This window comes from Pseudoalteromonas sp., from assembly GCF_018402495.1.
GTDB lineage: Bacteria > Pseudomonadota > Gammaproteobacteria > Enterobacterales > Alteromonadaceae > Pseudoalteromonas.
In genome coordinates, this window is the sequence record NZ_JAGYIU010000004.1 from 519,044 (window position 1) to 576,714 (window position 57,671).

A 57,671-nucleotide genomic window follows, 5' to 3' on the forward strand; every position below is an offset into this window, starting at 1 on the left:
TGTTTTAATACCGTGGTATTACCCGCCATAATATTTGCGGCACTGTATCTAATAACTTGATAAAGTGGGAAGTTCCATGGCTGAATACCTAGCAACACGCCAGTGGGGCGATAACTTATAATTGCACGACCGCCTTGCATATCGCGTTCTTCGTCGCTCAGCATATCGGCGCCATGTTCTGCGGTATAACGGCAAATGTCAGCACAAAGCTGCACTTCTTGAAAGCCTTGTTCGTACACTTTACCCATTTCTTCGGTCATCAGTTTAGCAAGCGCTTCTTTTTGCTCTTCAAATAAAGAGGCTAGCTTATTCAAGTATTTAGCGCGCTCAGTAAACGAGGTTAATCGCCATGTTAAGTATGTTTCATGAGACTTTTCGATCACTTGTTCTGCTTGAGCTTGAGAAAGCAGCGTATAGCTATTGATGACTTGCTCGGTTGCTGGATTGATCGTATCTACTGTGTTACTCATTTTACCTCCTAACAAATTATGTAATAGGGTAGGTGCAAAACCAAAGCCAGTTGGGCGATAGTTTATAAAAATTCATAACTTTTTGTTAATAATGGTTTTTATATTACTTTCTACAAAAATCTAAGTGTTGTTTGTTGGTTGTTTTTGCTATGGTTCTGTAAATACTGCAAGTTGTTGAAAAAATTACAGGGAGTAGTCAAATGATACAGTCATTGTTGAATATCGATTTACCACTTATTCAAGCACCTATGGCGGGCGTACAAAACGCCGAGCTAGCTGCAAGCGTTTGTGAAGCAGGCGGGCTAGGGTCGTTGCCTTGTGCTATGTTATCACTGGCGCAGTTAGTTGAGCAGCTCGATTTACTTACCCAAAAAACAGATAAGCCATTTAATTTAAACTTTTTTTGTCACACGGTTGCTGATTACACCCGTGAGCAAAAGTGCCAATGGCACAATGTGCTAGCACCTTATTTTGCAGAGTATGAAATTGACCCGCAAAGTTTAACCGCAGGGGTATCCCGTCAGCCTATAAATCAAGCCGTTGTTGATATTATTGCTCCCTATAAACCAGCAGTTGTGAGCTTTCATTTTGGTTTACCTAAGCACGCTATTGTGGAGCAAATAAAAAGCTGGGGCACTAAAGTAATTTCAACGGCGACCACTTTAGATGAAGCTATTTGGCTCAGTGAAAATGGCGCTGATGCTGTTATTGCTCAGGGGTTAGAAGCTGGAGGGCATCGAGGGCATTTTTTATCAATGGACTTAACTTTGCAGCAATCAACGGCGCAGTTAGTTAAGCGTTGCGTTGAGCATATATCTCTGCCTATTATTGCCGCCGGAGGGATTGCCACTGCTGATGACGTAAAGCAGATGAAAGAGCTAGGAGCGAGTGGTGTACAAGTTGGTAGTGCTTATTTATTGTGTAATGAGGCTAAAACATCGGCTTTACATCGTCAGGCTATCTTAGCGCAGTCAGCAAATAGTACCGCACTTACTACTTTGTTTTCTGGTAGAGCTGCGCGGGGGATTCAAAACCGAGTTATGCAAGAATTAGGCACTATGCCTGAGGGCGTGCCTTCGTTTCCTCACGCTAGTAGCGCAATAACTGCATTAAGAACATGCGCTGAAAAAGCAGGCCAAAGTGATTTTTCGCCTTTATGGTGTGGTCAGAAGTATGTGCCTCGGGTGGGGGTATCAGCTGCGGATATTACGCATATTTTAATGGAAAAATGGTAATGTTTAATGTCTGACAACCCACTTTTATCGCTTGGCGATAGTTACGAAGTGCTTATAAATAAGCTTAAAACACAATTGGCAGGTATTTACCCTCAACAGCTTGTCGCGCGCAATACCGTGTTATTGCCCCAAGGCGATGTACAGCGTTATGGCTATTTAATTGTGGAGGGGGTTTTAGGTGCTATTCATGATGGCATTGAAGGCGGACAAAAATGCAAAGAGTTTTATTTTAAAAACGAATTTGCGCTGCTGTTCGCTAATTGGATGACCTCAAGCCCCGCTTTTTATCAATTAAAAGTAATTAATGAAGCAAGTGTAATTAAAGTACCGCTAACACTATTTGAGCAAGCACAGTACCAACTCATTAAGCAGCAGCTAATTGCGCAGCAACTAATATTTAAAGAAGCCAAAGAAGCATTTTTATTACTTAACAGTCCCGAGCAGCGCTACTGTTACTTGCTTAAACATAAACCGCATTGGTTGGCGCAGTTAAGCTTAAGTCAAGTGGCTATGTATATAGGTATTTCGGCCATTTCGTTATCACGAATTCGTAAGCGACTTAACTTAAGTTAAGTGCTGTTTATATAAAGCACTATACACTCCTCATTTTTATGCCTTAAGTGCCTTGGAGTGTTATGTTTTTAATTGCCCAATCATTGGTTGCCGTCGCGACTTTACTCGACTTAGCTTCATTTCAGTTTAAGTCCCGACGCATTATCTTATGTTGTTTATTTACCTCTGTGTTATTAACCTCAGTCCACTTTTTTATTTTGGGTTATAACAGTGCCGGCTGCTTAATGCTTATTGCCGCGTTACGTTATTTTTACTGCATATACTTTAAGCATACTTGGGCCATGTTTGGATTTATGGCAGTGAGTTGTTTAGCCGTTTATTTAACATGGCAAGATTGGTTTAGTGGCTTTGCGCTGGTGGCGACATTAATACAAACCATTGCTTCATTTCAAAATAGAGACTTGCACTTGAGGTTATATATGGTGGTGGGAACCTCTTTTTGGATAACGCATAATATTTTTGCTGGCTCCCCTGTGGCAATAATTATGGAAAGCCTGTTTTTAAGTAGTAACTTATTTGGTTTATATCGATTTTATATTAGTAAAAAAGTCTTGCTGAACCTCAACTAGGAACGTAAAATGCAGCAATGTAAACTTATTAAAAGAACTGTTTGGCAATTTCTTTTAATAAAAAGGTTTCTCGAATAATCGACAATCCTTGTTTATCGCTATTAGCTAATGTGCGTTCGTTGTGAGCTATCGCCTCAAAAATATTTACCCATTTAGCTTGCATACCATTTTGTTGCTCATAGTGCTCAAGCTGTGCTTGGCCTAGTTGTTCGTTAATTTCGCATACATAACAGTATGACTTTATATGAATAATATCAAAGTCATCTTTGTACCAAGGACGATATTCTTCATAGAGGCCAAACTCGCTGCAGATTTTTATATTTTGCGCGCCAGTTTCTTCATTAAGCTCCCTGATAAGTCCTTGTTCAATGCTTTCATGTGAGTCTATGCCACCACCGGGTAAACTAAAATCGTCATAGCGCTGAGTGTACATTAATAAAATGTGCTGTTGTTTAAATACAATTGCGCGAGCAGTAGGGCGAGTAAACTGACGACCATGAGTAATATTAATAGTGGGATGAATAGTGGTTTTTAATAAGCGCATAACGACTCCAGCAATAAAGGTAAATTATATCAGCTGGTTATATTAATTACTTCATTGTTAAAAAGGTAATTTGTGGCAAAGCTTGTTAATTTCAGCGCTTATACATATATCTTTAGTTATAATAGCGAATTATAAAAAATAAAATGTCATTGTTTTGGCCCTGCTCTGTATATCTTTCATTTGTTGAAAGGGGTGAGTAGAATAATAAAAAAGCATAGGGATTAATCATGTTAAATATACTTTTAGTTGATGACGACATCGAATTTAGTGATGTTATTTGTCACATTGTTGAGTTTCTTGGGCATAATATTCAAACTGCAACCAGTTTAAAAGAAGCACATCAGTGGTTTGAGAATAACTCCTTTGATCATGTATTACTGGATTTCATGTTACCCGATGGCAGCGGCTTGCATTTATTAGATCATTTAAAAATGATTGGTCAATCTCCTAAAGTCACTCTTATTTCAGGGCACCCATCGGTTAAGGGGATTTTAGCCAATATGTGTGAGCCCAATGTAACGCATTTATTAAAGCCACTGCAGCGAGAAGATTTAGAACTGGTTTTAAACGGTCCTAAAAAAACCGTTAAAAAAGCCAAGAAAAACGCTATTACGCATCATTTTGATACCCTAATTGGCGAATCTGAGGCAATGCAAAAGCTCTATACTATGATAGAACGCGTTGCTAAAACACAGGCTAACGTGATGCTAGTAGGTGAAAGTGGTGCTGGTAAAGAGGTGGTTGCACAAGCGATTCATAATGCCAGTCAATGCGAAGGACCTTTAGTTGCTAGCAATTGTGGCGCCCTTTCAAAAGAGCTTATTGGCAGTGAATTATTTGGCCATGAAAAAGGTGCCTTTACAGGGGCGATAGCCCGTAAAGAGGGCGTGTTTGAACAGGCAAACGATGGTACCTTATTTTTAGATGAAATAACCGAAATGCCCATTGGCATGCAGCCTAATTTATTGCGCGTACTAGAAACAAAAAAAGTAACAAGGGTAGGTGGCAACCGAGAAATTCCAACTAACTGCCGCGTTATTTCTGCGACAAACCGTTCTTTAATTGATTTAGCCCAAAATAATATTTTACGTGAAGATATTTACTTTAGGCTTGCCGTATTTCCTATTGATATACCCCCATTACGTGAACGAAAAGACGACATTCCATTGCTAGCAAAGGTATTTTTAGAGCAGCTAAATGATGAAAATGGCACTGCGTTTAGCTGGAGGAGTGAGCAACTTAAAGAGCTACAAACATATGAATGGCCTGGTAATGTGCGCGAACTTCGACACGCTATTCACCGCGCTTTTATTATGAGTGATCCACAAACAAGCGACGTGGCACTGCCAGATAACCTAGAGTCACCTTTCTCACGTGTAAATAATCAAACGCAGGAAAATCAGGTTTCTGCGGGGCAAACTATTGAAGAGGTTGAAAAAGAGCTTATTCATGCGACGCTCGATAAAGTACAAGGCAATAAAACATTGGCTGCACAAATGTTAGGTATAAGTACAAAAACACTTTACAACCGCCTTAACGCATATGGTGGAATTGGCGAGTACAAATAAAAATAACAGAGGATTTGAATGACATTACCAAAACAGACTAAACCTTTAAACGAGTTAGTGCATGATGCGCGGGCACCGTTAAATCGTATTTCAATGAATGCTGAGCTTATCAAGCTTGTACTTGAAAACGATATGCCTGTCGAAAAAGCACTCGCCGCACTTGATAAAATAATCGTTAATTGCCAAGCATGCAGCGATAGTTTACAGCTCATTTCAGACTCAAAATAATAAGAAATCAGGGTGATAAATGATTAAACCTAAGCAGCAAAGCAAAGTAAATGTGATATGGGCGTTATTTATCTCCATAATATTATGCATTATTGTAGGTAATGCATTTTTAGCGGTTAATACTATACAAGGCCTCACGCGAACGCAGCAAAGTCTTGATAATACGAATATGGTCGGCACAGCCATTGAGCAAATGCACTTGTCTGTGGTGCAAGCTGAGTCGGGGCAGCGCGGGTATTTATTAACACAGGACGATGATTACTTAGCTCCCTATTTTGATGCGATTGCTCAGATTGAATCGCAAATCGATTATGTTCGTTCTTTGCACTCAGAGATAGAGGGGCAAGCTGAGCGTATTGCAACGTTAATTTTATTAATTGAAAATAAAATTGCTGAGCTTAAAAATACCGTTCAATTAGCACTCAATGACAAAGAACAGCATGCAATGCTAATTCTTAACACGCATAAAGGGCGTGACTTATACCGAGAAATTAGTGAGCAGGTTGATGATATTCAAGACCGAGAACTTCTGTTTAAAGTAAGCCACTTTGCTAAATTAGCGCAAATAAAAAATGAAGCAAAAATTACTTTTAGTATCACGGCTGTCACTAGTGCGTTATTAATTGTCGGTATGTTTTTACTTGCGCGATTGAATTTAAAAAATGCTGCGATGTATCGTGCTGAGCTCGAAATGCAAAACGAAACCTTAGCCAGTAAAATAACTGAACGCACTCAAGAGCTTACTTTATATTCTGATGAGTTAAGTCGTAGTAACCGTGAGTTAGAAGAGTTTGCTTTTGTTGCCAGTCATGACTTACAAGAGCCGCTTAGAAAAATTCAAGCATTTAGCGATCGCCTCGAAAGTATGTTCAAAGACGAATTAGGTGAAAAGGGAACTGATTATATTGCTCGAATGAAAAATGCCGCACAGCGCATGTCTAATTTAATTAATGATTTATTAGCGTTCTCTCGAGTAACCACCCGAGGTAAAGATTTTACCGATACCAATCTAAATAGCATACTTAATGACATTTTAAGCGATTTAGAAATAGCTATTTACGAGTCTGGTGCGCAAGTTTTTGTAGACGATATGCCAATTATTCAGGCCGATCCGAGTCAAATGCAGCAGCTGTTTTTAAATTTAATCTCCAATGCTGTTAAATTTAGACGTCCGTCAGTAGAGCCTATTATTAATGTTAATTTTGAACGAACTAGCGAGTTTAGTGAAGACCATAATTGTGACGTTAGTTGGTATATTATTTCCGTAAAAGATAATGGTATTGGTTTTTCAGCTGAGTATGCAGATAAAATATTTGTGCCATTTCAGCGCTTACATGGCCGTTCACAGTACAAAGGAACGGGTATTGGCTTGTCGGTGTGTCGTAGGATTGTAGAGCGACATGGCGGAACGATTACTGCGATAAGCACCCCTGATGAGGGCGCAACCTTTATTATTAAACTACCCGTGGATGCAGAGTTATTCACATTACAAGGAGAGGCATAATATGCCATTAACAAACGCAAAACCCATTACCATTTTAATGGCAGACGATGATGAAGATGATCGTTTATTAACACAAGATGCCCTTGCTGAAAGTCGCGTTTTAAATGAATTACACTTTGTTGAAGACGGTGTAGAGCTTTTAGAATATTTAGAGCGCAAAGGTAAGTTTGAAGACAAAAGCGTATCCCCAAGGCCCGGCTTAATTTTACTTGATTTAAATATGCCAAGAATGGACGGCCGTGAAGCACTTCAAACCATTAAAGCCAATCCTAATTTAAAGGGCATCCCAGTGGTTATTTTAACAACTTCAAAGCAAGAAGAAGACATGGTTAAAGGGTATAACCTTGGGGCGGCATCATACATTACCAAGCCGGTAACGTTTGATGGTTTAGTGGAGCTAATGAAAACGTTAGGTAAATATTGGGTTGAATTTGTAGAGCTACCAAACACGTTTAACGATTAAGCACAGCATTAAAATAGGAGACGCTATGTTAGCAAAGGCAACGAAACTGCTACTTGTTGAAGACGATGAAGATGATTACATTTTAACTCGTGACTATTTAGAGCAGCTCAGTTCCCATGTGTTTGACATAGAGTGGATAAGCTCTCCTGAGCAGGCAATACATGTACTAAGTAAAAATGAGCATGATATTTGTCTGCTTGACTATCGCTTAGGTGCCTCAGATGGCTTAAGTGTTTTAAAAAAAGCCATTAAAAATGGCTTTTGTGGGCCTATTATCATGCTAACGGGGCAATCTAACGATGCCCTTGATTCTGCTGCGCTTGATGCCGGTGCAGTTGATTATTTAGTTAAAAGTGAAATGAGTGGTAGCCGGTTTGCCCGTTCTATTCGTTATGCTTTAGCGCGCCGCGATGTAGAAGATGAGCGCGTTGAACGTTTAAAGGCAGAGGCTGAAAACCGTTCAAAAGATCGCTTTTTAGCGCATTTAAGCCACGAATTACGTACACCCTTGTCCTCTATTTTAGGCTATACCGAGTTATTGATGCTCAGTGACTTTAATAAGCAGGCTGAAAACGAGCTAGGGGTGATTTATCGCAATGGTAAGCACTTACTAAGTTTGCTGAATGACGTTTTAGATTTATCTAAGATTGCTGTAGATAAACTTGAGCTTAATCTCAGTGATGTAAACCTTGATAGTCTAATGGCCGATGTGTTTACTTTAATGCGCGTTTCAGCCCTTGATAAAGGCTTATCGCTAAGGTTTGAATCGCTGGCACCTTTGCCGTTAGTAGTGAATGCGGATGATACTCGCCTTCGACAAATATTAATAAATCTTATCAATAATGCGATTAAATTTACTGAGCAGGGTGAAATTGTGGTTAACGCGTGGACTGAGATGGTGGTTGAACGTGAAATGTTATTTTTTAGTATTAAAGATTCAGGTGTGGGTATTGCTCCAGAAAAACAAGCACTCATTTTTAAGCCTTTTGAGCAAATAGCCGATGTTGAATCGCGCTCAGTAGGTGGAGCGGGATTGGGCTTAGCTATTTGTTCTGAATTGCTTAGTCGTATGCAGGGTACTATTTCGCTAGACTCTCACGAAGGTGAAGGGTCAACCTTCACTATTTCGTTATATCCTGGGAATATAAAAAAGGTAAAGCGTAATTTATTAAAACTTGATTTAACGCCTAATATGCAGCAAAAAACAACCCCATGCCAAGTTACTGGACACGTATTGGTGGTGGATGATTTACGTGATTTGCGCGTATTAGTTGGCCACTTAATTAGCTCAGCGGGTGCAGATGTAGATTATGCTGATAATGGTAAACAAGCGCTTGATAAAGTAAAAAAGCAGCTTACAGAGAGGCATGCCACTTACGATATTATATTTTTAGATATTCATATGCCGGTGATGGGCGGAAAAGAAGCAGCCATTGAGCTTAGAAAGCTAGGCTTTAAAGGAGCAATAATTGCCCTAACCGCGGCGACAATGAAAGGCATTCGTAATGAACTAACCGCGTTAGGATTTGATGATATGATTGCCAAACCTGTCGACTCGAACTTACTTTACCAATGTTTAGAATCAAGGCTTGGGCAAAAAGCACAACGCATTTCATCGATACCGTCAACGGCAAAGCCTAATGCTAAAATAAAGCGTTTTTTATTAGTGGAAGACGATGCCGATGCTGCGCAAATAACGCAGCTTTTGTTAGAAAGCTTAGATGTAGAAACTACGATTGTAACTAATGTAGAGGCCTGTTGCACAATGCTTAAGCAAGACAGTGACTACGATAAGGTGTTACTCGACATGCAGTTACCCGATGGTTCAGGTTTAGAGCTTGCTGGTTTTATTAAAGAACATTACCCTAGCATTAAACGAGTAATTATTAGCGGTTTGGAGCCCGATGCAGTTCACATTAGGCAGTTAGAAATAGATCAAGTTTTACTTAAACCAATAAACCTAGCGCTATTAAATGAGCTTGTTTAATGCTGCTATTAGCTTTTATAACCGTCAGTTAGGTAATATTAACGACCGATTGGCGTATGACTAACTCAGGCTCAAATAAAGTTTGAATAGGCTGTACGCTTTTTTGATATACATGGCTCAGTACCCACTGTGCGGCTACTTTACCCATTTCATCTATTGGGTAATTAATAGTGCTCAAAGGGGGGTATACATGGCGAGTAAAAAATACATTATCGTAGCCTATAATTGAAAGTTGTGCGGGTAGTTCAATGCCATGCTCTCTGGCACTGACCATTGCACCCGTTGCCATTTCGTCATTGGCGCACACCAAGGCAGTAATCGCGGGATTATTTTTATAAAGAGCAGAAAATCCTTCGTAGCCGCTATCTTCTATAAAGTCACCTTCATACAAACTGTTTTCATTAAACTCAATAGCGTGTTCAGCAAGCGCTTGTTTATGTCCGTTTAAACGCTCTTGGGCGTCTTTTTTCCATAAAGGGCCGCTAATGTAAGCAATGTTTTTGTGGCCAGAATCAAGAATATACTTAGTTGCTAAATAGCCACCTTTGACATTATCAAGAATAATACAGCGATCGGCGAGCTCAGGAATATGGCGATTGAGTAAAACAAACGGCGTTTTACCTTTGCTCAGCTTTATTAAATATTCATCGCTAACCGCTTCAACATGTAAAATAAGTGCATCGCAGTTTCGACTAATTAAAAACTCTATGCCTTGTTGTTCCCGCTCTGCGTCACTGTGCCCTGCGGTAATAATAACGTGTTTACCTTGGTTTCGGAGGGTGTTTTCTATGCCGCTCATCATAGGGCCATAAAATGGACCCTTTAGCTCAGAGACCAATAACCCCGCACTATTAGAGCAATTAGAGGCTAATGACTGGGCGATCGAATTTGGACGATAGCCTAATTCTTCCATCGCTAAAGTCACTTTTTTTCTGGTGGTGTCACTGACGTTTGCATTGTTGTTCATTACTCTTGAGACGGTAGCAAGGGATACCCCCGCAAGTTTTGACACCTCATAAATGGTAGCCATGCTATTCCTTGTTACAAATTGCTTTTTTGTGTTAAATCGGCAGTGATTTTTTTTATAGTTTGATTATCTAGGCTGTATTTACTCATTATTAAAGCCACAAGTACACTGCCAATCGCAGGGTAAAGTGTAAATGAGGTTAAAATACCGGTTTTGGTTACTTCACTTAATTCTACATTGGCTTGATATTGATAATAAGCAAGTAACCAACCCGCTATAGCACCGCCTAATGCAAGCCCCAATTTGATAAAAAATACGATGCTTGCGTAAACCAACCCGGTTAGTCGTCGGCCATTTTGCCAAACGCCATAGTCAATCGCATCAGCCATTTTTGCCCACAATAAAGGTGTTGCCATTTGGGTGAAAAAACACCATAAAAAGTATACTAAAAACGCTAGCAAAACATGTTCATTAGGGATAAAAAAAGCCAGACAGCTGAGTATGGCAGAAATATATTGCAGATAAATATAAGCGGTTCTTTTGTCTAAGCGTTTACTTAAAGGTTGGGCACAGGCACAGCCAATGATATTACCTACCATACCTAAGGTTACAAATTCAGTGATTAAATCTTCTTTCCCAAGGACATATTTTACATAATAAATAGCTAAGGTAGTGCGCAGTACCATACTGGTTAAAAGGACGAGTGCTGCTAAACAGAGAATTTTAAACGGCTGATTTTGCCATAAAAAATGTAGCTGTGTTTTTAAAGATAATTTGTGTGGCGGATTGACTACTCGCTCTTTGGTGTAGCGAAAACAAATTAGAAATAAAACCACCCCTAGGCAACTCATCACTAACATAGTGAGTTGATAGCCTAATTCATTATTACCCTCGCCAAACCACTTTACTAGAGGTAAGGTGCAACTTGTAACCAATAAACCACCTAGCATACCAAACACAAAACGGTATGACTGAATAGAAACGCGCTCGTTAGGGTTGCGACTGAGTACGCCGCCAAGTGCTGAATAGGGAATGTTAATTGCGGTGTAAACCAGCATTAGTAGTGTATAGGTGACAAACGCGTAAATAATTTTATTGTTACCATCAAGCGCAGGGGTAGTAAAGGTGATCACACTAATAACAGCAAAAGGAAGTGCAAGCCAAAGTAGGTAAGGTCGGTAGCTGCCGTACTTTGTGTGGGTGGCATCGGTCAGGGCGCCCATTATTGGGTCTGTTACTGCGTCAATGACTCTGACGACTAAAAAAAGGGTACCAACCACAGCAGGCGAAATGCCAAAAATGTCGGTGTAAAAAAAGGTTAAAAATAGCATCACGGTTTGAAAAATAATATTACTGGCCGTGTCACCGAGGCCATAAGCTATTTTTTCTTTTTTACTCAGCATAAAAGCCACTCGTTATTATTTTTGGCGCTGTTTAAGAAAATCGCGATACGCAATTGCGCTTTGTTTCAAAGTTCGTTGTTGAGTTCGGTAATCTACATAGACTAATCCAAAGCGTTTTTCATAGCCATAGGCCCATTCAAAATTATCCATTAAACTCCATGCAAAATAACCTTGAATGTTAACACCTTGCTCAACCGCAGTATGAACGGCATTAATATGAGTATGATAGTAGTTGATACGCGCTGTGTCGTTTATTTTACCATTACTTAATACATCAGCCATCGCGGCGCCGTTTTCAGTTATATATACTTTAGGTAGCGTGTAACGATCATTTAATGAAAGTAGGAGTTCACATAATCCCTGCGGGTATATTTCCCAGCCCATATCAGTAATCGCAATGTTTGTTAAAGGGACTTCTTCAAACCAATGATCTGGCGTGTTTTTATAGTGAATACGAGTATAGTAATTAACCCCTAAAAAATCGATTTTTTGACTAATAATCGCCATGTCGCCATCCGCCATGTCGGGTTTTGCATCACTGCTCAGCTGGTTAATCATCTCAGGGTAATGACCCTCTAATACAGCCTGAATATACCATTGGTTATGATAGTCATCAGCTAATTTAGCAGCGCGTTCATCGTCAGGAGTAAACGGATAGGCAGGGCTAAAATTAAGCACAATACCGGCCTCTATCTTAGGGCAGTTTTTGCGTATCACTTGCATAGCCAACCCATGGGCGAGTAATAAATGGTGCGCCGCTTGTCGTCCTGCTTGTTGGCTTTTAATTCCGGGTGCATGTACGCCAATTTCATAACCTAAATAGGCGCTACAAAATGGCTCATTTAATGTGGCATAAGAGTCCACTAACCCTTCTAATTGTTGTGTTACTACGTGAGCATAATGGGCAAATTGATACGCGGTATCACGATTTAGCCAGCCTCCATTATCTTCTAAATGCTGTGGTAAATCCCAGTGATATAAAGTGACATACGTTTTGATATTGCGTGCTTTAAGCGCTTGAAGTAGTGATTTATAAAACGTTATGCCTTGAATGTTTAAACTTCCATCTTGATGTAAAACGCGTGGCCAAGAAATTGAAAGACGATAAGCGTCTACGGCTAAATCGGCAATCATTTGTACGTCTTGTTGCCAATACTTTATATGCTCACAGGCTTGATTGCCATTACTGTTATCTGCAATGGTGTTTGGTTTATTACAAAAAGTATCCCAAATACAGGGAAGGCGTGTTTTATGAGCCCCTTCTATTTGAAAAGAGGCCGTGGCAACACCAAAAATAAATGGTGGTTTTAAAAGGGGCGATGTGCCTGGTAACGAAATTGTTTTAAACACAATGAGATACATCCTTAAGCTTGTAATAATAATGATCGGTTAAACAATAGAGATTACATAAGATAATAATGTAAGCGCTTACAAAAACATTGTAAATAAATTGATAATTTTTTCCTGTATGCTATAAATGTAAGCGCTTACATTTGGTGTTGCAACTATAATCTGCATTTTTAGTTTTATTAAAGGCGATTAAATAGAGGTAACAATCTGATAATTATAAATAATTAGAGATTATATTATGGCACATATCACACAGCCACTACCGGCAGCAGAAAACAGCCAAAAACCAGGGTCTACACACAGCTTTGCGTTAACATCGCTTACGACCTTGTTTTTTATGTGGGGTTTTCTTACTTGCCTGAACGATATTTTAATTCCGTATTTAAAGGGGCTATTTTCCCTTAATTACACTCAAGCAATGTTAGTGCAATTTTGTTTTTTTGGTGCCTACTTTGTTATGTCAATTCCGGCGGGGAAGCTGGTTAGTAAAATAGGCTACCAATTCGGTATTGTTATTGGTCTGGTTGTTGCTGCAATAGGGTGTGCATTATTTTATCCTGCTGCAGAGGCGCACGTTTACGAGCTATTTTTATTTGCTTTATTTGTGCTTGCTTCAGGGATCACTATTTTACAAGTCTCTGCTAACCCTTATGTAAGCGTATTAGGGCCTGCAAAAACAGCATCTTCACGTTTAACCATGACCCAAGCTTTTAATTCTTTGGGGACAACGGTTGCGCCATTATTTGGTAGCTGGTTAATTTTGTCTGAAATTAGCCAAGCCACAGCCGAACAAGTTAAGTTTCCTTATTTAATGCTCAGTGCAAGCTTATTGATACTGGCTATAATTTTTGCTTTTTTAAAGCTACCTAAACTCGGTAAAGCGATTGATAGTGAAGCTGAAAATCAAGGTGACACTGAATTTGTTGACTTAGGCAGTGTTTGGAAATATCGCCATCTTATTTTAGGTGCTATTGGTATTTTTGTTTATGTGGGCGCAGAGGTTGCTATCGGTAGCTTTTTAGTCGGCTTTTTAACTCTTGAGCATATCGCGGGCTTACCAGAGCAACAAGCGGCACATTACATAAGCTATTATTTTGCAGGGGCAATGATAGGCCGCTTTGTTGGCGCAGCGATTATGCAAAAATTAAATGCAGCTAAGGTATTAGCTTGGCATGGTATTTTAGCGGGTGTGCTGGTGTTAATTGCGATGACAGGGCAAGGAACACTCGCTATGTGGGCTATTTTATTGGTTGGCTTATGTAATTCTATTATGTTCCCCACTATTTTTAGTTTAGCCCTTCAAGGCCTAGGTAAATATACATCGCAAGGCTCAGGTATTTTATGCTTAGCGATTGTAGGTGGAGCTATTATTCCATTACTACAAGGTATGCTGGCTGATAATATTGGCGTGCAGTTAGCGCTTATACTGCCTATTGGCTGCTATTTATATATTACTTACTTCGCGCTGTTTGGTGCAAAAAAAACAACGTCCACTCGTCTTTGAGTTTTAGGTGAATGCTATGATTATTAAACGAACTTTTTCAGTTACTGCACTGATGTTAGCGGCAATAACCAGTAGTGGTTGTTCGCAGCCTTCTAACAGTGCTGGTGATGCGACAAGCCAAAAAGAAATATGGCCAAAAATAGAAACGGGTATTAAAAGCGATGCTCAAATGGAGCAAAAAATCGCTGATATGCTAAAGACCATGACGCTAGAACAAAAAATAGCGCAAATGATCCAACCTGAAATTCGCCATATTACAGTTGAGGATATGCGTAAATATGGCTTTGGCTCTTATTTAAATGGCGGTGGCTCGTTTCCAAATAATAATAAACATGCAACGCCTGAAGATTGGGTTGATTTGGCAGAAAAGATGTATCAAGCGTCTATTGATGACTCTCTCGATGGCAGCACGATCCCTACTATGTGGGGGACCGATGCAGTACATGGACACAACAATGTGATTGGTGCGACCTTATTTCCGCATAATATTGGTTTAGGGGCTGCGAATAATCCTGCACTGATTGAAAAAATTGCTGCAGCGACGGCGCGCGAAGTTATGGTAACCGGTATTGACTGGGTATTTGCACCTACTGTTGCTGTGGTGCGAGATGATCGCTGGGGCCGCACTTACGAAGGGTACTCTGAGGACCCTGAAATAGTTGAGGCATATTCAGCTTCCATTGTTAAAGGTTTACAAGGTGCTGTAGATGAAGACTTTTTGTCAGATACGCGAGTAGTGAGTACCGTTAAACACTTTTTAGGTGATGGTGGTACACAAAACGGCGATGATCAGGGAGATAATATCGCTTCTGAAGAAGAACTATTTGCGCTTCATGCTCAAGGTTATGTTGGTGGTTTGGGTGCTGGGGCGCAAACGGTAATGGCTTCGTTTAATAGCTGGCATGGTGAAAAAATTCATGGCAGTAAATATTTACTGACCGATGTGCTTAAAGAAAAAATGGGCTTTGATGGTTTTGTGGTCGGTGATTGGAATGGTCACGGGCAAGTTAAAGGGTGCTCAAATAGTAACTGTGCTCAAGCTGCAAATGCGGGCTTAGATGTATACATGGCACCTGATGAGTGGAAGCCTTTGTATGAAAACCTTGTAAAGCAAGCGCAAAGTGGTGTGATATCTGAAAATCGAATTAATGATGCTGTAACACGTATTTTACGCGTTAAAATGCGTGCAGGGTTATTTGATAAACCAAGCCCTGCTAAGCGTCCATTATCAGGGAAAACTGAGATTATTGGTAGTAGCGATCACCGTGCAGTGGCTAAACAGGCTGTACGCGAGTCGCTAGTGTTGCTTAAAAATAAGCAGCAACTATTGCCATTATCAGCTAAAGCGAATGTGTTAGTTGCAGGTGTCGGTGCCGATAATATTGGCATGCAGTCGGGGGGATGGAGTGTTACATGGCAGGGCACAGGTAATACAAACAGCGACTTCCCTGGTGGCAGCTCTATTTATGCAGGTATTAAAGATACTGTAGAGCAAGCTGGTGGCAGTGCAGCGCTGAGCGTTGAAGGGGAATACAAAGCACGCCCTGATGTTGCCATTGTTGTATTTGGTGAGCAGCCATACGCAGAGGGCAATGGTGATATTGATAACCTTGAATATCAGCGCGGTAATAAAAGCGACTTAGCGCTACTACGTAAGTTTAAAAATGCGGGAATTCCCGTTGTGTCATTATTTATAAGCGGTCGCCCAATGTGGGTTAATGCTGAGCTTAACGCCAGTGATGCATTCGTTGCTATTTGGCTACCAGGCAGTGAAGGCGATGCTATTAGCGATGTCTTATTCAAAAATGCAGACGGGTCAATTAATCACGATTTTAAAGGTAAACTATCGTTTTCCTGGCCTAACAATCCTATTGATAATGAAAACCGTTATGACGAAGATTATAAGCCGTTATTACCTTATGGTTTTGGTTTAACTTACAATGATAGTAATGTGTTAAAAGATGATTTAGATGAACACTCTCTACAGACAGAAAAACGCGATGATTTAGTGTTGTTTGAGCGTGCAATTAAAGCGCCTTGGTCACTGGTTTTAAAAAGTGGTGAGCAACAAAAAACGGTGGCGAGCAGTCGCGAGTCTTTGGGGGCGGTGAGCATTCAAACATTTGATAAAGAGGTGCAAGAAGATGCCCGTGCAATTCGTTTTAATGGCCAAGCGCTTGCTGGGATTAATTTAGCCGCTGCGTTTCCATCTGACTTACGTTCATACGTTGAAACAAGTGGCCAATTACAGATGCAGATTAAAGTAGATAAAGCCGCGACTAGTCCGTTATGGGTTGGTATGGGCTGTGGCGAGAGTTGTCAGGGGAAATTTGATATTGCTGATCAGCTTGAACAATCAGGTCAATGGCAAACATTAAACATCAACTTAAGTTGTTTTGCAGAGCAAGGTGTTGATTTAGCAAAAGTGTTCACCCCTTGGCAGTTAAGCACCCAAGGTGATTGGCATGTATCTATAGCTAAACTTGCTATTACAGCAACCGCTGCAGAGCAAGACAGTGTTACTTGTAAGTAGTTAATAACCTATCAATAAGCAGGTATTTAGCGTACCTGCTTATTATTTTAAAAGCGTAGTACAAAAACCTACCAAATTAGTCCCTCCTTACTTTTATTCCATTTTATGTGATTGATTATATTGAGCTCAGTAGTAGTCACGAAAACATGATAAAACTGCATTCGCTTTTGCGTTAATAATTTGAGAGTATGCCAAAATATTAAATGCGTTATGTCATTAACAGGTGAGTGAATGAATCAAATAAAGTTAGTTTCGCAGAGCTTACAACCTTCAAAAATAGTCTGTGTGGGGCGCAACTACAGTGCACATATTGCTGAGTTAAATAATGAACACCCTGAGCAAATGGTTATTTTTAATAAACCTAATAGTGCGATCACCAATACCTTACTCGCCACCCATAATGGGGATACTTTACACTACGAAACAGAGTTATGCTTTGTGGTTAAAAATAAACAGCTTGCAGGAGTGGGCATCGGACTTGATTTGACTAAACGCGCTTTGCAAAGCAGCTTAAAAGAAAAAGGCTTGCCATGGGAGCGTGCCAAAGCATTTGATGGCTCAGTGCTTTTTAGTGATTTTATTGAACTAACACCAGAAATGACATCGTTTATATTTGAATTACACATTGATGGCAAGGTAGTTCAACATGGTGACACTCAACTTATGCTGTATCAACCTGCGCAAATATTGGCTGAGGTAAATCAGTTTATGAGCCTCGAAGAGGGCGACATTATTATGACTGGCACCCCCGCCGGCGTAGGAATGGTGAGTGTAGGGCGAGAGTTCAATGTTGCTCTTTATTTTGGTCAGCAGTGCTTATTGGAGCATCATTGGTCTGTGAATCAAAATTAAGAACATAGTGATGATAAACTGCGTCAAAGTTTTCAATATGTTCATTTAACCAAAAGCGCTGGCTTTTTTGATATGCTGATGAACTTAAAATACTGCTTTTTAATGCTAAATTTATTTTTGAAATTGCTTTTTTAGCAAAGTTATTAGGCGCACTGGTTGAGCAACCAATAGCACCTTGTATTAATGTTTTTGTAGCCATTGCTATAGGTATACTGACGATATCATTAAGTTGTGTTTGTTGGTTAAAGTAGGTTGCCATAAAAGGGTAATCGAGCGAATAATCAATTGAATTGTTCCTGAGCCGGTCTATCACTACGCCACTTTCATTATCACTACTCCAAGTTAATGATACATTACTGTGGGTTAGGGAATTTTCAATAATTGAATTTATATGAGGAGTAAATTTACGAGCTTGTGCTTGACCATAAGTATAGCTTTCATCTGCGAATAAGCTTATTAAATTAATAGGGTTACCATGTTTTTTAATAAGTAAGGGAGCCTTTTCAGTGGTAGTAATAATACTAAACTCAGGGTACACAGCAGTAGGGAGCGAGTAAGTGTAGGCTTTATTAGTGTTACTTTTATAGATAACACAAGGAAAACAGACGTTTTTTCCCTCATTAACATACTTATTGATGCGTTTTTGTGGCAGCACCAAATGAGTATGTTTCACATCTTTAATGGTTGCGATGAGTTGCTCAGTCAAATTATCACATAAGCCGGATTGGGAAGCATCTGCATCTAAATGAAACGGAGGGGTTTTACTTTGTAGCCATAAAATTTCCTCTATCGGTTTTGCTGTTAGAGCGTGACTGTAGACAGAAAAAATAACTAAAAGGCCAAGGCATAAAAAACGAAGAGGTAACATAACAACTATATCTTCCTTGAAATTTGTTGCGCATTATACCGTTGCTGTTTAAAAAATAAACATAAAGAGTAGCAAAGAATCAACATTATTGAATAGCATTTACCCTTTGCTTGATTTCATTAGTAAGGCATTGGATTATTTCTAAATATGATATCAATCGCTGTTAACACGTCATCGCTCAGTGTTAGATCAAACGCATCAATGTCTTCTTTTAATTGCGCCATAGTAGTGGCACCAATAATAGATGACGTCACTCCATCAACTTGATTACACCAAGCCAGCGCTAATTGAGCAGGGGTGATAGCGTGTGCATGCGCAAGTTCAACATACTCTTTAGTGGCTTGTTGTGATTGTGGTGTATCGCGAAAAATACCGTTACGCTGCATAAATGTCCAACGCGAGCCTTCAGGACGCGCTCCATTTAAGTATTTACCCGTTAATAGCCCAGCAGCTAAAGGTGACCAAGGTAAATAAGCAATATCTTCATGCACACATTGCTCTATTAAATAAGGCCAATCTTTAGCGTGCGCTAAACTAAACTCATTCTGAATAGACACCATTTTTGGTAAATTATGCTCTTTGGCTAAACTTAAAAATTGGCTAATTCCCCAAGGCGTATCGTCAGAAAGTCCACAATGCTTAATTTTACCTGCCTTAACACATGCATCTAAGCCCTCTAAAATATCAAGCATATCAGCGGTGTGTTGTTTTGCATTTACCTGGCTAAATTTAAGCATGCCAGGCCATTGCCTAGCAAAATGAGGGGTGCGACGATTTGGCCAATGTAATTGGTATAAGTCAATATAGTCGGTTTGAAGGCGCTTTAAAGAGTGATCAACCGCATCAATAACAGCTTGGCGCGTAATATCACCGCCATCACGTATCCATGAAAGTCCGTTACCGGCAATTTTGGTGGCAATAACAATGTCGTTTCGTTTTTGTGAATTACGTGCTAGCCAATTGCCTATAATTTCCTCTGTTTTACCGTAGGTATCGGGAGAGGGAGGAACAGCATACATTTCTGCCGTATCAATAAAGTTAACGCCGCGTTCTAAAGCATAGGCTATTTGTTGGTCGGCATCATGCTGGGTATTTTGTACCCCCCAGGTCATGCTACCTAAACACACTCTTGAAACGCTAACACCACTACTGCCTAACTGACTATACTGCATTGTTAATCCTAATTATTCGGTTTGAGAGTTCGCTTTTAAAGCCGATAACAATGGCTCAGTGATTGTGGCTTTTTGGCCTGTTTTAAAGTCAAACATCACCACTTTTGACATGCCGGTGGTGGTTATCGCGTTTTGCGCATGACTAAACACACTGTAGTTCATTACAAAGCGGTCAGATTTAATATCACTGATAGTAATACCTATGCTTAATGTGTCGGGAAAGGTAACAGGACGTTTATAACGAATATTATTTTCACTGATCACCGGGCCCGTGGCTTTTGAGTTAATAGTATCAAATAAATTCAATTTATTTAAAAAATCGATTCTGGCTATCTCAAAATAACGCAGGTAAACACAGTTATTAACATGCTGCAGGGCATCCATATCACCCCACGCTACAGTGATATCGGTATGAATAGGATATTGTTGTTTAAACGTTTCCATGTATTTATAGCTCTTGGTTTTAAAGTGTTTAGATTAGCAACATGGTCGGATGAGCTCAAGGAATAAAAAACTGAGCTAAAATTGTACCTCTTTGAATTGATAGCTATAGTAACTATTAACACACAAGGAGATCGCTATGCAGAATATAATTAATTGGTCATTGGCATGCATTATTTTTATAGCTTCGTTTGCTTGTTACGCTATGGGTAATGAGGCAGGCGCAATTGTTTTGATTTTATTAGGCTTTTCTTTAGAAGTTTTATTTTGGATGTATTGTTTTAATAAGCCAAAGAAAAGTAAACGCTCTTTTTAGATTACAACGTGCTTGCTAATTAAAAGTGATTCTACAATAATGGCTGTATAAATAAACAGTTGTTATTGTGTGATGAAAAAGTTTATTCATATAGACATGGACTGCTTTTATGCAGCCGTTGAAATGCGTGATAATCCTAAGCTTGCAAGCGTGCCGCTGGCAATTGGTGGTAACAGTCGCCGTGGTGTACTCTCTACCGCTAACTATATAGCCAGAGAATATGGGGTGCGCTCTGCCATGTCTAATTACCATGCCAAACAGCTGTGCCCAGGTTTAGTTATTGTGCCGGGCAGAATGGCTGTTTATAAACAAGTATCCACACAAATTCGTGCTATTTTTAACCGTTATACTGAGCTAGTAGAGCCTCTTTCGCTTGATGAAGCCTATTTAGATGTAACTCACAGTACTGCCTTTAAAGGCAGTGCAACGTTAATTGCTGAGCAAATTCGTGCCGATATTTTTAATACCACAGGACTTACAGCATCTGCGGGTATTGCCCCGATAAAATTTATTGCCAAAATAGCCAGTGATGAAAACAAACCAAATGGTCAGTGTGTGATATTGCCTGAGCAGGTTGAATCGTTTTTAGCCCAGTTACCATTAGGTAAAATTCCAGGGGTGGGCAAAGTCACACTCGAAAAGCTTAATTTAAAAGGGTTATATACAGGCCAAGATGTCCGTGAAAAAGGTGCCAATTGGATGCAACAGCATGTGGGTAATTTTGGTGTGTCCTTATATCAAAAGTGCATGGGGGAGCATATAGGGCGGGTTTCGACCGAGCGGATACGTAAGTCATTGAGTGTGGAACATACTTATGAATACAACAAAAACAGCCTAGATGAATGCCTTGAACAATTACCGCAACTGTTAGATGAACTCGTGGTTCGATTAAATAAACAGCAACTACAACATAAAATTAATAAATTAAGTGTTAAAGTTAAATTTGCTAATTTTGTAGTGACCTCAGCAGATCAAGCTGCGCATCAATTAAACACGGCTATTTTTAAAGAGTTACTCGCCAAAGCCTATCAACGTGGATTACAACAACCGGTGCGCTTATTAGGAATTGGCGTGGGTATTAAAAACCAACCAGAGCATAATTTACAGCTTAGTATTTTAGATGTGTAAAACGCGTAACTCCAAGTTGCCAGTAAGTAAGCAGGTTATCGCAGTACACTGGTTATAAATTGCTAAATAAATAATAATAGGGACTACGTTTTCTAACAGGATCCTTTTTTATGGCATATCCAAAAGCAGTACTGGCAAAGCCGGTAAATGCAAGCCTAGATTGTACATCGCATGATGCACTTATTATTATCAGCAACGACTTTTCTCATTTACCAAATAAGCCACTGCGTGATGCAATTTTAGACCAAGCCCAAGTAGACTCTCGCATCGGCAACCAAGTCACCTTGTTAGTGATTGCCGGTAAACGTGTCGTGTTAGCGCCAACAGGCCCTTTAAATAGAGATTATGATGACGTTCGTCGTTATTTTGATGCAGCCAAATTAGCCATTAATGAGGCAAAAGCATCAGGTAGTGTTAACCCTGCTATTTATTTACCCGCTTTAAATACGGATAGCCGTTATCAACACGCTCTTGAAGTGGCTTACTTAGGCGCATGCCAAGCATTATGGCAACCCCTAGAAGCGCGTGAATTTCATGGTCAAGGTATTGAGCCTATTACTCAAATAGGCTTAATTGATGCCAATGAGCAAACAATTAAAGCAGTCAATGCGTTAGCTGCGGGGCAATATGCCGCACGTGATTTATGTGGCACCGAGCCTGAACGCATGGCTCCCCCACGTTTTGCTGATTATTGTACTGAGTTATTTGAAAACAGTGCGGTGAGCGTTGATGTGATTGATGATTTAGCTGCCATTGATAAGCATTACCCCATGCTAAGTACCGTTGCTCGCGCATCGTATGCGGTAGAGCGCCATCATCCACGCGTTGTTAAACTTGAATACGTGCCTGAGGGTGAAGTAACCCGAACACTGATGTTTGTTGGTAAAGGTTTAGTCTATGACACGGGCGGTGCAGATTTAAAAGTCGGTGGTTTTATGGCGGGCATGAGCCGCGATAAAGGCGGTGCGGCCTCGGTTGCTGGATTTATGAAAGCAGTAGCAGATTATCAGCCTAAAGGCGTTAAAGTGATTGCCTTTTTAGCGGTTGTACGCAACTCCATTGGTTCAGATTGTTTTGTCCCTGATGAAATAATTACTAGCCGTGAAGGTGTGCGAGTACGTATTGGTAATACCGATGCCGAAGGGCGTTTAGCTATGGGTGATTTACTTAGCGAAATGAAAGATTTAGCTAAAAACGAAATAAATCCAACGTTGTTTACAGTGGCTACTTTAACAGGGCATGCTGCACGCGCGATGGGACCATATGGTGCTTATGTAGAAAATGGGCCCGCGCGTAGTGCTAATATTTCACGCCAATTAGCTGATTGTGGTGATTTATGGGCTGACGGTGCTGAAGTGTCGCGTTCACGCCGTGAAGATTATGATTTTATAAAACCACGCACTTTAGCTGACGATGTGCTTTCTAGTAATAATGCAGCTTCTGCTGTCACAGCGCGCGGCCATCAATTCCCTATGGCATTTTTAGCTGTGGTAGGTGGATTAGATAAGCATGGTAATGAATCTACTTTACCACTTCCTTATGTACATATGGATATTGCTGGTAGTGGCGTTGAAGGCGGCGACTGGCAACATGGTAAACCAACTGCAGCGGCAGTTAGCAGTTTATTTGCCCGCTATTGTTTATAATTTTCTATAAATAATCCTAAAAAGCCCTGAAAATCAGGGCTTTTTAATTGGTGGAAGATATTTATTATCCGGAGTTCAGGTTAACTAAGCTTAAAGCGCGATACCACGCTTGATAACTCAACACTGCTTTGTTTGAGTTTGTCGCTAGCGCGAGTTAAATCTTTGGTGTTACCCAATGATTGCTCTGTAGATTGTGATAAATCATTAATTCTTAAATTCACCTCGTCTGCGGCTGATGTTTGCTGCTCTGTGGCGCGAGCAATTTGGCCGTTCATATCGGTGATCACCGATACCAGCCTGTCTATTTCATCAAGTGATTCATTAGCTGAAGAGGCTTGTTCAACCGTAGAAATAGAAATCTCTTGGCTAGATTTTACCGCTTCAACTGCAGCTTTAGCCCCTTCTTGCAGCTTAGCTATCATAGCTTGAATCTCATCAGTGCTTTTACCTGTCCGGCTGGCAAGTGTTCTTACTTCATCGGCTACAACCGCAAAGCCTCTTCCATGTTCACCTGCTCTTGCAGCTTCAATAGCAGCGTTTAGCGCTAAGAGGTTGGTTTGTTCAGCAATGCTTCTAATAACATCAAGTACCGAGCCAATATTATTACTCTCTTGAGCAAGATCGGCGGTCACTTTGCTCACGGTCTCTATATTACTAGAGAGGGTTTCAATGGCGGTAATAGTTTTAGACACCACATTTTTACCCGTTGATGCATTACTGGCTGCGTCATTTGCGGCTTGCTCAGCAGCTTCGGCATTACGGCTAACATCATGAATTTGATGAGTCATTTGCTCCATTGCAGCGGCTACTTGGGTTGAGCTGTCGTTTTGAAGTTCAATGAATGATTGGCTGGTTTTGCTAGAATCATCGACTGCATGGGCATGCTCGTTGACATCGTTTGCGCTTTTGGCAACCAGCACCAAAGACTCTCTAATTTTGGATACAAATAAGTTAAATGACCGCGACAGCTGAGATATTTCATCATTACCACTATCATTTAGACTGCGGGTCAAATCTCCTTCACCTTGAGAGATATCTTTCATCATTTCTGCTGCTAATCGAGTTGGCGTTAAAATACTGCGACCAATAAAGTAGCTAAAAAGTACGACAACGACGATCATAATCACAACATTGATAACGATAATAGTACGTTGCTGCGAAAAGGTGTTGTCTATGGTATCAAGGTAAACGCCCGAGCCGATGATCCATTGCCATTGATCAAAACCTTTCACAAACGCAATTTTATCTACGGGTTCGTCGCTGCCGGGTTTTGGCCACTTGTAAGGCACATAGCCTTCGCCGGATTTTTTAACAACATCAACCATTTCAACAAACAAAGGGGTGCCATCAGGGTCTTTATTATTAGTTAAATCTTTCCCTTCAAGGGCTGGTTTAATTGGGTGCATTACCATGGCTGGCTGGTAATTGTTGATCCAAAAATAGTTAGTATCATCGTAACGCAATGAGCGTATTGAGGCCATCGCTTGAGATTGTGCTTGTGCACGAGTGAGTGTTTGGTTTTGTTCAAGCGCTGCGTAGTGTGTAATGATGCTATAAGCAGTTTCCACCACATTTTTAGTTTTTAGATATTGCTCATTTTTAAGCGATTTATATTGATTACTTAAACTCGAAATACTCAATACAATTAAACCAAAAATTACAATCCCTACTAAAATGGCTAAACGTTGAAATATAGTAAAACGACGGAGGTTTGGCATATGCATGTTCCCGTATTAGAGCATTATTTCTCTTAAATAAGCATAGTTAAAATATAGGCTAATACGGTTTTATTTTCCTTATATTGTACTTTTAATACTCTCTTTGTTAACTAGTTTGCGTAAATACAATAAAAAGGATAGGCCGAACTTTTATTTAACGGGTGCTTATAATGAATTTAATTATTGTTTGTTGACGTTTCAATATAGCTTATCTGCATAAAAAAAGGCTGATACTTATATCAGCCTTTAGTCGAATAATTAACCCAGTTTTAGTTACTTTGTATTAAAATTACGGTTAAAGAAGTTTGTAATAGTTTGATGTAAATGAGTTTGAACTTGTTTACCGCGAAGGCTATGTTTTGAGCCCGGGTAAGTCATCATTTCAAACTGTTGATTGTTATCTTGCAGCTGTTTAAACAATTTAGTGGCATGGGTAAATAATACGTTGTCATCGGCCATACCATGGTAAATCATTAATGGGCCTTTTAAGCCTTCAGCGTATGGGAACACCGCACTGTCGATATAGCCTTGGGCATTAGTATCTGGGTGACCCAAATAGCGCTCGGTGTAATGGGTGTCGTATAGAGCCCAGTCGGTAACCGGAGCACCAGATACACCCGCGCTGAAGTAATCGCCTGCTTTAAACATGGTCATTAGCGCCATATAACCACCGTAGCTGTGGCCGTATATACCTATGCGAGCAGGGTCTACGTAATCAAGAGTACGTAAAAACTCAACGCCTTTGATTTGATCCGCCACCTCTACAACGCCTAAGTGCTTATAAATCGCATCTTCAAACTTCTTACCGCGATTGTAAGAGCCTCGGTTATCAAGTTGAAAAATTACATAACCTTGTTGCGCCATGTATTGAAAATATAAATTTTTACTGCGCCAGCTATTGGTTACTCGCTGAGCATGAGGACCACCGTAAACGTTGACAATAACCGGATGCTTTTTACCCTTTGCCATATTTGCTGGTTTAAATAAACGGTAATGCATAATTTGGCCGTCTTCAGCGGTAATTGTTCCGTATTCGGGCTGGGCTAAATCAGTTAGATACGGGGTAAGTGGGTGAGAGTCATCAAGCTTATTCTCTTCAAGCCACGTAATAAACTCACCATTAATTTTGCGCAGTGCAGCTGAATTTGGCTTATTAACCGATGAGCTATTATCAATGAAAGTTTTATTATCTTTAGCTAGAACGACATTATGGTATTGGCCTTTTTCAGTAATGCGCTTCATACCCCCTTTTTTAAATAAAGGCGCACTGTATAAATGGCTCTCTAGCGGGGTATCTTTACGTGCAGCAAAGTAAACAACGCCATTTTTTTCATCTATCCCTTTTAGGCTATCTACGACCCAATCACCTGCGGTAATCTGGCGGATAAGTTGGCCGTTATTACGATATAAATAAAGGTGCTTAAATCCATCTCGCTCTGAGGCCCATACAAAATGCTTTTTATCTTTTAAAAATTCAAGGTCAAAATGCAAGTTGATCCAGGTATCACTTTTTTCAGTTAAAGCAACGGTTTGCTGTTTTGTTTTAGTGTTGTAAAAACGTAATTCTAAGCTATGTTGCGAGCGGTTTTGCCATTGATAAGAGAGCGTATTGCTGTCGTTTAGCCACTTAGCGCGGGCAATATAAATATCTTTATCGTCGCCTAAGTCAATCCAGTCAACTGCTTGATCATTAAGCTTTACCACCCCAAGTTGAATGTCAACATTATTGGTGCCAGTAAATGGATAACGCTGGTTAAATAGTTTTACTTCATCAGCATAAATTTCGTTACGAATCGCTTCTTGAACAGGGCTTTCATCAACGCGAGTAAAGGCGATTTTAGATTCATCATTTGCCCACCAATAACCGGTCATACGGCTCATTTCTTCTTGCGCCACAAATTCGGCCATGCCGTTTTTAATTACGCCACCGCCATCTTTACTTAACTGAATTTCTTTACCTGAAGCCAGCTCTAGTGCATATAGGTTTTGCTCTCGGATAAAGGATACGAAATTTCCTTTTGGAGAAAAACGCGCATCGGTTTCAAATGCGTCTGTGTTAGTCAGCTTTTTACTATTTTTAGCATCTAAGTCATAGTAATAAAGATCGCCATTAAGAGGGAATAACAGTGCTTTCCCATCTTTTGACCATTTATATTCAAGGATACCTTTTCCAAAAATACGTTGGCGTTCGCGGCGTGCTTTTTCTTCATCGGAGAGATTTTCTGGGCCTGAAAATAACTGCGCCGAATCAACTAGCAACCGGTTGGTATTATCTTTTAAATTATATTCCCATAAATCGTAGCGATTATAGTCATCGGTTTTACCTTGTAAGTAGGTAACCCGGCTACCATCAGGCGAAAACTTAAGTTGTACCGGAGATTTGCCTGCTAAGCTCGGATCATCAAATATACGCTCAAGCGTTAGCGGCTCAGCTTCTGCGCTTAATGCGCCCGCGAGTAGGGGAATTGCCAGTGAGAGGTGTTTTAGTTTTTTTAACACAGGATTGCCTTTACTTACATAAAATTATCTCGATGGTAAAGCACAAGCGTGTGCAACTGCAACTAAATGCTATAAAGTGTGCGGTAAAATAATCTAAGGACTTTAACATGAGCAAAACATCATTTATCTTAGCACCTGAACTGAAAAGAGATTGTATTGAACTGGCTGATTGGCCACTTTGTAAGGTGTTACTATTAAACGACAGCCAATATCCTTGGTTTGTATTGGTCCCCAGAATAGCGGGCTTAAAAGAGATTATTGATTTAACCGAGCAGCAACAAATTACTTATTTACACGAGTCAGCGAAACTCAGTCATTTGTTAGTCGAGGTATTTAATCCTGATAAGTTAAATGTAGCTGCATTAGGGAATATGGTGCCACAACTACATATTCATCATATCGCGCGTTTTAAAACAGATATTGCATGGCCTGCGCCGGTATGGGGCAAGTTTCCGAGTGTGCCTTATACTAATGAGCAGATAGAGCAATTAAAAGCGCATTTTTCAAAACCATAATGAGTGACTTTAGGGGATAGTATGAAATTAATCAAACAACTCTGTACAAGTGTATTTATTGCAGCTGTTGCAGTGTCAGCAGTGATAGCGGGCGAGCAGCCAGTAGCTATAGATGTGGTAAATAACGCTAATATTAAAAACTTTGCAGCACATAACAACTTAGTTTTTTCAGCAGCGCAGCCCAGTGATGCGCAGTTTAAGCAATTGTCACAAGCTAATGTTAAGCATGTTATTAATTTACGTGCAGCAGATGAGCAAGACTGGGATGAAGGGGCATTAGTCAATTCTTTAGGAATGAGCTATCACGCAATTCCTATTGCAGGTGCACAAGATGTAAACATCGACAATGCAAAACGATTAGCTAGCCTTTTAGAAGAACTTGAAGGTGAGTCAGTGGTTGTTCATTGTGCGAGCAGTAATCGTGTTGGTGCGCTAATGGCTATTTCAGCCCATCAGCAAGGCGCTGATATTGAGTCTGCAATTGAAACAGGCAAGCAGTGGGGAATGGCAAGCCTTGAGCCGGTTGTACGTAAAGTGATGAATGACAAATAATTCAAATAATAAAAAAAGCGTTACAGTGTAACGCTTTTTTTTATGTGAACTAATTTAGCGCATATTAATTAAGGCCAAGCACATCTTTGCCTTGTTTGAAGGTCACATCTACAGGGATGTTCGCTTTGCTTAACTTTTCTAAATCTTTAGCTAGTTCCGCTTTAATGTCGCCATGAGTGGCAATCAGTTGATCTACTTTTTCGTAATCACCATCACCTTGCAGAGTTAAAATAAGGCGTGATAACTTTGCCATAGCATCGCCCATTTTATCCATGTTGATGCTATACAAGCCGTCTTCATTTTTAGAGAAGGCACCTTCTTGAGCAAAAAAGTTAAAGCGGATCATGTTTGCTTTACCATGTGCACTTGATGCACCGAAACGCACAGAGCGGAAAATACCCGCCATAAAGGTGGTGTAGTAATCTTCTAACGTTCCTTCAGTGATTTCCCCTTTTTTAAGTAACTGTTCAACCATGTACAGACCAAGAATATCTGCTTTACCTTCTTCTAAGGCGCTAGCATGCTCTTGTAGAGATTGGCGAACGGTACCTTTGCCGGTAATAGTATTTTTAATTCCTAAACCGTGAGCCACTTCATGGAACATAGTGTTAGCAAAAAATGCATCAAAGGTAATGTGTTTACGTTGCTCTGGCACAATTAACTGCTCTGCGATAGGGACTAAAATTTTATCAAACTTCGCACGCATTGCATTTTTAAGTTGTAAGCGACGTGTGCCTTTTTCTAGCTGTACTTGCTCATCATTGGGTAAGTTTATCGCAATGGTTTTGCTGCCGGCATTTGAGTGCCCAGCATAATAAACAACATCGTAGGCATTTAAGTCAGCATCTGATCCTGGTACTTCTTGCTTGTACTTGCTATCAACAGGTAAGCCTTTTTGCAGCTCAGGTAAAAAGGCAGCAAATTTAGCCAGGCGTTCGCTCCATTTTAAATCTTTAATTAGTACATACGATTCATAGGCGGCACGGTAACCAAATAATTGGTCTTCGTAGTTTTCAATTGGGCCAATAACTACATCAATTGGGTTATTTTTCATATCCATCCAAGCGAAGTCAGAGGCTTGGAAATCATCGTTTTGTATTGCATCAGCTCGTAAGTTTAGGTAGTTGGCAAATTCTTTGTCGTCAGCTAATTTGCTGGCTTCTCTAAGTAACTCAGCTGCTTGAGCAAGTTCTACGGCATATTCTTCTGAATAAGGCGTGCTGTATAAATTACCTAACTCATCACGTTTAATGAGTGAGTAAAGCCCTGTTTTATCTTTTACATCAGCGTTATTAAGCTCTTCTTTGGTAATGTCGGCTGGGTAAAAACCGGCACCAAGTGGTTTTTCTTTATAGCCAGATAAAAATACCTCATCACCATTTAAACGATCCCAAGGGCCGTAGTTAATATCAGCAAATTTCCGTACTTTTTCATCATCTAATTGTGCTAAAAAGTCTTGTTTATCTTTACCAAATGCTTGTTTCCAAAATAAATCGTCCATAATTTTTGAAGCATCAATAAGCTTGGCAACCATGGCTTTTTGGTTATCAGATAAGTGTGACAAGTCGCTTTTTAAACTAAAATCTGTGTATATGTCTAAACGTTGACGGTCAATATTAACAAGAGCAGGCCCAGAAGGTGTTTGAGAAGCCGTAGATGCTGAGTTTTGTGCTGTACTACTTGAAGTCGGTGCTTGCTCAGAGCAGGCACTAAGAAGAATGACGCCAGAGAGCAAGATTGCTTGGCTAATTTTATTTAAAATCATTATGTTGCCTATTTAAAATTCAATTTTATAGCGTGTCTACTGTAAATTAAGGAGATGATGAGTATTAATATTCCTTAGCATGCTTGCATTAAAGCAAAACATACTAGCAAATAGCAAGTATTAGGCGTTAGAGTGAGGGGAGTACTGGTAAATAATCAATAATTATCTACAAATTTTTCTGCTTTGGGTATATGTTTAACACTACTAAGCTTTGAAATAATTAACAATTTAAGACTTACTATAAAAGTGTAGGTCAATAAGCAAAGGGATATTACATGTCTACAGAAAATGCCTTACTGACTATTTTAGTTGACAGAATTAACAACGACACACTGGTGTTGCCAACGTTACCTGAAGTGGCGATTAAGGTTCGCCAAGCTGCTGATAACCCAGATGTTAGTTTGATGCAGATGTCTGATGCAATAGCACATGACCCTGCATTGTCTGCGCGGATGATCAAAGTTGCAAATAGTGCCATTATGGGCCGCTCTGTAAAAGTATCTAATTTACATCAAGCGGTGACCCGTATTGGTTTAAGGCAAATAAAAAATATAGCAACGGCCATGGCAATGGAGCAATTATTTGTTTCTGATAATGAGCTAATAAAAGGTTATATGGCAAAAGCGTGGCAAAAAACGCTCAGTGTTGCTTCACACTCTATTGCTTTAACGGAGCTTTATTTAAAAAACAATACTCACACATCGCTTAATCGCGATGCCATTACATTAGCCTCATTAGTTTACAATATTGGGGTATTACCTATTTTAACTGAGGCAGAGCGACACCCTGAAGTGTTTGCAAATCCCAGCTTTTTAGCCCACGCAATTCAACGTTTAAGTGGTAAAATTGGTGGTTCAATCATGAAAGCGTGGGAATTTCCAGATGTGTTCATAGACGTTTCTCAACATTGGGCTGATGCTAACTACCGTTCTACTGAGGTGAGTTATATCGACTTTATTCGCATTGGCGCAATACTTGAAGGAACACTGCAAGTATCTGATAAGTCAGCAGCGCTGCAAACGTATATTGATAAAGGCATATTTCCTTCATTAGAAATGTTAGAGAGTGAAGAGTATTTGCATATGGTTGAAGACGTAAAAGAAATGTTTAGTTAAATTTTTGAACAATAAAAAGCACGATTAATATCGTGCTTATATTTTTAATACTATTTAATAAAGCTTTTACGCTAAATCGTCAGCATCACCTAAGCCCTGTGTAAGCTCTTCTAGCAATTGCTTAATTTCTTCAGATGCAAGAATAAAATCAGCATCTAGTTTAACCGCCATATCTTCTTTAGGAATATCGGCATTTTCTTCTTTAAGTGTTTCTGAATAGCTTAAACGTTTAATTGAGCCATCGTTTTGTAGCATAAATTTAACGCGCTCTTGCCAATCAAGGGCAAGCTTAGTGACGCGCTTACCACTTTCAAGGTGTGACTTTACTTCATCACATGATAAATCATGGCCTTTAAGTTTTACTTGAGCACCACTGTCATCTGCTTCTTCTAATTCAGCGTCAGAACCAATCGCAAACCCCTCTGGTGTACTAAAGTGAGTAAGCCAATCAGTTAAAAATACATCTAAATCATAATTAGCAAATGCAGGAACAACGGGTAACGTGCCTAATGATTTACGTAATAGAGCAAGTAGTTCCTCTGCTTTATTAAAGCTTGCGCTATTAACTACTACCCAACCATTTTCTTGGTCTATGAACGCAAACTGCAGGCTCGATTTTTTAAATGCTTGCGGCAATAGGGTATGTAAGATGTTTTCTTTTAATTCATCTTTTTCTTTTTTCTTTACCGGACGATTTTCTTCGGCTTCAATCTGATCAACTTTCTCAGCGACTAGTTCATTTATTACTGACGCAGGTAATACTTTCTCTTCGCGTTTTGCGCATACTAAAATACTTTTTTGTGAAAAATGAGAAAGGGTTTCACCATGCTTGCCTAATGCTTTTGTCCAGCCAAATGTTGCTAATTCTTGCCCTGTGCACGGACGAAATAGATCCTGTTCTAATGCTTTGTCAAAGTCTTCTTGAGTGTACGAAATGTCTTGTTTAAAGCGATAACATATAAGGTTACTAAACCACATAGGGGAATGATCCATTTAAAAAATTTGTGCAATCATAGCAATAAAAGCCGCTTCTAGAAACGGCTTTTATTATCTAATCTTGCTTAAAAAGCGGCAGTGGAGATGGTATGTTTTTAGGGAACGAAATTCGATAATGTAATCCTTGATTCGGTTCACTACTGGCTTCAATTTTGCCATTGAGTGTTTGTTTTACTAAGTTGAAAATAATATGGGCGCCTAAACCGCTGCCACCTTTATCGCGTTTAGTGGTAAAAAATGGGTCGAACAAATGCTTTAGTTGAGCCGGCTTTAAACCTATGCCGTTGTCTTGGTAATTAATAACTAAGTCGTCTTCATCGATATTTACCTCTATGGTAATTTGTCCACTGTTTATATTTTCAAAACCATGCAGTAATGAATTCATAATTAAGTTAGTAAATATTTGGCTGATCACCCCTGCAGGTAGGTTAATAATTAAATCATCTGGGCAATGCAGGACAATGCTATGGGCTGTTTTTTTAATTTGTGGGTGCAAAGAGCGAATAACTTCGTTGATGTAGTCTTTAAAGTTAATTGTTCTTAGGGCTTCACTGGCCTGATCTACCGCAATTTGTTTAAAGCTGGTTATTAAATCTGAGGCACGCTCTAAGTTGTGAGAAAGCAGTTGAGCGCTTTGTGCTGCATCATTAATAAATCCCTCTAACGCAGCTGAAGACAACGTTTTATTTTTATACGCCGTTTCTATTTCAGTTAACCGTTCTTGTAAAAATGAGGTGGCGGTAACGCCAATACCAATAGGGGTATTTATTTCATGCGTGATCCCAGCGACTAAACCGCCTAATACCGCCATTTTCTCTGAGCCAACCAGTTGCTCTTGCGCAAAGCTTAATTCATCTAGCGAGCTTTGCAGCTGAGTTTGTTTGCTTAACAGTTGTTGTTCGGTTTGCTTTCGTAAATCGACTTCTTCTGTTAATACTGCTTTTTGTCGTTCTAGTTCATATTTTTGTTGCTGTAGATCGATCATGGCTTGGCTTAAATTTGATGTTTTACGCGCAACATCTTGTTCAAGCTGTAAATTTTGTTGATCAAGCTTTTGATTACTTTCAATTAGGTCATGCTGGGTTTGTTTTAACTCTTTTTTATACTCAACAACTTTAGAGATTAGATTATTAAAAGAGCGTTCCATTACTTTTAGTTCATTATTTTCATCGCTGACAATTTTAACTTGTTGACCATCAAGCTCTTCTAATTCTAGGTATTCAATTTGCTCAGTTAGCTGAGTAAGAGGCTCTGTGAGCAGCTTTCTAAACGCAATTAAGAATAAAATGATTAAAAAGGTAGTTTTAATCATGGCGTTACCAATTAAAAAATAAATTGAGAGCATAATACGGCTAAAAATAACATCACGACTAGAGAACAAGGTAACGTCGCCAACTTGAGTAGCCCGACCTGAAAACTCAAAAATAAGGGGGAATGTATAGCCAAATAAACCGGCTTTGGTGTCTTCAACGATTACATCTTCTTGCACAAGTTGCTGGCTGTAAAGATTATGAATATTGAGTGCGCGGCCTAGTTGCGAAATAATAGCGCCGTTGTCATCACGAATAATTACCCCCTCTACCATAGGTATGTCGAGTAACCCTTCTGCGGTGGTTATAGTTTGTTTTGTATTAAGCTCCCAAATTGCTCGGGTTAAGCTTCTGCCAAATGTTTTTTGTAATGTACCAAGCTCATCGCGTATATAATCTTTGGTATTGACGTACTCTGCGAAAATTTGTCCGCAGGTCACAACAAAGGTCAGTATAAAGTAAACTGATAAAACCCGAGTAAGCAACTTTGTTGAAAGACTTTTTTGCGGCATGAGAGGCTTATATTTCCTTAAATTATTCAACTGTTAATGTTCGTTTATAAACATTAGTTAATAAATGATTAAAAATAAACATATATTTTATAATATTGCTATTTAGCGTTGTTAAATAAGCAATCATTCTGTTCATATATCAATTGGGTTTCTATTTGAGTACCGTTGGTTTTGGTAGGTTGTTTTTATTTGAGAGTAGTTAATTTACTGATTTGTATTGTGCAATTAAGCATTTTATTGATAACGTTAATAAAAGTTACAATAAATAGTCTGCTCATTGCTAATTTGGTTATACTTTTGACTGTTGCGGATTGGGCAACCAACTAATTTTACAGTGGGTTTAGGTGTTTTGTATGAGGTTAATCAGTGAGTCATTATGATGCGTTTTTCTATTTTAGTCTGTGATGATTCCACCGTCGCTCGCAAACAGGTAATGCGCTGTTTAAACGAGAGTATCGATGCTGATATTCAGCAAGCAACTAACGGTAAAGAAGCGTTAGCGTTATTGCATCAAGAGCACTTTGATCTTGTTTGTCTAGATTTAACCATGCCAGAAGTGGACGGCATTGAAGTGCTTGAGCAAGTTAAAGCAAATAAAATAGAATCCTATGTATTGGTAATTTCTGCTGATATCCAACAAAAAATGCAAGCACGTGTCGCGCAACTAGGCGCAATTGATTTTATTCATAAACCAATTAATAAAACGCAACTGAGTGCGGTTTTGCATAAGTTTGGCATTTATTAATAAAATTCATGATGAAAAAGACTGTTTTATCTTCTAATTTAGGGTTGACAGAATAGCCTGTGTTAAGGCAGTCTTAAGCTTATGAAAACATTTAGTCTTGTAACGACCATTATTATTACAACCACCATTCTTACTGGATAGTGGCATAGGTCGGTGCAACAAATTTAAAGGCCTGTGTTCACTTAGAACACAGGCCTTTTTTCGTTTTATGGAATGAGGAAACATAAAAAATGCGCGTATTAAAATTTGGCGGCTCATCGCTCGCTGATTTTGCCTGTTTAGAGCAAGTTGCTGCACTCGCTAAGGCACAATTAAAAGATGAAATGTTACTGGTACTGTCAGCCCCAGGTGGCATGACTGACTCGTTAGTTAATTTAGCTAGTACTGCAGAGCAGGGGCATGACTTTAGCGAACAATGGGATTCACTGACTAGCCGATGCAACACGCTTAAAGCGGCGGTAGAGGAAAAGCAAGGAGCAGTTCAAAACTGGCCTGACTTTAACGAACTTAAAAATAAGCTTGATGGTATTGCCCTGATAAAGTGCTGCCCTGATCAGGTCAGAGCATTCATTATTAGCTTTGGTGAGCGTGTTAGCGTATCGCTAATGCAAAGCCTATTAGCCGATCATAACGCGCATTATTTACAAGCAACAGATTGTATTGTTTCAACCGGCGGATACATAGACGCAGAAGCGGATTTAGTGGCCAGTAAAGCACGTTTTCAAGCAGTGTTAAAAGAATCGCCAGCAACGGTTTATATTATGCCGGGCTTTACTGCAAGTAATGATGAAGGGGAGCTCACAACGCTTGGTCGTAATGGGTCTGACTACTCGGCGGCGATTGCTGCGGCGTGTTTAGAGGCGCAAGTGTGCCAAATATGGACTGACGTTGATGGTGTATACAGCGCCGATCCGCGTTATATCAAAAAAGCCACTAAGGTTGATTTCCTATCTTATAAAGAAGCGATGGAACTTTCTTATTTTGGCGCTAAAGTATTGCACCCTAAAACTATCCTACCGTGTGCAAAAGCAGGGGTGCCATGCGAAATTAAAAACACTCATAACCCAGATGCGCAAGGCTCACTAATTAGTAACGATACGGTATCTGATGAACCAGTAAAAGCACTCTCAAGCCTACAAAATTTAGCTATGCTGACCGTTTCAGGCCCAGGCATGAAAGGTAAAGTAGGCATGGCATCGAAAGTATTTAATGCATTGGCACATGATAACGTATCAATTGTACTCATTACCCAGTCATCATGTGAATTTAGCATTAGTTTTTGTGTGCATGAAAGCGATTTAAATCTAGCGTTAAGTGCGTTGCAAGTAGCCTTTGACTTAGAGTCAAAAGCGGGGCTCATTGAGCCGGTAAATGTGCAACGTAATTTAGCAATAGTAACGTTAGTCGGTGATAACATGCGTGCCCATAAGGGGTTAGCGGCTAAGTTTTTTGCATCGCTTGCACAAGCGCAAGTAAACATTGTTGCTATAGCGCAAGATTCAACAGAAAGTGCTATTTCAGCCGTTATTGACGGTGAATTATGTAATGACGCGGTTAAAATTTGTCATGAAAACTTTTTCACTCATGTTCCTTCAATTGATGTGTTTTTATTGGGCTGTGGCTTAGTCGGCCAAGAGCTAATTAACCAACTTGAGCGTCAACAAGCATGGCTTGAAAAGCGTAATATTAAATTAAACCTATATGGTGTTGCCAACTCTCGTCAATTACACCTTGATGGTGAGGGGATTGCGTTTGATGATTGGCAGCAAAAACTGGCGCAGTCAGAGCAAGCGTTTGATTTAAAACTGGTCGAGCAGTTTGTTAAGCAAAATCATTTAGTTAATCCAGTGCTAGTTGACTGTACTTCATCAGATGCCTTAGCTGCACAATATGTAGATTTTTTAAATGCAGGTTTTCATGTCGTGGCTGCCAATAAAAAAGCCACCACGAGCTCATATACGTATTACCAAGATTTAATTGCAGCAACACATAAAAATAATCGTAAGTTTTTATACGAAACTAACGTAGGTGCAGGTTTACCTGTAATTGATAACTTGCAATCGTTGTTTGGTGCAGGTGATGAGTTACTTGAGTTTAGTGGTATTTTATCAGGCTCGCTTTCATACATGTTTGGTGCACTAGAAGATGGTTTATCACTTTCTGAAGCAACAATTAAAGCCAAAGAAAGCGGGTTTACAGAGCCCGATCCGCGCGATGACTTATCGGGAACTGACGTAGCACGTAAATTACTGATCATCGCACGCGAAGCCGGTATGAAATTAGAGCTTAGTGATATTGAAGTGGAGTCGGTTTTACCGCCAAGTTTTGCCCAAGGTGACAACGTTGAGCAGTTTATGGCGAAATTACCTAGCTTAGATGCTGGTTTTAACGACCGTGTGCAAAGTGCAGCAAGTGAAGGTAAAGTACTTCGCTACGTAGGCACAATTAAAAATGGTCACTGTAAGGTCGGAATCGAAGCCGTGGATTCATCACATGCATTGAATGTTATTCGTGATGGTGAAAATGCACTGGCTATTTTAAGCCAATACTACCAACCGCGTCCGTTTGTAATTCGTGGTTATGGGGCTGGCTCTGCAGTAACGGCTGCGGGTGTATTTGCAGACATCTTAAAAACATTATCTCGCTAGGAGTCAGTCATGATTGAAGTATATGCACCGGCGTCTATTGGTAATTTTGCCGTTGGCTTTGATGCGCTGGGCGCCGCACTAGCGCCCATTGATGGCGGTTTATTAGGTGATGTGGCGGTTGTGAGTGCCGCATCGAGTGATGAATTTATTTGTACAGGCGACTATGCACATAAGCTACCTAGTGATGCGCAAGAAAATTTAGCGTATCAGTGTTTAGTGCATTTTCGTAAACAAGTTGCGCCTGATATGCCTGCGGTAAAGCTCGAGCTTAGGAAAAACTTGCCGATTGGTTCGGGATTAGGCTCAAGTGCCTGCTCTGTGGTGGCGACATTTGCAGCACTGGATAAATTTGCCAAAACTAATTTAAGCCAAGTAGAGCTTATTGAACTTATGGCTGATTTTGAAGCCGTTGTAAGTGGGGGGCGCCATTACGATAACATCACACCGTGTTACTTAGGCGGCTTACAGCTAACCGGTGATTTAATTCCTGATAAATCTATTGCTTTACCTGTCGATGAAAACTGGTATTACGTTGCTGCATTTCCGGGTTTTTCGCTCAATACTGCGAAGGCGCGTTCTGTTTTACCAAAAGCGCTCAGTATGCATGCGGGGGTTGAGTTTGCTCAGCGCTTATCGGCGTTTAGTAGCTTACTGTTAACAGGGCGTTTTGATGATGCATTAAGCATTATGAAAGACGAAATAGCAGAGCCATACCGTGCGCCACTTATAAGCGGCTTTAGTGATGCTAAAGCAAGCTTACCAGCACTGGGTGCTGAAGTTGTGAGTATTTCAGGCGCAGGGCCGACCTTGTTTAGTGTATGTAAAACGCTTGAAGCGGCAGAGCAATGCGCGCAGTGGCTAGAGGAAAATTACATCAACGAGCAAGGTTTTTGCCATATTTGTAAATTAGATAACGACGGCACGCGTCAATTAAATGTTTTATAGGATAAAGAATCATGCAATTACATAATTTAAAAGAATATTCACAAAAAGTGTCGTTTGTTGAAGCTGTAAAAACAGGACTGGGGCGTAATCAAGGTGTGTTTTTTCCAGAGTCGTTAGCGCCATTAAGTGATGTTGATGCATTACTAGATATGGACTTTGTTACTCGCAGTGGCAAAATTCTATCGCACCTTATTGGTGACGAGCTACCAAGTGATACTGTTGCCCAGATGGTTAAGAATGCGTTTAATTTTCCGGTTAAGTTGGTGGAAGTTGAAGATAATACCTATTGCTTAGAGTTATTTCACGGCCCAACACTGGCATTTAAAGATTTTGGTGGCCGTTTTATGGCCGAGTGCTTGGCGCAATTTAATCAAGGTGAAAAAGTCACTATTTTAACTGCAACATCGGGTGATACCGGAGCTGCCGTAGCGCATGCTTTTTATAACAAGCCCAATATTGATGTCGTTATTTTATACCCTAAAGGTAAAATTTCATTAGCGCAGCAAAAGTTATTTACAACGCTTGGTGACAATATTCACTGTTATGCGATTGAGGGTAGTTTTGATGATTGCCAAGAGTTGGTTAAAAAATCATTTTTAGATGAAGAGCTAAAATCGAAGTTAGGTTTAAACTCAGCAAATTCAATTAACATTAGCCGGTTAGTCGCGCAGGTGTGTTATTACTTTGAAGCCATTGCCCAACTGCCAAAAGAAAAGCGTGCTACAGCGCATATTTCAGTACCCAGTGGTAACTTTGGTAATGTGTGTGCGGCTATGATTGGCGCTGTTATTGGTATGCCAGTTGGTAAACTAAGTGCGACTACAAACCAAAACGACACAGTACCGCGCTTTATGCTTGATAAAAATTGGACGCCTAATGCGACAATTGAATCGCTTTCAAATGCAATGGATGTGAGTAAACCTAATAACTGGCCACGTGTGCAATCAATGTTAGATAATAACTGGTTTAGTTATGATAACTTTTATTCGGTGAGTGTTGATGAGCAGCAAACACAAACAGTGATGAAAAAAATTCAACAGCTTGGCTATATTGCAGAGCCTCACACCGCAATTGCTTACCAAGGTCTTGTAGAAAATAAGGCGGCAGATGCTGTGGGGATTTTTTTAGCGACTGCGCATCCGGCCAAATTTAAAGACAGCGTTGAGGATATCCTTAATGTTGAATTAGATATGCCAAAGCCGTTAGCCGATGCATTAGCAAAGCTGTGTTTAGCCACTGATATGCACAACGATTATGATATTTTGCGTACAGAGTTGTTTAAAAAGCTTGCCTAAAAAAGGCAGATAATAAAAGCGGCTTAGGCCGCTTTTTTTGTTTATTTATGCATCGCTTTAGACATAACGCATAAGCTATATAAATGTAGTAAATAAAATTCATTTAAAATTGTTATTAGTTTATAAAAAAATATCATCATCAAAATGCTGTGAAATAGTTTCAATCCCTGTTTAAATATCCTCAACTTAAGAGCGTAGGCAAAACGTCGTTTTAAGCGTACAATAAAGCCTCTAAAAAATACCCATACACGTTGCCCAGGAGACCCCAATGTTAGAACGTAGCATGAATATTTCGGACTTTGATCCAGAGTTATTTGACGCGATGAGCAAAGAAACATCACGTCAGGAAGAGCATATTGAGTTAATTGCATCTGAAAACTACTGTAGCCCACGCGTACTTGAAGCGCAGGGTTCTCAGCTGACTAACAAATACGCTGAAGGTTACCCGGGCAAACGTTACTACGGTGGCTGTGAGCACGTAGACGTGGTTGAGCAACTTGCTATTGACCGCGCAAATGAATTATTTGGTACAGATTACGCAAATGTGCAACCTCATGCCGGTTCACAAGCTAATGCTGCTGTTTTCCAAGCTCTTTTAAGCCCACTTGACACTGTATTAGGCATGAGCCTAGCGCACGGTGGTCACTTAACACATGGCTCACACGTAAACTTCTCAGGTAAAACATACAACGCAATTCAGTATGGCCTTAACGAAGAAACTGGCGAAATTGATTACGCACAAGTTGAAGCGTTAGCACTTGAGCACAAACCAAAAATGATTATTGCGGGTTTCTCTGCTTATTCAGGTATTGTTGATTGGGCTAAGTTCCGTGAAATTGCAGACAAAGTAGGTGCATACTTATTTGTTGATATGGCGCACGTTGCAGGTTTAATTGCTGCGGGTGTTTACCCAAGCCCGGTGCCATTTGCTCACGTTGTAACAACCACAACACACAAAACATTAGCCGGTCCTCGCGGTGGTTTAATCATTTCTGCGTGTGGCGATGAAGAAATTTACAAAAAGCTAAACAGCGCTGTTTTTCCAGGTGGCCAAGGTGGTCCTTTATGTCATGTTATTGCTGCCAAAGCGGTCGCATTTAAAGAAGCACTTCAACCTGAGTTTAAAACATACCAAGCACAAGTTGTTAAAAATGCACAAGCAATGGTTGCGGTATTACAAGAGCGCGGCTACAAAGTAGTATCGGGTAAAACTGACAACCACTTATTCTTACTTGATTTAATCGACAAAGATATCACAGGTAAAGATGCAGATGCTGCCCTAGGTAATGCGAATATCACGGTTAACAAAAACTCAGTACCGAACGATCCACGTTCACCATTTGTTACCTCTGGTCTGCGTATTGGTTCACCAGCAATCACTCGTCGTGGCTTTAAAGAAGCTGAATCAAAAGAGTTAGCAGGCTGGATCTGTGATGTACTAGACAACATCGAAGATGAGTCAGTACAAGCGCAAGTAAAAGAAAAAGTGAAAGCAATTTGTGCAAAACTACCTGTTTACGCTTAATCCAAGAGTAAAATAGTAATTTAGATCACAACTGCACACATTTTTGTTATGATAATGGCCGCTATGATAGCGGCCATTTTTTGTTTTTAAAACGGAAACACACAGTTATGCATTGCCCTTTTTGCACCGCCAAAGATACTAAAGTTATTGATTCTCGCCTTGTAGGTGGGGGACACCAAGTACGTAGACGTCGTGAATGTAATGAATGCCACGAACGATTTACCACCTTTGAAGGGGCTGAATTAGTGATGCCACGGGTCATCAAGCAAGATGGAAGCCGCGAACCGTTTAATGAAGATAAGTTACTAAATGGCTTAACTCGCGCCCTCGAAAAACGCCCCGTAAGCACTGAGCAAGTTGATGAAGTGGTTAATATTATTAAGTCGCAGTTACGTGCCACTGGTGAGCGTGAAGTGTCTAGCCATTTGGTGGGTGAGTGCATTATGGAAGCGCTTAAAAAGTTAGATAAAGTGGCCTATGTAAGATTTGCCTCTGTATATCGCTCGTTTGAAGATATACGCGAATTTGGTGAAGAAATAGCCCGCTTAGGAGAGTAGTAATGAGCATGCAAAGTTCGTTTTCAGAGGATGATAAACGCTACATGGCTCGCGCTATCGAACTGGCAAAAAAAGGGCGCTTTACCACCACTCCTAATCCTAATGTTGGCTGCGTACTCGTAAAAAATAATAAAGTAATAGGTGAAGGGTTTCATCAGTTAGCGGGTCAAGGTCACGCAGAGGTAAACGCACTGGCTATGGCTGGCGAAAATGCCAAAGGCGCAACCGCTTATGTAACACTTGAGCCTTGCAGTCATTATGGTCGAACACCGCCATGTGCTGAAGGGCTAAAAGTAGCAGGTGTTAAAAAAGTGATTGCTGCAATGGTTGACAGCAACCCGCAAGTTGCAGGCAAAGGTCTGAAAATTTTAGCGGATGCTGGTATAGAAGTTGCTCACGGATTACTTGAAGCGCAAGCTCGCGCATTAAACCTTGGGTTTTTTAAGCGCATGGAGCAGGGGTTACCCTTTGTGACCTGCAAAATGGCCGCCAGTATTGATGGTAAAACGGCGCTTAAAAACGGCCAAAGTAAATGGATAACAGGCCCCGCTGCGCGCCAAGATGTGCAACTATACCGAGCACAAAGCTGTGCAATTTTAACCGGTGCCGATACGGTATTAATGGATGATGCAAAATTAAATGTGCGCCCTGAAGAGCTACCGAATTCTTTACCTACTGATTTACCACTGCGTCAACCGGTTCGCGCTATTATTGATTCTCAAAATAGGCTTACTCCTGAACTTGCGTTATTTTCAATTCAAAGTGAGGTGATAATATTTACCACTCGGGTTGATAAATCACATCAGTGGCCTCATTTTGTTAAACAGATTGAAGTACCTCAAAATAATAATAAAGTAGATTTACTGGCCGTGTTACGCACGCTCGCCCAATTGCAGTTTAATAACGTATGGTTAGAGGCCGGAGCAACACTGGCCGGTAAAATGACAGAACTTGATTTAATCGATGAGTTTGTTTTTTACATTGCGCCCAAATTAATGGGCGGCGATGCAAAAAGTTTACTGAACTTCCCAGAGTTAATGAGTATGCAAAATACCATTAATTTAACTTTTAATGAGTGTGTGCCAATCGGTGATGATTTACGTATCACGGCGATAAAAAAAGCACATTAATCATTTTATATAAAGAGCAGCACTATGTTTACTGGAATAGTTGAAGCAACAGGTAAAATTGCGTTATTACAAAAAAAACAAGGTGATTTAGCTATTCGTATTCAAAGTAAAAACCTTGATATGAGTGATGTTAAGTTAGGCGACAGTATTGCAACCAATGGTGTATGCCTAACGGTTGTTGATAAGCATATTGATGGTTTTAGTGCTGACTTATCAAATGAGACAATTAGCTTAACGGGGTTTGCACATTACACATTGGGGCAAACGGTAAACCTTGAAAAGGCAATGCAACCCGTTTCGCGCCTCGGTGGTCATTTAGTGTCTGGCCATGTAGATGGTATTGCCACTATCACAGCGATTAATGCCAATGCGCGAGCAACAGACTATTGGTTAGCCACCGATGAAAATTTAATGAAATACATTCCTTACAAAGGGTCGGTTTGTATTGATGGTATTAGCCTGACGGTTAATGCAGTTGAAGGTAATAAATTTAAACTGACGATTGTGCCCCACACCAGCGGGCAAACGACCATAGCTGACTTTAAAGTTGGCACCCAGGTTAATTTAGAGGTCGACCAAATAGCACGTTATTTAGAGCGCCTAGTTAGAGGGGCTGAGCAGCCTACGGGTTCAGATATTTCGATGAGCTTACTCGCCAAAGCGGGCTTTATAAAATAACGACATTGACAACTTATACGAGCAACTTATGAATTTAAATAGCGCACAAGAAATAATTGATGACATTAAAGCCGGTAAAATGGTTATTTTAATGGATGATGAAGACAGAGAAAATGAAGGCGATTTAATTATTGCTGCTGAACACATTAGTGCAGAAGCGATTAACTTTATGGCGACTCATGGCCGTGGACTAATTTGTTTAACGATGACTCAAGAGCGTTGCTCGCAGCTTGATTTACCATTAATGGTAAAAAATAATGGTGCCGCATTCTCAACTAATTTCACTATGTCGATTGAAGCATCAAAAGGGGTTACCACAGGTATTTCTGCAGCGGATCGTGCCCGCACTGTTCAAGCTGCCATCGCGAAAGGCGCTGTGCCAAGCGATATTGTACAACCAGGTCATATTTTTCCTATTATGGCGCAACCAGGCGGCGTGTTAACACGTGCAGGGCATACAGAAGCAGGGTGTGACTTAGCGCGTTTAGCAGGGCTTGAGCCATCATCAGTGATTGTAGAAATCCTAAATGAAGATGGCACCATGGCGCGTCGTCCTGATTTAGAAGTATTTGCTAAGCAACATGATATTAAAATTGGCACCATTGCTGATTTAATCGAGTACCGTAACCTAAACGAAACCACAATTGAGCAAGTTGCAAAATGTAAATTGCCAACTGAACATGGTGAGTTTGACTTAGTGACTTACAAAGACACTATAGACGGTCAGCTGCATTATGCATTACTTAAAGGTGAAATAAAGCCACAAGAACCGACCTTAGTACGTGTGCATTTACAAAGTACCTTTAACGATATTTTACTCTCTGATCGCAATGCTGACCGTAGTTGGGGTTTATCGCAAGCAATGGCTTATGTTGCCGAGCATAATGGTGTTTTAGTTATTTTAGCAAAGCAAGAAAGTACTGAAGAGTTAGAGGCTACAGTTAAAGCGTTTGCTGCAGAGGATGCCGGTGAAAATGTAACACCGCGTAAATTCCAAGGCACTTCACGTACCGTAGGTGTTGGCTCTCAAATTCTGGCAGATTTAGGAATCCAAAAAATGCGTTTGATGAGCTTACCAAAAAAATACCATGCATTATCAGGGTTCCATTTAGAAGTGGTTGACTACGTAGAGCCACAATAATTACGCGCTAGGTTATTATTTTATTTATGTGGTATAATGCGCAGCAATTTTTGCGCAACCGAAATCGCTTAAACTTATTTTTAGGGTTATCAAATGAAAATTATTGAAGGTAATAAATACGCTCCAGGCAAAAAGTTTGCCATTGTCATTTCTCGTTTTAATGACTTTATTGGTAGTAGCTTGCTTGCAGGTGCTGTTGATGAGCTAAAACGTACTGGTGGAGTATCAGAAGACGATATTACCGTGATTTACGTACCCGGTGCGGTTGAATTACCTTTAGCAGCGAAACGCGTTGCAGCAAAAAAAGAATATGATGCAATTATCGCCTTAGGTGTGGTGATCAGAGGGGGCACGCCTCACTTTGATCTCGTCGCTGGCGAGTCAAATAAAGGGCTTGCGCAAGTATCACTTGAGTATGATATCCCGGTTGCATTTGGCGTATTAACCACTGAAAGCATTGAGCAAGCAATTGAGCGCGCAGGTACCAAAATGGGTAACAAAGGCGGCGAAGCTGCTTTAGGTGCGCTTGAAATGGTTAATGTGTTAGATAAAATTTAAGTTTAAGGAATTTTTGTGAAACCAGCAGCAAGACGTAAAGCACGTATCTTAGCACTTCAGGCCGTATATTCATGGCAATTAAGCGGCAATGCGATTGCCGATATCGAACAACAAATGTTGATCGAAAACGATGTGACTAAAATTGATGTTGAATATTTTAAAGATTTAGCGCGTGGAGTTGCCGTAAATCATAAGCAACTAGACGAAGCTGTATCGCCTCATTTAACTCGTCCATTTGATGAATTAGACGAAGTTGAACGTGCAATCTTACGTTTAAGCAGCTACGAGCTTAAATTTCGTGAAGATGTTCCTTACAAAGTGGCTATCAATGAAAGCATTGAATTAGCGAAAATGTTTGGCGCTGAAGATAGCCATAAATTTGTAAACGGTGTACTTGATAAAGCTGTAAAACAGTTACGCAAGTCATAACAACTTAAGCTGCATATTAATTTTAAGTGAGTTGTTACAAATAACCGTTAAAAAGGAGAGCCGGCATAGGCCGGCTTTTTTGTGTATGAAGGAATTTGAATTAATTAATCACTACTTTAAAGGTCGTGGTATTACTCGCCGCGATGTTAATTTAGGGATTGGAGATGACTGTGCGCTTGTCACAGTACCAGCAAACTGTCAGCTTGCTGTAACAACAGATACCTTAGTGGCTGGGGTGCATTTTTTTCACGATATCTCTCCTCGCGCATTAGGGCATCGAGCTCTGGCTGTAAATTTAAGTGATTTAGCTGCCATGGGCGCAGAGCCTACCTGGGTATCGGTTGCACTTACGTTGCCAAGTATCGATCCACAATGGATTGCAGAGCTGACTGACGGCATGCATGAAATTGCTGAGTACTTTAATGTACAAATTATTGGTGGCGATACGACTCAAGGCCCACTCAGTATTACTATTTGTGCAAAAGGCACGGTTCCTGAAGGTAAAGCACTGCGTCGAAGTGGCGCAAAAGTGGGCGACTGGATTTTTGTAACCGGACCGCTAGGTGATGCTGGTTTGGCTATTGAGTCAAAAAAACAAGGTTTGCCAGTTGCACCTGAACATTTAAAGCATATTAATAAATGTTTAAACTTTCCAACGCCACGCGTGGCCGCCGGACAAGTTTTGCGTGGCTTAGCGTCATCAGCTATTGATATTTCAGACGGTTTACTTGCTGATTTAGGGCACATTTTGGATTTGTCACAGGTCAGTGCAACAATCAATATTGAAAATGTACCCACTTCTGATTCGATGCAAGCGAGTCTTGATTTTGAGCAACAGCTTCCTTTTATACTCAACTATGGCGATGACTATGAACTACTTTATACCGTCCCGGACAGTAATAAGAGTATGCTCGATATTAAGTTGCGCCAATACGGTGTAGAAGCAACCTGTATCGGCCAAATCAAAAGTGGTGACGGGAATATAGAATTATTACACCAAGGTGAAAAGTTTGTTTTTGAGCACAAAGGCTTTGAGCACTTTTCCAAGGAGCAGGTTTGAATAAAAACCGATTATTTAATTTAAAACGCCCACATCAATTTTTTGGTTTGGGTTTTGGTACAGGGCTTGCGCCTAAAGCACCGGGTACATTTGGTACCTTAGCAGCATTGCCGTTTATTTTTATTACTATGCATTTTCCGCTATGGTTACAAATTGTATTTGCACTCGTGATTAGTATATTTGGTATTTGGGCATGTGGGAAAACAGCTGATGACCTTCAAGTTCATGATCACCCAGCTATTGTTTGGGATGAAGTCGCTGGTTACTATATCACTATGATAGGCGCAGCACTTAATTGGCAAACATTATTGGTGGGCTTTTTACTTTTTCGCTTTTTTGATATAGCAAAGCCAGGGCCGATTCGTATACTTGATAAACGTGCTCATGGTGGGTTTGGTATTATGGCCGATGATGTACTTGCAGGTATTTTTTCGCTTATTTGTTTGCAAGCATTGATAAAAGTAGGTTTACTACCCTTTTAATTTATTATTTGTTTAACTAGGTGGCAGCACTATGATGCGATTTTTATTGGTTTGTGTACTCTTGATGTGTGCCATGCCAAGTACGGCTTCAATTACTGATTACGTAGTTAAACAATGGAACATTAAAGACGGACTTCCCTCACAATCCCTCAAAAGTGTGGTGCAAGATAACCAAGGCTACATGTGGCTTGGTACGCAATTCGGATTAAGCCGATTTGATGGTAACACGTTTACTAATTTCAATACCCAAAACAGTCTATTTTTACCTAATAACGGTATTAATAAGTTATTGATTGATAAGCAAGGACTGTTGTGGATAGGCACGAAAAATGGCCTTGTGGTCATAGATCCTGAAAAACTAACCGCACAAGAGTTTAATATTAAGGGCCCTGTAAGAGATATTCTTGAGGACTCCAAAGGCAGTATTTGGATTGCTGCCAATGGGCTTTATTATATAGATAGAAGCCAAATAGAGCTACGTGACCAACTCAACAATCCCAGCCCTATCGTTAATGCCACCGCAATCACCCAAATAGTGGGCTCAGTGAGTAAAATGGCACTCTCACCAGAGGGTATTTGGCTGGTTAACGATCGTAATTTATTACGTTTAACGCAAAGCTCGTCTAACTTTTCTAAGCTGCGTTTAGAGCTGACTGCTAAAGTCGCTTTGCCCGATCGTTTAGCACAAACAATAGTGCATGACTTATCTTTCTTAAGCGGCAACCTTTATCTTGCTTCTGAACTAGGTGCTTACTTTTTAGATTTAGATGACGAGCTACGCCCATTTCCATTGCCTAATATTAATAACTCAGCTGTTTATAAGTTTATGAGTGACGGAAATGGTGGGCTGTGGGTATCGACTTATGGGCGTTTATTATTCAGAGGGAAGTCGAATAATTGGCAATGGGTTGAGCCCAGTCAGTTAGATCAAAGTATTTGGTTTGCCGATATATACAGAGATGATGAAAATAACATATGGTTAGCGAGTTTTAGTGAAGGACTATGGCTTGCTCACGAAGGACGTGTTGAGCGTCATTCAGCTATATCTGAAATGACCGAAGCAGTAATGGCTATTAGTAAATCGCCAGAGGGTAAGCTGTGGATCGCGAATAAAAGTGGTGTAGGTTATTATGATGAAGATAAAACCTTTATAAATGTTATTAATAGCGCTAAGTATGGCAATGCCTCTGTCTATGATCTCCAGTTTGAAGGCGACCGTTTATATTTAGCAACTGGCAGAGGTTTATTTTTTTACGAGGCGAATACGCTTTATAGTTTTCCAGCCCGAGCACTAAATGATAACCCCATATTTGCTATTAGCACCTCAACAAGGGGAGGGTTATGGATTGGCACAGGAAGAGGGTTATTTCGTTTAAATTATAATGGACTAAATCCATTTGCTTATAATGCTTTTTTAAGTAGTAAATTTATTACATACGTTTTAGACAAACCTAATTTTGGTGTGATAGGCACAAGTAAAGGTGCGTATTATTTCACTGACCGAGGGATTGAAAAAGTGGGCGATCAGACGAGCCTCGAAAGTGCTTATGTAACCAGTATTTTGCATATAGAGGGTGTTGGTATTTTAATAGGCTCACTTAATGATGGCTTATTTTATCGCAGTGGCCAAGGGCAATGGCAGCAATTGGATGCCGCCAATGGACTACCATATGGCTCTATCTTTAGTCTTAAGTACGATGACACTTCAAAACGAATTTGGGTAAGCACCATGAAAGGGGTTTATCGCATGCCGGTTAAACAATTTAAAGGTCATATTGAAAGTCTAAAAGTGGAAGAGGTGATTTCTTCATTTGATCGACAGCTTGATGGTAAAGCAAGCCAATGTTGTAATGGTCTTGGCCACGATGCAGTAGTTGATATGGATAATTCAATTTGGTATCCCAGCTTACAAGGGATAGTTGAAATTCCTAAAGATGTGGAATTATTTGGGTTACGGCGATTAAAGCCAACAATCGAAACACTTATAACACCATCGCGTAACTTAACTGCGGCCGCATCAAGTAAAAAGCCGATGCTAAAAAAAGATGAACGCGATGTCACAATAAAATACACCGCCATTGATTATTACGCACCAAGCAGTATTGAATTTAGATATAAGCTTAATGGTTTAGACAGTGATTGGCGTTATGCGAGTAATCGTCGAGAAGCTATTTATACTAACTTACCTGCAGGTATGTTTTTATTTGAATTAGAAACAAAGCGCCAAGGTGAAGACTGGGGCAAAGCGCAATCGGCCGAGTACGCTTTTGTGGTGCCTGAACGGTTTGGCGAAACCATATACTTTAGATTACTGATCACAAGTGGCTTTGTTTTACTCTTTTATTTAGTGTTTTGGGTATTTAAAGCGCAAGAGCGGCGCAAACAGCAAGTTCTAGAAGGGCTTATTACTGAACGCACCCTTGAGCTTCGCCAAGCCAATGACAAATTAAACCAAGTGAACTCGCAGCTTAAATTGGTTAGCCATTCGGATGAGTTAACGGGGCTGAGAAGCCGTCGATTTTTGTTTGATCAACTACCAAAAGATATTGAGCACTTTCAGCGTAACTCCCAGTCATTACAGGCTCAAGGTAAATCGCTAGTTTTATTAATTATTAATTTAGATAATTTTAGCCGCATTAATGATGCTTATGGCCCTATTGCGGGAGATAGCTGTTTACAGCAAGTTGCGGCACTGCTTAACTCGCGCACCCAAGGTTCTGATTATGTTGCCCGTTGGAGTGGTGATGAATTTTTACTTTTATTACGCGACTTTAAATGTAATTTAATCGATAGTTATGTTTCTGAGTTATGTCAAGCGATTGCAGATTATACGTTTCAACTTCCTAATGGTGAAACAACGAATATAACAGCATCAGTTGGATGGTCGTTCTATCCGTTACCTCTTTTAGGTGGGCAAGTAATTAGTTGGGAAACATCAATTAATTTAGCTGATATGGCATTACATCAAGTTAAAAAGCGCGGAGGCGATGGCGTTGCTAATATTACCTTTGATGAGCAATTAGATGCGTTTGAGTTTGAGCAAAACCCAAATGTTGAACAACAAATTGACTTATTACAAACTAATGGCTTAGCCGATATTAAGGTGTGGATGCGCTAGCGATAATAAGAGAATAATAAAAAAGGAGCCGATGGCTCCTTTTTTTATTAAACGCAATACGTGCTAGCTTATAAATGTTTTTATTGAAGTTAAAATTCCGTGCTCACCTAGCCCCATTTCATCGTGCATTTGTTGTTGTGTACCGTGTTTAATAAATTCATCCGGTATACCTAGGTTAAGTATTTTTACTGCTGTTTTTTTGCTCGCTAAATATTCATTAACCGCAGAGCCAGCTCCACCTGCAATCGCATTGTCCTCAAGGGTAACAATCACATCATGATTACAAATTAGCTCATTGATTAACACCGTATCAAGAGGCTTAATAAATCGCATGTTAACTAAAGTGGCATTGAGCTCATCAGTGGCAAGTTGTGCGTTTTCAAGCAATGTACCAAATGACAATATTGCCACTTTAGTACCTTTTTTAACAACAGCGGCTTTACCAATTTCAAGTTGCTGCATCGTGCTTTGAATTTCTGCTGTACCAGCGCTACCACGTGGATAACGAACGGCAACAGGACAATTAGCTTGATAGCCAGTATAAAGCATTTGACGACACTCGTTGGTATCGCTTGGCGCCATAATAACCATATTAGGAATGCAGCGCATAAAGCTTAAGTCGTAGGCGCCTTGATGAGTTTCACCATCGGCCCCAACAATACCTGCACGGTCAATAGCAAATAACACCGGTAAATTTTGCAATGCAACATCGTGGATTAGTTGATCGTACGCACGTTGTAAAAAGCTAGAATAAATAGCCACAACAGGTTTTAAGCCTTCACAGGCAAAACCTGCAGCAAGGGTCACTGCGTGTTGTTCTGCTATTGCTACGTCAAAGTATTGCTCGGGGTGTTCTTTAGAAAAACGTACCATACCCGACCCTTCACGCATAGCAGGGGTGATTGCCATTAGTTTACTGTCTTGCTTGGCCATGTCGCAAAGCCAATCACCAAACACGTTAGAAAAGGTCGCTGCACCAGGCTTAGATTTAGGCAAGCTTAGTGTTGTAGGATCAAACTTTGGTACGCCATGATAGCCAATCGGATCGGCTTCGGCAGGTTTGTAACCTTTGCCTTTTTGCGTTTTTATATGTAAAAGCTGTGGGCCTTTTAAGTTACGCATATTGCGCAGCGTATCAACCAACATATTCACATCATGGCCATCAATTGGGCCAATATAATTTAGACCTAATTCTTCAAAAAAGGTACCTGGGATCATCATTCCTTTGATATGCTCTTCCATGCGGCTGGCTAGCTCTTTGACCGGTGGCACGCCAGAGAGTAGCTTTTTACTGCCTTCACGGATGTTGGTATAAAAGCTACCTGATAAAATACGCGCAAAGTGATTGTTTAATGCACCCACATTTTCAGATATCGACATTTCGTTATCGTTTAAAATGATCAGCATGTCTGATTTAACATCACCTAGGTGGTTCATAGCCTCAAAAGCCATACCTGCGGTAATTGCACCATCGCCTATTACTGCAACTGTTTTACGCCCTTTGCCCTCTTTTTGTGCTGCGATAGACATACCCAAGGCTGCAGAAATCGATGTGCTTGAGTGGCCAACACTAAAGGTATCGTATTTACTTTCGTCTCTAAATGGGAAAGGGTGCAATCCATCTTTTTGACGAATCGTATGCATTTGGTCGCGACGGCCCGTCAGTATTTTATGCGGATAAGCTTGATGACCCACATCCCAAACTAAACGGTCATCGGGTGTGTTGTACACATAATGCAGTGCAACGGTCAGTTCTACGGTTCCTAAACCTGACGCTAAATGGCCGCTACTTTGCGATACCGAATTGAGTAAATAGTCACGCAATTCATGGCTAAATGCAGGAAGCTTATCTTGTGCTAAATCTCGCAAATGGGCTGGTTCGTTCACCAAATTAAGTAATGGATACTTGCTGCTATCAAGTGTCATGGTTTTTTATATATCCTTCGCTAATATTAACCCTCCTCAAAACAAACGAGGTTTAAAAGGTGACTTAATATTCAGTAATAATTTTATACTAGGAGTTAATACGCTTTAGCCGTGTTTAATGGTCACGTTCAATTAAATAGTTTGCCAATGTCGCTAAATCTGTTGTGTCTGCGTCAATGTTGGCTAATGCTTCATGGGCTTGCTGTATTAAATTTTGTGCTTTATGTTTAGCGCCTAGCATACCTAATAAAGCGGGGTATGTCGCTTTATTCGCTGCAATATCTGAGCCTTGGGGCTTGCCTAAAATAAGCGTGTCGCCTTCAACATCTAAAATATCGTCATGGACTTGAAATGCCAATCCTATAGCATACCCAAAAGTTGATAAATTATCTAAAGTTTGTTGGCTTATATTTGGTGCGCACAGTGCACCTAGCGTAATCGCACAGTTTATTAAAGCACCGGTTTTTAGTTTATGAATACGTTCTAGTTCATTAACGGTAATCGTTTTACCGGTTGCAGCAATATCGAGCCCTTGCCCTGCAACCATACCTTGTAACCCTGAGGCATGGGCTAATTCGGCAATCATTTTTAATTGTGCTTCACTTGAGCACTTAAATGTGTGCTTAGCAATTAGCTCAAACGCTAACGTTTGCAGTGCATCGCCGGCTAAAATAGCTTGTGCTTCACCATATACAATATGACAGGTAGGGCGACCACGACGTAAATCATCATCATCCATCGCAGGTAAATCGTCATGCACTAATGAATAACTATGAATGCACTCTATGGCGGCTGCGAGCACATCTAAGTCGCGCTTTTCTGCACCGAAAATTTTACCTGTGGTGTAAACTAAAAACGGGCGCAGCCTTTTACCGCCATTCATTAAACTATAATGTGTGGCTTCTTTGATTGTGTCGTCGCTTTCAAGAGGTTGTTCAAAATAAAGGTTGAGGGTATTAGCTACATCATCTTGAGCGAGCTTTATTTGTTCTATTATGCTCACAATTATTCCATATCGTTATCAAATTGAGTAAGTGGCGATTTTTCGTCGTTACCCATTAATATCGACACCTTTTGTTCAGCTTGTTGAAGTTTACCAGAAGATGCGTTTGCTAGTGCTATACCGCGTTCAAACTGCTTTAAAGACTGCTCAAGCGATAAATCACCTTGTTCCATATCACTGACAATTGCTGTTAGTTCTTCTAATGCTTGTTCGAAACTTAAATTTTCAGGTTTTTTAGTCGCCATCTTTATTTTCAACTTACATAATAAATTTAGACGCCAATTTTAGGGGGAATGCTAAACTAGGTCAAAGAATGATACGTTTTTTTAATAGATAAATGCTGTTAATTGGGTTTTATTACGTTTCTCAGTTATTTTTAAATTATTAACTTTGAACAGTTAGATTGATTACTCATGTTGATCTAAAATAGGACGAGTCGTCATTTTATCGTTTATCATAAAAATCACTCAAGTATTTCAGTATCTTGCCGATAAACAATGAATATCAACGCTTGCGAAGAAAAAATATAATACCTTTGGAGGGAATGTGGATTTAGCAACCATTATTGGGATCCTTGGCGCAATTGGCTTGATTGCCATGTCCATGTTTATGAGTAGTAGCGGTGAAATCGCAATGTTTTACAATACCCCTTCAGTGGTTATTGTATTTGGTGGTTCCCTTTTTATCGTTTTATCCAATTTTACTATGTCGCAATTTTTCGGTATTGGTAAGGTTTGTGCAAAAGCGTTTATGTTTAAAATTGAACCTCCTGAAGCGTTAATTGAAAAGGCGGTTGAGCTAGCAGATTCTGCCCGTAAAGGCGGGTTTTTAGCGTTGGAGGAGGCCGAAATTCCCAATCCTTTTATGCGTAAAGGCGTTGATATGCTCGTAGATGGGCATGATGCAGATGTAGTGCGCGCAACATTACAAAAAGATATTTCCCTCACTACAACTCGTCACGAAATGGGCGCAAGCTTATTCAAATCCTTAGGTGATATCGCCCCCGCAATGGGCATGATAGGTACATTAATCGGTTTGGTAGCTATGTTATCAAACATGGATGACCCTAAAGCGATTGGTCCGGCAATGGCGGTCGCGCTATTAACAACATTATACGGTGCATTTTTAGCAAACGTTGTTGCTATTCCTATTCAGGTAAAACTTGAATTGCGTAAAGACGAAGAGGCCATGAATCAGCGCTTAATTTTAGATGCGGTATTAGGTATTCAAGATGGTCAAAACCCTAAAGTAATTGAAGGGATTTTGAAAAATTATTTAGCTGAGTCAAAACGCGCAGTAAACACTGAGGAATAATTATGTCTGATGAAGAGTGTAAATGCCCCCCCCCAGGGTTACCTGCATGGATGGGGACATTTGCTGATTTAATGTCACTATTAATGTGTTTTTTTGTACTCTTACTCGCGTTTTCTGAAATGGATGTACTGAAATTTAAACAAATTGCAGGCTCAATGAAGTTTGCTTTTGGTGTACAAAATAAAATAGAAGTAAAAGATATTCCAAAAGGCACCTCGGTTATTGCTATGGAGTTTACTCCAGGTAAACCAGAGCCTACACCGATTGAAACTATTCAACAGCAAACGGTAGAAATGACCCAGCAAATGCTAGAGTTTCAGGCTGGTGATGAAAGTTCTGCTGGAGGGCGCCAAGAACAGCGCGGTGAAAAACGAGGAGGCGAGTCAAGCAGTACCTCAGAAGAGGTTGCTGCAGCACCTGCAGTCTCTGCTGCCGATCAAGAGCAAATAAACGATTTAGTTAAAAAAATTGCACAACAACTTGAAAAACAAATTATCGACGGTGCTATTGAGCTCGAATCGTTAGGACAACAAATAATTATCCGTATCAGAGAAAATGGTTCGTTCCCATCCGGCAGTGCATTTTTACAACCGCAGTTTAAACCTATTGTTCAAGATATTGGTCGTTTACTAAAAGATGTACCCGGAGAGATCACGGTATCTGGTCACACAGATGATTTTCAAGTATCGAACGAGCTCTACATTAATAATTGGGATTTATCATCTAAGCGCGCTGTTGCTGTTGCAAGTGAATTAGAAAAAGTGGCTGGTTTTGATAAAACTCGAATGATGGTTGTGGGGCGGGCAGAAACTAGGCCTCTAGTGCCAAACGACTCCCGAGAAGATCGCAGACGTAATCGTCGAGTAGAAATATCAATTTTACAAGGTAAGGCAAAAGAATCAGACCCTATTGATATTAGATAGAGTTTATTGGTCTTGTTACTTTTTTAGCATAGAATACATATTTGTTAACAGATGTAATTAAGCTGGAGTGAATATGTATAGTAAGTTTTGTAGTATGCCAGGTAATGGTAGTGGCGATGATGATGATAAAACGAATTTTACTAAGTAACTATGCCTGATTGGTTTGATAAAGTCTTAGAGATTTTAAACAGTAACTGGGTGCTTTTTCTGATCCCAGCTATTTTTGCTTTTTATTTACGAAAAGATCTCTGTGCTTTAAGATTTACTTTATTAACGGCTTCTTTTTTCTTTTTGGTGCTTTAATTCATTCATCGCTCAAAGAGTTTGATGACGGCACTTACATATACCGTTATGTAGTTTGGGCATTAAACGATTTATCTTGGATGGCTTTGATTGCTTATTTAGGTATCAAAGATAAAGTTTATTTATGGCAATGCGTACTGGGCCAACTTGTGGTTATTGGCGCCCCCATTCTGCAACTATTTCGTTTAGTTGACCGTCACCTTTGGGATTTATCCTATAGCACTTACATGTATAAAACTTTGCTGCCACTCATTAATATTGGTACTATTGTAGTATGTTATCTGCCTCTTTTATATATTTTTGCTAATAAGCGAAATAAAGCTTTAAGCTACTAACTACAAAAATACCCACCGTTTTAAAATGATATGCTAAACTACTGTTTATATAAACAGTGTTAAGGCTTTTTTATGAAACTCTACATTGCAGAAAAACCATCATTGGGGCGCGCTATTGCGGATGCACTGCCTAAACCGCATAAAAAACATGATGGCTATATTGAAGTTGCTAATGGCGATTGTGTATCTTGGTGTATAGGTCATTTGCTTGAGCAAGCCGAGCCCGACGATTACGATGAGCGTTTTAAAAAGTGGCAGTTTGAACATTTACCTATTGTGCCTGAACACTGGCAATTAAAAGCTAAAGCAAAAACGCGTAAGCAGCTTACGGTTTTAAAAAAGCTAATCAAACAAGCAACAACACTTATACATGCTGGCGATCCTGACCGTGAAGGCCAGTTATTAGTTGATGAAGTTATAGAACAAGCAAAAATCAGCCAAGCAAAAAAACAAAATATTCAGCGTTTATTGATCAGTGATTTAAACTTAACCGCGGTAAAAAAGTCACTCAATGCTATGCGCTCCAATCATGAATTTATTCCTTTGAGTGTGTCTGCTCTAGCGCGCTCTCGTGCTGATTGGTTATTTGGTATGAACTTAACGCGAGCATATACATTAGCAGGGCAAAAAGCGGGCTTTGGTAACGTGCTGTCGGTTGGGCGTGTACAAACACCTATTTTAGGTTTGGTTGTTAATCGTGACAATGAAATCGCAAATTTTGTATCCAAACCATTTTATGAAGTACTTGCTCATCTTGTTACACCTGAGCAGCAATCATTTACTGCTAAGTGGATACCGAGTAAAGCGTGCGAACCTTATCAAGATGAAGAGGGCAGAGTACTTAATAAAGCCTTAGCCGAAAATGTGACTTCACGCATTGCTAATCAGCCCGCAAATGTAACAGCACTTGAGCAAAAGCAAAAAAAACAAACCGCGCCGCTTCCTTATAACTTATCTGCTTTACAAATAGATGCTGCTAAAGCTTTTGGGATGCCAGCACAAAAAGTGCTCGATATTTGCCAGGTTTTATATGAGCGCCATAAGCTTATTACCTATCCACGTTCAGATAATCGTTATTTACCTAAAGATCATCACCAAGATGCACCCGCTATTTTAAAAGCGATAGCCGCAAATGGTGGGCAGTTAGTAGAGTTAGTGAATAAGGCAAATGCTAAACAACGTAGTAAATGTTTTAACGACGCAAAAGTGGCCGCCCACCACGCTATTGTACCAACCGCTAAACAGTTAAACAG

Annotated in this window: 50 protein-coding genes and 1 pseudogene (2 of these 51 running past the window's edge); 35 read left to right on the forward strand and 16 right to left on the reverse strand. The window is 40.1% G+C overall.

The features are described from left to right. On the reverse strand, positions 1 to 470 hold the 5' portion of the coding sequence (locus KG708_RS14795) for an NAD-dependent succinate-semialdehyde dehydrogenase (protein WP_213610972.1). Its footprint begins 907 nt before the window's first position; only the first 470 of its 1,377 coding nucleotides appear in the window; it begins with the start codon at positions 468 to 470; its stop codon lies off the left edge, out of view. 200 nt (positions 471 to 670) lie between these two features. Between KG708_RS14795 and KG708_RS14800 the strand changes: the two genes are divergently transcribed. The 3 genes from KG708_RS14800 (at position 671) to KG708_RS14810 (ending at position 2,847) form a co-directional block, all read left to right on the forward strand. After that, positions 671 to 1,705, forward strand: a complete 1,035-nt coding sequence (locus KG708_RS14800; protein ID WP_213610973.1) for a nitronate monooxygenase — start codon at positions 671 to 673, stop codon at positions 1,703 to 1,705. A 6-nt stretch (positions 1,706 to 1,711) separates the two neighbouring features. Continuing rightward, positions 1,712 to 2,278: a Crp/Fnr family transcriptional regulator gene (locus tag KG708_RS14805; protein ID WP_213610974.1), complete on the forward strand. Its 567-nt coding sequence runs from the start codon at positions 1,712 to 1,714 to the stop codon at positions 2,276 to 2,278. A 62-nt stretch (positions 2,279 to 2,340) separates the two neighbouring features. After that, positions 2,341 to 2,847, forward strand: coding sequence for a YgjV family protein (locus KG708_RS14810; protein ID WP_213610975.1), 507 nt, complete (start codon positions 2,341 to 2,343; stop codon positions 2,845 to 2,847). Between the two features lie 28 nt (positions 2,848 to 2,875). On the opposite strand, the gene KG708_RS14815 is transcribed toward KG708_RS14810, so the two are convergent. Beyond that, positions 2,876 to 3,391: an NUDIX domain-containing protein gene (locus tag KG708_RS14815; protein WP_213610976.1), complete on the reverse strand. Its 516-nt coding sequence runs from the start codon at positions 3,389 to 3,391 to the stop codon at positions 2,876 to 2,878. A 227-nt stretch (positions 3,392 to 3,618) separates the two neighbouring features. Between KG708_RS14815 and KG708_RS14820 the strand changes: the two genes are divergently transcribed. Genes KG708_RS14820 through KG708_RS14840 form a run of 5 tightly spaced genes read left to right on the forward strand, consistent with a single transcriptional unit; the run spans position 3,619 to position 9,141 of the window. Next, positions 3,619 to 4,959, forward strand: coding sequence for a sigma-54 dependent transcriptional regulator (locus KG708_RS14820; protein ID WP_213610977.1), 1,341 nt, complete (start codon positions 3,619 to 3,621; stop codon positions 4,957 to 4,959). Positions 4,960 to 4,977: 18 nt separating this feature from the next. After that, positions 4,978 to 5,187, forward strand: a complete 210-nt coding sequence (locus KG708_RS14825) for a histidine kinase (protein ID WP_213610978.1) — start codon at positions 4,978 to 4,980, stop codon at positions 5,185 to 5,187. 19 nt (positions 5,188 to 5,206) lie between these two features. Next, positions 5,207 to 6,691 carry a sensor histidine kinase gene (locus tag KG708_RS14830; protein WP_213610979.1) on the forward strand — a complete coding sequence of 495 codons (1,485 nt, stop codon included), beginning with the start codon at positions 5,207 to 5,209 and terminating at the stop codon, positions 6,689 to 6,691. 1 nt (position 6,692) lies between these two features. Further along, a complete protein-coding gene (locus KG708_RS14835) occupies positions 6,693 to 7,154 on the forward strand; it encodes a response regulator (protein WP_213610980.1) in 462 nt (153 codons plus the stop codon). Between the two features lie 25 nt (positions 7,155 to 7,179). Beyond that, entirely contained in the window at positions 7,180 to 9,141 is a 1,962-nt protein-coding gene (locus tag KG708_RS14840) for a response regulator (protein WP_213610981.1), read from the forward strand. A 28-nt stretch (positions 9,142 to 9,169) separates the two neighbouring features. Here KG708_RS14840 and KG708_RS14845 read toward each other — a convergent pair whose 3' ends face one another. The 3 genes from KG708_RS14845 to KG708_RS14855 are packed head-to-tail and all read right to left on the reverse strand — an operon-like array spanning position 9,170 to position 12,861. Next, complete coding sequence (locus KG708_RS14845; protein WP_213610982.1) at positions 9,170 to 10,171, reverse strand: LacI family DNA-binding transcriptional regulator; 1,002 nt, start codon at positions 10,169 to 10,171, stop codon at positions 9,170 to 9,172. Between the two features lie 11 nt (positions 10,172 to 10,182). Beyond that, complete coding sequence (locus tag KG708_RS14850) at positions 10,183 to 11,511, reverse strand: glycoside-pentoside-hexuronide (GPH):cation symporter (RefSeq protein ID WP_213610984.1); 1,329 nt, start codon at positions 11,509 to 11,511, stop codon at positions 10,183 to 10,185. Positions 11,512 to 11,526: 15 nt separating this feature from the next. Next, on the reverse strand, positions 11,527 to 12,861 hold the full coding sequence (locus tag KG708_RS14855; RefSeq protein WP_366513622.1) for a GH1 family beta-glucosidase: 1,335 nt from the start codon (positions 12,859 to 12,861) through the stop codon (positions 11,527 to 11,529). 238 nt (positions 12,862 to 13,099) lie between these two features. On the opposite strand from KG708_RS14855, the gene KG708_RS14860 reads away from it, so the two are divergent. The 3 genes from KG708_RS14860 to KG708_RS14870 all read left to right on the forward strand — a co-directional run bounded on the left by KG708_RS14860 (position 13,100) and on the right by KG708_RS14870 (position 17,750). Further along, complete coding sequence (locus KG708_RS14860) at positions 13,100 to 14,365, forward strand: sugar MFS transporter (protein ID WP_213610988.1); 1,266 nt, start codon at positions 13,100 to 13,102, stop codon at positions 14,363 to 14,365. Between the two features lie 16 nt (positions 14,366 to 14,381). Continuing rightward, on the forward strand, positions 14,382 to 16,898 hold the full coding sequence (locus KG708_RS14865; protein ID WP_213610990.1) for an exo 1,3/1,4-beta-D-glucan glucohydrolase: 2,517 nt from the start codon (positions 14,382 to 14,384) through the stop codon (positions 16,896 to 16,898). Between the two features lie 231 nt (positions 16,899 to 17,129). Further along, entirely contained in the window at positions 17,130 to 17,750 is a 621-nt protein-coding gene (locus tag KG708_RS14870) for a fumarylacetoacetate hydrolase family protein (RefSeq protein ID WP_213610992.1), read from the forward strand. Here KG708_RS14870 and KG708_RS14875 read toward each other — a convergent pair. The 3 genes from KG708_RS14875 to KG708_RS14885 form a co-directional block, all read right to left on the reverse strand. Continuing rightward, positions 17,683 to 18,618 carry an ABC transporter substrate-binding protein gene (locus tag KG708_RS14875; RefSeq protein ID WP_213610993.1) on the reverse strand — a complete coding sequence of 312 codons (936 nt, stop codon included), beginning with the start codon at positions 18,616 to 18,618 and terminating at the stop codon, positions 17,683 to 17,685. The genes KG708_RS14870 and KG708_RS14875 overlap by 68 nt on opposite strands. Positions 18,619 to 18,737: 119 nt before the next feature. Beyond that, positions 18,738 to 19,790, reverse strand: coding sequence for an aldo/keto reductase (locus tag KG708_RS14880; protein ID WP_213610994.1), 1,053 nt, complete (start codon positions 19,788 to 19,790; stop codon positions 18,738 to 18,740). Positions 19,791 to 19,802: 12 nt separating this feature from the next. After that, a complete protein-coding gene (locus KG708_RS14885) occupies positions 19,803 to 20,234 on the reverse strand; it encodes a thioesterase family protein (protein ID WP_213610995.1) in 432 nt (143 codons plus the stop codon). Positions 20,235 to 20,370: 136 nt separating this feature from the next. Between KG708_RS14885 and KG708_RS14890 the strand changes: the two genes are divergently transcribed. The 3 genes from KG708_RS14890 (at position 20,371) to KG708_RS14900 (ending at position 23,321) form a co-directional block, all read left to right on the forward strand. Further along, positions 20,371 to 20,547, forward strand: coding sequence for a hypothetical protein (locus KG708_RS14890; RefSeq protein WP_213610996.1), 177 nt, complete (start codon positions 20,371 to 20,373; stop codon positions 20,545 to 20,547). A gap of 72 nt (positions 20,548 to 20,619) precedes the next feature. Next, on the forward strand, positions 20,620 to 21,675 hold the full coding sequence (dinB, locus tag KG708_RS14895; protein ID WP_213611002.1) for a DNA polymerase IV: 1,056 nt from the start codon (positions 20,620 to 20,622) through the stop codon (positions 21,673 to 21,675). A 110-nt stretch (positions 21,676 to 21,785) separates the two neighbouring features. Beyond that, positions 21,786 to 23,321 (forward strand): leucyl aminopeptidase family protein, encoded by a 1,536-nt coding sequence (locus KG708_RS14900; RefSeq protein WP_213611004.1) that lies wholly within the window; start codon positions 21,786 to 21,788, stop codon positions 23,319 to 23,321. Between the two features lie 80 nt (positions 23,322 to 23,401). Here KG708_RS14900 and KG708_RS14905 read toward each other — a convergent pair whose 3' ends face one another. Together KG708_RS14905 and KG708_RS14910 are read right to left on the reverse strand one after the other, a co-directional pair. Beyond that, entirely contained in the window at positions 23,402 to 25,039 is a 1,638-nt protein-coding gene (locus KG708_RS14905; RefSeq protein ID WP_213611006.1) for a methyl-accepting chemotaxis protein, read from the reverse strand. A 273-nt stretch (positions 25,040 to 25,312) separates the two neighbouring features. Beyond that, a complete protein-coding gene (locus KG708_RS14910; protein WP_213611009.1) occupies positions 25,313 to 27,538 on the reverse strand; it encodes a DPP IV N-terminal domain-containing protein in 2,226 nt (741 codons plus the stop codon). A gap of 107 nt (positions 27,539 to 27,645) precedes the next feature. Here KG708_RS14910 and KG708_RS14915 point away from each other — a divergent pair, with 107 nt between their 5' ends. Both KG708_RS14915 and KG708_RS14920 read left to right on the forward strand, forming a co-directional pair. Further along, positions 27,646 to 28,053 (forward strand): HIT domain-containing protein, encoded by a 408-nt coding sequence (locus tag KG708_RS14915; protein WP_213611011.1) that lies wholly within the window; start codon positions 27,646 to 27,648, stop codon positions 28,051 to 28,053. A 21-nt stretch (positions 28,054 to 28,074) separates the two neighbouring features. Continuing rightward, positions 28,075 to 28,605, forward strand: a complete 531-nt coding sequence (locus KG708_RS14920) for a hypothetical protein (protein WP_213611013.1) — start codon at positions 28,075 to 28,077, stop codon at positions 28,603 to 28,605. Between the two features lie 64 nt (positions 28,606 to 28,669). Here KG708_RS14920 and KG708_RS14925 read toward each other — a convergent pair whose 3' ends face one another. Continuing rightward, on the reverse strand, positions 28,670 to 30,370 hold the full coding sequence (locus KG708_RS14925) for a Zn-dependent hydrolase (RefSeq protein ID WP_213611015.1): 1,701 nt from the start codon (positions 30,368 to 30,370) through the stop codon (positions 28,670 to 28,672). 275 nt (positions 30,371 to 30,645) lie between these two features. Between KG708_RS14925 and KG708_RS14930 the strand changes: the two genes are divergently transcribed. Next, positions 30,646 to 31,485, forward strand: a complete 840-nt coding sequence (locus KG708_RS14930) for an HDOD domain-containing protein (RefSeq protein WP_213611017.1) — start codon at positions 30,646 to 30,648, stop codon at positions 31,483 to 31,485. A 66-nt stretch (positions 31,486 to 31,551) separates the two neighbouring features. On the opposite strand, the gene rdgC is transcribed toward KG708_RS14930, so the two are convergent. Both rdgC and KG708_RS14940 read right to left on the reverse strand, forming a co-directional pair. Beyond that, the gene (gene rdgC / locus KG708_RS14935) at positions 31,552 to 32,463 is read right to left on the reverse strand and encodes a recombination-associated protein RdgC (protein WP_213611019.1); all 912 of its coding nucleotides are present in this window, start codon (positions 32,461 to 32,463) and stop codon (positions 31,552 to 31,554) included. A gap of 73 nt (positions 32,464 to 32,536) precedes the next feature. Continuing rightward, entirely contained in the window at positions 32,537 to 34,303 is a 1,767-nt protein-coding gene (locus KG708_RS14940) for an ATP-binding protein (protein ID WP_213611021.1), read from the reverse strand. Between the two features lie 376 nt (positions 34,304 to 34,679). Between KG708_RS14940 and KG708_RS14945 the strand changes: the two genes are divergently transcribed. The 14 genes from KG708_RS14945 (at position 34,680) to KG708_RS15010 (ending at position 50,614) form a co-directional block, all read left to right on the forward strand. Next, a complete protein-coding gene (locus KG708_RS14945) occupies positions 34,680 to 35,048 on the forward strand; it encodes a response regulator (protein ID WP_213611029.1) in 369 nt (122 codons plus the stop codon). Positions 35,049 to 35,278: 230 nt separating this feature from the next. Further along, complete coding sequence (thrA, locus tag KG708_RS14950; protein ID WP_213611031.1) at positions 35,279 to 37,696, forward strand: bifunctional aspartate kinase/homoserine dehydrogenase I; 2,418 nt, start codon at positions 35,279 to 35,281, stop codon at positions 37,694 to 37,696. Between the two features lie 9 nt (positions 37,697 to 37,705). Further along, positions 37,706 to 38,641, forward strand: a complete 936-nt coding sequence (gene thrB, locus KG708_RS14955) for a homoserine kinase (protein WP_213611033.1) — start codon at positions 37,706 to 37,708, stop codon at positions 38,639 to 38,641. Positions 38,642 to 38,652: 11 nt separating this feature from the next. Continuing rightward, the gene (gene thrC, locus KG708_RS14960) at positions 38,653 to 39,936 is read left to right on the forward strand and encodes a threonine synthase (RefSeq protein WP_213611034.1); all 1,284 of its coding nucleotides are present in this window, start codon (positions 38,653 to 38,655) and stop codon (positions 39,934 to 39,936) included. Between the two features lie 268 nt (positions 39,937 to 40,204). After that, complete coding sequence (gene glyA / locus KG708_RS14965) at positions 40,205 to 41,461, forward strand: serine hydroxymethyltransferase (RefSeq protein ID WP_013464229.1); 1,257 nt, start codon at positions 40,205 to 40,207, stop codon at positions 41,459 to 41,461. Between the two features lie 107 nt (positions 41,462 to 41,568). After that, entirely contained in the window at positions 41,569 to 42,018 is a 450-nt protein-coding gene (gene nrdR, locus KG708_RS14970; RefSeq protein ID WP_010390928.1) for a transcriptional regulator NrdR, read from the forward strand. A gap of 2 nt (positions 42,019 to 42,020) precedes the next feature. Beyond that, positions 42,021 to 43,148 (forward strand): bifunctional diaminohydroxyphosphoribosylaminopyrimidine deaminase/5-amino-6-(5-phosphoribosylamino)uracil reductase RibD, encoded by a 1,128-nt coding sequence (gene ribD, locus KG708_RS14975; protein ID WP_213611035.1) that lies wholly within the window; start codon positions 42,021 to 42,023, stop codon positions 43,146 to 43,148. A 24-nt stretch (positions 43,149 to 43,172) separates the two neighbouring features. After that, complete coding sequence (locus KG708_RS14980; protein ID WP_213611036.1) at positions 43,173 to 43,826, forward strand: riboflavin synthase; 654 nt, start codon at positions 43,173 to 43,175, stop codon at positions 43,824 to 43,826. A 28-nt stretch (positions 43,827 to 43,854) separates the two neighbouring features. Further along, a complete protein-coding gene (gene ribBA, locus KG708_RS14985) occupies positions 43,855 to 44,967 on the forward strand; it encodes a bifunctional 3,4-dihydroxy-2-butanone-4-phosphate synthase/GTP cyclohydrolase II (RefSeq protein ID WP_213611047.1) in 1,113 nt (370 codons plus the stop codon). Between the two features lie 93 nt (positions 44,968 to 45,060). Next, positions 45,061 to 45,525: a 6,7-dimethyl-8-ribityllumazine synthase gene (ribE, locus tag KG708_RS14990; protein WP_008110216.1), complete on the forward strand. Its 465-nt coding sequence runs from the start codon at positions 45,061 to 45,063 to the stop codon at positions 45,523 to 45,525. 15 nt (positions 45,526 to 45,540) lie between these two features. Then, positions 45,541 to 45,954, forward strand: coding sequence for a transcription antitermination factor NusB (gene nusB, locus KG708_RS14995; RefSeq protein ID WP_008110215.1), 414 nt, complete (start codon positions 45,541 to 45,543; stop codon positions 45,952 to 45,954). An 85-nt stretch (positions 45,955 to 46,039) separates the two neighbouring features. After that, the gene (thiL, locus tag KG708_RS15000) at positions 46,040 to 47,014 is read left to right on the forward strand and encodes a thiamine-phosphate kinase (RefSeq protein ID WP_213611049.1); all 975 of its coding nucleotides are present in this window, start codon (positions 46,040 to 46,042) and stop codon (positions 47,012 to 47,014) included. Continuing rightward, complete coding sequence (locus tag KG708_RS15005) at positions 47,011 to 47,496, forward strand: phosphatidylglycerophosphatase A (RefSeq protein ID WP_213611051.1); 486 nt, start codon at positions 47,011 to 47,013, stop codon at positions 47,494 to 47,496. The genes thiL and KG708_RS15005 overlap by 4 nt, the downstream gene beginning before the upstream one ends. Before the next feature lie 31 nt (positions 47,497 to 47,527). Next, positions 47,528 to 50,614 (forward strand): ligand-binding sensor domain-containing diguanylate cyclase, encoded by a 3,087-nt coding sequence (locus tag KG708_RS15010; RefSeq protein ID WP_213611061.1) that lies wholly within the window; start codon positions 47,528 to 47,530, stop codon positions 50,612 to 50,614. A gap of 63 nt (positions 50,615 to 50,677) precedes the next feature. Here KG708_RS15010 and dxs read toward each other — a convergent pair whose 3' ends face one another. The 3 genes from dxs to KG708_RS15025 form a co-directional block, all read right to left on the reverse strand. Continuing rightward, positions 50,678 to 52,540, reverse strand: a complete 1,863-nt coding sequence (dxs, locus tag KG708_RS15015; protein WP_213611063.1) for a 1-deoxy-D-xylulose-5-phosphate synthase — start codon at positions 52,538 to 52,540, stop codon at positions 50,678 to 50,680. A 115-nt stretch (positions 52,541 to 52,655) separates the two neighbouring features. Further along, positions 52,656 to 53,543, reverse strand: a complete 888-nt coding sequence (gene ispA, locus KG708_RS15020) for a (2E,6E)-farnesyl diphosphate synthase (protein ID WP_213611065.1) — start codon at positions 53,541 to 53,543, stop codon at positions 52,656 to 52,658. Between the two features lie 2 nt (positions 53,544 to 53,545). Then, the gene (locus tag KG708_RS15025) at positions 53,546 to 53,788 is read right to left on the reverse strand and encodes an exodeoxyribonuclease VII small subunit (RefSeq protein ID WP_213611067.1); all 243 of its coding nucleotides are present in this window, start codon (positions 53,786 to 53,788) and stop codon (positions 53,546 to 53,548) included. A 301-nt stretch (positions 53,789 to 54,089) separates the two neighbouring features. On the opposite strand from KG708_RS15025, the gene pomA reads away from it, so the two are divergent. The 4 genes and pseudogenes from pomA to KG708_RS15040 form a co-directional block, all read left to right on the forward strand. Beyond that, a complete protein-coding gene (gene pomA, locus KG708_RS15030; protein WP_213611069.1) occupies positions 54,090 to 54,857 on the forward strand; it encodes a flagellar motor protein PomA in 768 nt (255 codons plus the stop codon). A 2-nt stretch (positions 54,858 to 54,859) separates the two neighbouring features. After that, entirely contained in the window at positions 54,860 to 55,780 is a 921-nt protein-coding gene (locus KG708_RS15035; RefSeq protein ID WP_213611078.1) for a flagellar motor protein MotB, read from the forward strand. 150 nt (positions 55,781 to 55,930) lie between these two features. Continuing rightward, positions 55,931 to 56,418: pseudogene (locus KG708_RS17855) on the forward strand (hypothetical protein). Between the two features lie 72 nt (positions 56,419 to 56,490). Further along, a protein-coding gene (locus KG708_RS15040) for a DNA topoisomerase III (protein ID WP_213611080.1) crosses the window boundary here: on the forward strand, positions 56,491 to 57,671 show its 5' portion. Its footprint extends 760 nt past the window's final position; 1,181 of the gene's 1,941 nt are visible here — the first part of the coding sequence; the start codon lies at positions 56,491 to 56,493; the stop codon falls past the right edge of the window.

Excerpts from the sequence above, each read along its gene's own strand:
- KG708_RS14800 (WP_213610973.1), top strand. The coding sequence starts at position 671 with ATGATACAGTCATTGTTGAATATCGATTTACCACTTATTCAAGCACCT.
- KG708_RS14805 (WP_213610974.1), top strand. The coding sequence starts at position 1,712 with ATGTCTGACAACCCACTTTTATCGCTTGGCGATAGTTACGAAGTGCTT.
- KG708_RS14810 (WP_213610975.1), top strand. The coding sequence starts at position 2,341 with ATGTTTTTAATTGCCCAATCATTGGTTGCCGTCGCGACTTTACTCGAC.
- KG708_RS14815 (WP_213610976.1), bottom strand. The coding sequence starts at position 3,391 with ATGCGCTTATTAAAAACCACTATTCATCCCACTATTAATATTACTCAT.
- KG708_RS14820 (WP_213610977.1), top strand. The coding sequence starts at position 3,619 with ATGTTAAATATACTTTTAGTTGATGACGACATCGAATTTAGTGATGTT.
- KG708_RS14825 (WP_213610978.1), top strand. The coding sequence starts at position 4,978 with ATGACATTACCAAAACAGACTAAACCTTTAAACGAGTTAGTGCATGAT.
- KG708_RS14830 (WP_213610979.1), top strand. The coding sequence starts at position 5,207 with ATGATTAAACCTAAGCAGCAAAGCAAAGTAAATGTGATATGGGCGTTA.
- KG708_RS14835 (WP_213610980.1), top strand. The coding sequence starts at position 6,693 with ATGCCATTAACAAACGCAAAACCCATTACCATTTTAATGGCAGACGAT.
- KG708_RS14840 (WP_213610981.1), top strand. The coding sequence starts at position 7,180 with ATGTTAGCAAAGGCAACGAAACTGCTACTTGTTGAAGACGATGAAGAT.
- KG708_RS14845 (WP_213610982.1), bottom strand. The coding sequence starts at position 10,171 with ATGGCTACCATTTATGAGGTGTCAAAACTTGCGGGGGTATCCCTTGCT.
- KG708_RS14850 (WP_213610984.1), bottom strand. The coding sequence starts at position 11,511 with ATGCTGAGTAAAAAAGAAAAAATAGCTTATGGCCTCGGTGACACGGCC.
- KG708_RS14860 (WP_213610988.1), top strand. The coding sequence starts at position 13,100 with ATGGCACATATCACACAGCCACTACCGGCAGCAGAAAACAGCCAAAAA.
- KG708_RS14865 (WP_213610990.1), top strand. The coding sequence starts at position 14,382 with ATGATTATTAAACGAACTTTTTCAGTTACTGCACTGATGTTAGCGGCA.
- KG708_RS14870 (WP_213610992.1), top strand. The coding sequence starts at position 17,130 with ATGAATCAAATAAAGTTAGTTTCGCAGAGCTTACAACCTTCAAAAATA.
- KG708_RS14875 (WP_213610993.1), bottom strand. The coding sequence starts at position 18,618 with ATGTTACCTCTTCGTTTTTTATGCCTTGGCCTTTTAGTTATTTTTTCT.
- KG708_RS14880 (WP_213610994.1), bottom strand. The coding sequence starts at position 19,790 with ATGCAGTATAGTCAGTTAGGCAGTAGTGGTGTTAGCGTTTCAAGAGTG.
- KG708_RS14885 (WP_213610995.1), bottom strand. The coding sequence starts at position 20,234 with ATGGAAACGTTTAAACAACAATATCCTATTCATACCGATATCACTGTA.
- KG708_RS14890 (WP_213610996.1), top strand. The coding sequence starts at position 20,371 with ATGCAGAATATAATTAATTGGTCATTGGCATGCATTATTTTTATAGCT.
- dinB (WP_213611002.1), top strand. The coding sequence starts at position 20,620 with ATGAAAAAGTTTATTCATATAGACATGGACTGCTTTTATGCAGCCGTT.
- KG708_RS14900 (WP_213611004.1), top strand. The coding sequence starts at position 21,786 with ATGGCATATCCAAAAGCAGTACTGGCAAAGCCGGTAAATGCAAGCCTA.
- KG708_RS14905 (WP_213611006.1), bottom strand. The coding sequence starts at position 25,039 with ATGCCAAACCTCCGTCGTTTTACTATATTTCAACGTTTAGCCATTTTA.
- KG708_RS14915 (WP_213611011.1), top strand. The coding sequence starts at position 27,646 with ATGAGCAAAACATCATTTATCTTAGCACCTGAACTGAAAAGAGATTGT.
- KG708_RS14920 (WP_213611013.1), top strand. The coding sequence starts at position 28,075 with ATGAAATTAATCAAACAACTCTGTACAAGTGTATTTATTGCAGCTGTT.
- KG708_RS14925 (WP_213611015.1), bottom strand. The coding sequence starts at position 30,370 with ATGATTTTAAATAAAATTAGCCAAGCAATCTTGCTCTCTGGCGTCATT.
- KG708_RS14930 (WP_213611017.1), top strand. The coding sequence starts at position 30,646 with ATGTCTACAGAAAATGCCTTACTGACTATTTTAGTTGACAGAATTAAC.
- rdgC (WP_213611019.1), bottom strand. The coding sequence starts at position 32,463 with ATGTGGTTTAGTAACCTTATATGTTATCGCTTTAAACAAGACATTTCG.
- KG708_RS14940 (WP_213611021.1), bottom strand. The coding sequence starts at position 34,303 with ATGCCGCAAAAAAGTCTTTCAACAAAGTTGCTTACTCGGGTTTTATCA.
- KG708_RS14945 (WP_213611029.1), top strand. The coding sequence starts at position 34,680 with ATGATGCGTTTTTCTATTTTAGTCTGTGATGATTCCACCGTCGCTCGC.
- thrA (WP_213611031.1), top strand. The coding sequence starts at position 35,279 with ATGCGCGTATTAAAATTTGGCGGCTCATCGCTCGCTGATTTTGCCTGT.
- thrB (WP_213611033.1), top strand. The coding sequence starts at position 37,706 with ATGATTGAAGTATATGCACCGGCGTCTATTGGTAATTTTGCCGTTGGC.
- thrC (WP_213611034.1), top strand. The coding sequence starts at position 38,653 with ATGCAATTACATAATTTAAAAGAATATTCACAAAAAGTGTCGTTTGTT.
- glyA (WP_013464229.1), top strand. The coding sequence starts at position 40,205 with ATGTTAGAACGTAGCATGAATATTTCGGACTTTGATCCAGAGTTATTT.
- nrdR (WP_010390928.1), top strand. The coding sequence starts at position 41,569 with ATGCATTGCCCTTTTTGCACCGCCAAAGATACTAAAGTTATTGATTCT.
- ribD (WP_213611035.1), top strand. The coding sequence starts at position 42,021 with ATGAGCATGCAAAGTTCGTTTTCAGAGGATGATAAACGCTACATGGCT.
- KG708_RS14980 (WP_213611036.1), top strand. The coding sequence starts at position 43,173 with ATGTTTACTGGAATAGTTGAAGCAACAGGTAAAATTGCGTTATTACAA.
- ribBA (WP_213611047.1), top strand. The coding sequence starts at position 43,855 with ATGAATTTAAATAGCGCACAAGAAATAATTGATGACATTAAAGCCGGT.
- ribE (WP_008110216.1), top strand. The coding sequence starts at position 45,061 with ATGAAAATTATTGAAGGTAATAAATACGCTCCAGGCAAAAAGTTTGCC.
- thiL (WP_213611049.1), top strand. The coding sequence starts at position 46,040 with ATGAAGGAATTTGAATTAATTAATCACTACTTTAAAGGTCGTGGTATT.
- KG708_RS15010 (WP_213611061.1), top strand. The coding sequence starts at position 47,528 with ATGATGCGATTTTTATTGGTTTGTGTACTCTTGATGTGTGCCATGCCA.
- dxs (WP_213611063.1), bottom strand. The coding sequence starts at position 52,540 with ATGACACTTGATAGCAGCAAGTATCCATTACTTAATTTGGTGAACGAA.
- KG708_RS15025 (WP_213611067.1), bottom strand. The coding sequence starts at position 53,788 with ATGGCGACTAAAAAACCTGAAAATTTAAGTTTCGAACAAGCATTAGAA.
- KG708_RS15035 (WP_213611078.1), top strand. The coding sequence starts at position 54,860 with ATGTCTGATGAAGAGTGTAAATGCCCCCCCCCAGGGTTACCTGCATGG.